This is a genomic window from Mitsuaria sp. GD03876 (assembly GCF_029840635.1).
Taxonomy (GTDB): Bacteria; Pseudomonadota; Gammaproteobacteria; order Burkholderiales; family Burkholderiaceae_C; genus Roseateles.
Window position 1 is genome coordinate 1 of the sequence record NZ_JAOCCU010000040.1, and the last position, 54,530, is coordinate 54,530.

The 54,530-nt window shown below is 71.2% G+C and carries 43 protein-coding genes, 1 pseudogene and 2 riboswitches; of the genes and pseudogenes, 19 read left to right on the top strand and 25 right to left on the bottom strand.

The annotated features are described in order from the left end of the window. A partial coding sequence (locus tag N5D62_RS21570; protein WP_279759951.1) for an SDR family oxidoreductase occupies window positions 1-622 on the top strand: 622 nt, incomplete at its 5' end. 30 nt (window positions 623-652) lie between these two features. Here the strand turns inward: N5D62_RS21570 and N5D62_RS21575 are convergent. Further along, window positions 653-1,150: a hypothetical protein gene (locus N5D62_RS21575; RefSeq protein WP_279759952.1), complete on the bottom strand. Its 498-nt coding sequence runs from the start codon at window positions 1,148-1,150 to the stop codon at window positions 653-655. A gap of 173 nt (window positions 1,151-1,323) precedes the next feature. Here N5D62_RS21575 and N5D62_RS21580 point away from each other — a divergent pair, with 173 nt between their 5' ends. Continuing rightward, complete coding sequence (locus N5D62_RS21580; RefSeq protein WP_279759953.1) at window positions 1,324-1,986, top strand: hypothetical protein; 663 nt, start codon at window positions 1,324-1,326, stop codon at window positions 1,984-1,986. An 88-nt stretch (window positions 1,987-2,074) separates the two neighbouring features. Further along, window positions 2,075-3,154, top strand: a complete 1,080-nt coding sequence (locus tag N5D62_RS21585) for a serine hydrolase (protein ID WP_279759954.1) — start codon at window positions 2,075-2,077, stop codon at window positions 3,152-3,154. Window positions 3,155-3,289: 135 nt separating this feature from the next. Here N5D62_RS21585 and N5D62_RS21590 read toward each other — a convergent pair whose 3' ends face one another. Genes N5D62_RS21590 through N5D62_RS21600 form a run of 3 tightly spaced genes read right to left on the bottom strand, consistent with a single transcriptional unit; the run spans window position 3,290 to window position 5,602 of the window. Beyond that, complete coding sequence (locus N5D62_RS21590; RefSeq protein WP_279759955.1) at window positions 3,290-3,490, bottom strand: hypothetical protein; 201 nt, start codon at window positions 3,488-3,490, stop codon at window positions 3,290-3,292. Continuing rightward, complete coding sequence (locus tag N5D62_RS21595) at window positions 3,487-3,975, bottom strand: hypothetical protein (RefSeq protein WP_279759956.1); 489 nt, start codon at window positions 3,973-3,975, stop codon at window positions 3,487-3,489. The genes N5D62_RS21590 and N5D62_RS21595 overlap by 4 nt, the downstream gene beginning before the upstream one ends. A 28-nt stretch (window positions 3,976-4,003) precedes the next feature. Continuing rightward, on the bottom strand, window positions 4,004-5,602 hold the full coding sequence (locus tag N5D62_RS21600; protein ID WP_279759957.1) for an FAD-dependent oxidoreductase: 1,599 nt from the start codon (window positions 5,600-5,602) through the stop codon (window positions 4,004-4,006). Here N5D62_RS21600 and N5D62_RS21605 point away from each other — a divergent pair. Continuing rightward, window positions 5,570-6,070, top strand: a complete 501-nt coding sequence (locus tag N5D62_RS21605; protein ID WP_279759958.1) for a MarR family winged helix-turn-helix transcriptional regulator — start codon at window positions 5,570-5,572, stop codon at window positions 6,068-6,070. The two genes, N5D62_RS21600 and N5D62_RS21605, sit on opposite strands and share 33 nt — an antisense overlap. A 45-nt stretch (window positions 6,071-6,115) precedes the next feature. Here the strand turns inward: N5D62_RS21605 and N5D62_RS21610 are convergent, their stop codons facing one another. Next, window positions 6,116-7,108 (bottom strand): dienelactone hydrolase family protein, encoded by a 993-nt coding sequence (locus N5D62_RS21610; RefSeq protein WP_279759959.1) that lies wholly within the window; start codon window positions 7,106-7,108, stop codon window positions 6,116-6,118. A 166-nt stretch (window positions 7,109-7,274) separates the two neighbouring features. On the opposite strand from N5D62_RS21610, the gene N5D62_RS21615 reads away from it, so the two are divergent. Both N5D62_RS21615 and N5D62_RS21620 read left to right on the top strand, forming a co-directional pair. Continuing rightward, on the top strand, window positions 7,275-7,880 hold the full coding sequence (locus N5D62_RS21615; protein ID WP_279759960.1) for a cysteine hydrolase: 606 nt from the start codon (window positions 7,275-7,277) through the stop codon (window positions 7,878-7,880). A gap of 103 nt (window positions 7,881-7,983) precedes the next feature. Further along, window positions 7,984-8,196: a putative motility protein gene (locus N5D62_RS21620; protein ID WP_279759961.1), complete on the top strand. Its 213-nt coding sequence runs from the start codon at window positions 7,984-7,986 to the stop codon at window positions 8,194-8,196. 34 nt (window positions 8,197-8,230) lie between these two features. On the opposite strand, the gene N5D62_RS21625 is transcribed toward N5D62_RS21620, so the two are convergent. Further along, window positions 8,231-10,489 carry a hypothetical protein gene (locus N5D62_RS21625; protein WP_279759962.1) on the bottom strand — a complete coding sequence of 753 codons (2,259 nt, stop codon included), beginning with the start codon at window positions 10,487-10,489 and terminating at the stop codon, window positions 8,231-8,233. 174 nt (window positions 10,490-10,663) lie between these two features. Beyond that, window positions 10,664-11,281, bottom strand: coding sequence for a diguanylate cyclase (locus tag N5D62_RS21630; RefSeq protein ID WP_279759963.1), 618 nt, complete (start codon window positions 11,279-11,281; stop codon window positions 10,664-10,666). Between the two features lie 223 nt (window positions 11,282-11,504). On the opposite strand from N5D62_RS21630, the gene N5D62_RS21635 reads away from it, so the two are divergent. Together N5D62_RS21635 and N5D62_RS21640 are read left to right on the top strand one after the other, a co-directional pair. Continuing rightward, window positions 11,505-13,676 carry a CHASE domain-containing protein gene (locus N5D62_RS21635; protein WP_279759964.1) on the top strand — a complete coding sequence of 724 codons (2,172 nt, stop codon included), beginning with the start codon at window positions 11,505-11,507 and terminating at the stop codon, window positions 13,674-13,676. 19 nt (window positions 13,677-13,695) lie between these two features. After that, window positions 13,696-14,280 (top strand): GNAT family N-acetyltransferase, encoded by a 585-nt coding sequence (locus tag N5D62_RS21640; protein ID WP_279759965.1) that lies wholly within the window; start codon window positions 13,696-13,698, stop codon window positions 14,278-14,280. On the opposite strand, the gene N5D62_RS21645 is transcribed toward N5D62_RS21640, so the two are convergent. Next, the gene (locus tag N5D62_RS21645; RefSeq protein WP_279759966.1) at window positions 14,259-14,861 is read right to left on the bottom strand and encodes a MarC family protein; all 603 of its coding nucleotides are present in this window, start codon (window positions 14,859-14,861) and stop codon (window positions 14,259-14,261) included. The genes N5D62_RS21640 and N5D62_RS21645 overlap by 22 nt on opposite strands. Before the next feature lie 117 nt (window positions 14,862-14,978). Between N5D62_RS21645 and N5D62_RS21650 the strand changes: the two genes are divergently transcribed. Then, the gene (locus N5D62_RS21650) at window positions 14,979-15,467 is read left to right on the top strand and encodes an Lrp/AsnC family transcriptional regulator (protein WP_279759967.1); all 489 of its coding nucleotides are present in this window, start codon (window positions 14,979-14,981) and stop codon (window positions 15,465-15,467) included. On the opposite strand, the gene N5D62_RS21655 is transcribed toward N5D62_RS21650, so the two are convergent. The 6 genes from N5D62_RS21655 to N5D62_RS21680 form a co-directional block, all read right to left on the bottom strand. Continuing rightward, a complete protein-coding gene (locus N5D62_RS21655; protein WP_279759968.1) occupies window positions 15,436-17,895 on the bottom strand; it encodes a hypothetical protein in 2,460 nt (819 codons plus the stop codon). The genes N5D62_RS21650 and N5D62_RS21655 overlap by 32 nt on opposite strands. A gap of 121 nt (window positions 17,896-18,016) precedes the next feature. Further along, window positions 18,017-18,997 (bottom strand): site-specific tyrosine recombinase XerD, encoded by a 981-nt coding sequence (gene xerD / locus N5D62_RS21660; RefSeq protein WP_279759969.1) that lies wholly within the window; start codon window positions 18,995-18,997, stop codon window positions 18,017-18,019. 127 nt (window positions 18,998-19,124) lie between these two features. Beyond that, complete coding sequence (locus tag N5D62_RS21665) at window positions 19,125-20,696, bottom strand: DegQ family serine endoprotease (RefSeq protein WP_279759970.1); 1,572 nt, start codon at window positions 20,694-20,696, stop codon at window positions 19,125-19,127. A gap of 141 nt (window positions 20,697-20,837) precedes the next feature. Continuing rightward, window positions 20,838-22,274: an ATP-binding protein gene (locus N5D62_RS21670; protein ID WP_279759971.1), complete on the bottom strand. Its 1,437-nt coding sequence runs from the start codon at window positions 22,272-22,274 to the stop codon at window positions 20,838-20,840. Continuing rightward, window positions 22,271-22,930 carry a response regulator transcription factor gene (locus tag N5D62_RS21675; protein WP_279759972.1) on the bottom strand — a complete coding sequence of 220 codons (660 nt, stop codon included), beginning with the start codon at window positions 22,928-22,930 and terminating at the stop codon, window positions 22,271-22,273. The genes N5D62_RS21670 and N5D62_RS21675 overlap by 4 nt, the downstream gene beginning before the upstream one ends. Before the next feature lie 83 nt (window positions 22,931-23,013). Further along, complete coding sequence (locus N5D62_RS21680; protein WP_279759973.1) at window positions 23,014-24,912, bottom strand: hypothetical protein; 1,899 nt, start codon at window positions 24,910-24,912, stop codon at window positions 23,014-23,016. Between the two features lie 102 nt (window positions 24,913-25,014). Continuing rightward, a riboswitch (glycine riboswitch) is annotated at window positions 25,015-25,114 on the top strand. Between the two features lie 15 nt (window positions 25,115-25,129). Then, window positions 25,130-25,248, top strand: a riboswitch (glycine riboswitch). 65 nt (window positions 25,249-25,313) lie between these two features. Here N5D62_RS21680 and gcvT point away from each other — a divergent pair. The 4 genes from gcvT (at window position 25,314) to N5D62_RS21700 (ending at window position 31,551) form a co-directional block, all read left to right on the top strand. Beyond that, window positions 25,314-26,435 (top strand): glycine cleavage system aminomethyltransferase GcvT, encoded by a 1,122-nt coding sequence (gene gcvT, locus N5D62_RS21685; RefSeq protein WP_279759974.1) that lies wholly within the window; start codon window positions 25,314-25,316, stop codon window positions 26,433-26,435. A gap of 86 nt (window positions 26,436-26,521) precedes the next feature. Next, window positions 26,522-26,893, top strand: a complete 372-nt coding sequence (gene gcvH / locus N5D62_RS21690; protein WP_279759975.1) for a glycine cleavage system protein GcvH — start codon at window positions 26,522-26,524, stop codon at window positions 26,891-26,893. Between the two features lie 172 nt (window positions 26,894-27,065). Beyond that, window positions 27,066-29,951 (top strand): aminomethyl-transferring glycine dehydrogenase, encoded by a 2,886-nt coding sequence (gcvP, locus tag N5D62_RS21695; protein WP_279759976.1) that lies wholly within the window; start codon window positions 27,066-27,068, stop codon window positions 29,949-29,951. Between the two features lie 208 nt (window positions 29,952-30,159). Next, on the top strand, window positions 30,160-31,551 hold the full coding sequence (locus tag N5D62_RS21700; RefSeq protein ID WP_279759977.1) for an L-serine ammonia-lyase: 1,392 nt from the start codon (window positions 30,160-30,162) through the stop codon (window positions 31,549-31,551). Between the two features lie 184 nt (window positions 31,552-31,735). Here the strand turns inward: N5D62_RS21700 and N5D62_RS21705 are convergent, their stop codons facing one another. Continuing rightward, on the bottom strand, window positions 31,736-32,305 hold the full coding sequence (locus N5D62_RS21705; RefSeq protein WP_279759978.1) for a spore coat U domain-containing protein: 570 nt from the start codon (window positions 32,303-32,305) through the stop codon (window positions 31,736-31,738). A 273-nt stretch (window positions 32,306-32,578) separates the two neighbouring features. Between N5D62_RS21705 and N5D62_RS21710 the strand changes: the two genes are divergently transcribed. Continuing rightward, on the top strand, window positions 32,579-34,024 hold the full coding sequence (locus tag N5D62_RS21710; protein ID WP_279759979.1) for an MFS transporter: 1,446 nt from the start codon (window positions 32,579-32,581) through the stop codon (window positions 34,022-34,024). A gap of 4 nt (window positions 34,025-34,028) precedes the next feature. Here the strand turns inward: N5D62_RS21710 and N5D62_RS21715 are convergent, their stop codons facing one another. From N5D62_RS21715 to N5D62_RS21755, 9 genes are all read right to left on the bottom strand, one after another. Further along, window positions 34,029-34,901: a serine protease gene (locus N5D62_RS21715; protein WP_279759980.1), complete on the bottom strand. Its 873-nt coding sequence runs from the start codon at window positions 34,899-34,901 to the stop codon at window positions 34,029-34,031. After that, a complete protein-coding gene (locus N5D62_RS21720) occupies window positions 34,898-36,202 on the bottom strand; it encodes a GNAT family N-acetyltransferase (RefSeq protein WP_279759981.1) in 1,305 nt (434 codons plus the stop codon). Before N5D62_RS21720 ends, N5D62_RS21715 begins: the two co-directional genes overlap by 4 nt. Window positions 36,203-36,275: 73 nt before the next feature. Further along, on the bottom strand, window positions 36,276-39,164 hold the full coding sequence (gene prsT, locus N5D62_RS21725) for an XrtA/PEP-CTERM system TPR-repeat protein PrsT (protein WP_279759982.1): 2,889 nt from the start codon (window positions 39,162-39,164) through the stop codon (window positions 36,276-36,278). Window positions 39,165-39,262: 98 nt separating this feature from the next. Beyond that, window positions 39,263-40,627, bottom strand: coding sequence for a PEP-CTERM-box response regulator transcription factor (prsR, locus tag N5D62_RS21730; RefSeq protein ID WP_279759983.1), 1,365 nt, complete (start codon window positions 40,625-40,627; stop codon window positions 39,263-39,265). After that, window positions 40,624-42,762, bottom strand: coding sequence for an XrtA/PEP-CTERM system histidine kinase PrsK (gene prsK, locus N5D62_RS21735; RefSeq protein WP_279759984.1), 2,139 nt, complete (start codon window positions 42,760-42,762; stop codon window positions 40,624-40,626). The genes prsR and prsK overlap by 4 nt, the downstream gene beginning before the upstream one ends. An 86-nt stretch (window positions 42,763-42,848) precedes the next feature. Beyond that, complete coding sequence (locus N5D62_RS21740) at window positions 42,849-44,228, bottom strand: TIGR03013 family XrtA/PEP-CTERM system glycosyltransferase (protein ID WP_279759985.1); 1,380 nt, start codon at window positions 44,226-44,228, stop codon at window positions 42,849-42,851. Window positions 44,229-44,690: 462 nt separating this feature from the next. Next, window positions 44,691-45,833, bottom strand: a complete 1,143-nt coding sequence (locus N5D62_RS21745; protein ID WP_279759986.1) for a branched-chain amino acid ABC transporter substrate-binding protein — start codon at window positions 45,831-45,833, stop codon at window positions 44,691-44,693. A gap of 340 nt (window positions 45,834-46,173) precedes the next feature. After that, window positions 46,174-46,602, bottom strand: a complete 429-nt coding sequence (locus tag N5D62_RS21750; RefSeq protein WP_279759987.1) for a DNA polymerase III subunit chi — start codon at window positions 46,600-46,602, stop codon at window positions 46,174-46,176. Window positions 46,603-46,639: 37 nt separating this feature from the next. Continuing rightward, window positions 46,640-48,103 (bottom strand): leucyl aminopeptidase, encoded by a 1,464-nt coding sequence (locus tag N5D62_RS21755; RefSeq protein ID WP_279759988.1) that lies wholly within the window; start codon window positions 48,101-48,103, stop codon window positions 46,640-46,642. Between the two features lie 28 nt (window positions 48,104-48,131). Here N5D62_RS21755 and lptF point away from each other — a divergent pair, with 28 nt between their 5' ends. From lptF to N5D62_RS21780, 5 genes are all read left to right on the top strand, one after another. Beyond that, entirely contained in the window at window positions 48,132-49,328 is a 1,197-nt protein-coding gene (lptF, locus tag N5D62_RS21760; RefSeq protein ID WP_279759989.1) for an LPS export ABC transporter permease LptF, read from the top strand. Continuing rightward, complete coding sequence (gene lptG, locus N5D62_RS21765) at window positions 49,325-50,488, top strand: LPS export ABC transporter permease LptG (protein ID WP_279759990.1); 1,164 nt, start codon at window positions 49,325-49,327, stop codon at window positions 50,486-50,488. Before lptF ends, lptG begins: the two co-directional genes overlap by 4 nt. A gap of 37 nt (window positions 50,489-50,525) precedes the next feature. Then, window positions 50,526-50,951, top strand: coding sequence for a CbiX/SirB N-terminal domain-containing protein (locus N5D62_RS21770; protein ID WP_279759991.1), 426 nt, complete (start codon window positions 50,526-50,528; stop codon window positions 50,949-50,951). Window positions 50,952-50,958: 7 nt separating this feature from the next. After that, a complete protein-coding gene (locus N5D62_RS21775) occupies window positions 50,959-51,903 on the top strand; it encodes a CysB family HTH-type transcriptional regulator (protein ID WP_279759992.1) in 945 nt (314 codons plus the stop codon). 68 nt (window positions 51,904-51,971) lie between these two features. After that, window positions 51,972-53,141 (top strand): pyridoxal phosphate-dependent aminotransferase, encoded by a 1,170-nt coding sequence (locus tag N5D62_RS21780; protein ID WP_279759993.1) that lies wholly within the window; start codon window positions 51,972-51,974, stop codon window positions 53,139-53,141. Window positions 53,142-53,153: 12 nt separating this feature from the next. Here the strand turns inward: N5D62_RS21780 and N5D62_RS21785 are convergent. After that, window positions 53,154-54,530 (bottom strand): annotated as a pseudogene (locus tag N5D62_RS21785) (hypothetical protein); the annotation flags it as partial.

Below are 54,530 nucleotides of genomic sequence, written 5' to 3' on the forward strand. Positions count from 1 at the left end.
CGCCGCGATCGGTCCCAACGCCGCCGGCGTCCAGGCGGACTCGACCCGGCTGGCCGATCTCGACCGGCTGTACGCCGAGGTCGGCGAGCGCCACGGCCGTCTCGACGTGCTCTACGCCAACGCGGGCGGCGGCACCATGGCGCCGCTGGGCGAGCTGACCGAGCAGCATGTGGATGAGACCTTCGACCGCAACGTCAAGGGCGTGATCTTCACCGTGCAGAAGGCCTTGCCGCTGCTGGACAAGGCGACCCACGGCGCGTCGGTGATCCTGGCGGGCTCGACGACGAGCTCGATGGGCACGGCCAGCTTCAGCATCTACAGCGCGACCAAGGCGGCCGTTCGCAACCTGGCGCGCAGCTGGATCCTCGACCTGAAGGGCCGCGCGATCCGCATCAACACGCTGTCTCCCGGCCCGATCCACACGCCGGGCCTGGTGGAGCTGGCCGGCCCCGATCCGGCCAACCAGCAAGGCCTGCTGGACTACCTGACCTCGCAGCTGCCCATCGGCCGCATCGGCCAGCCGGAGGACGTGGCCAAGGCGGCGGTGTACCTGGCGTCGGACGCCTCGTCCTTCGTCACCGGCGTCGAGCTGTTCGTCGACGGCGGCATGGTCCAGGCGTGAGCGGCGCGCCGGCGCCGGGCATCCCCGGCATCACTTGCGCCTGAACGCGATCAGGAGGAAGTCGACGCACATCGGCGACTCCTTCGAGGTCACGGGGCTGGGCGACACCATCACCTCGAAGTCCCCGCCGTCCCGGACGAACTCCTCCCGGGTCGGCCGGGACACGGGCCGCCAGACAGGCGGCAGCAGCTTCGCGCCGATCTCCTCGGTGGTCACGCAGCTGTCGAGCGCCTGGCCTCGCGCCGTCGTCATGGCCATCACGAACTGTCGCGGGGCGCCCTGCTCGCGCAGTTCCTCCGAATACGTCACCCGCCATCCGGCGATGGCCCCCGTCCCGCTCGCCGCTTCCCGGCCCTCGACGATGGCATCCGCATGTTTCATCGCGCAGGCGAGCCGCTCCGCCTCGGGCGCCTTCGACAGCGCATCGCAGGGGAGGTCGTTCTCGCAGGGCTGGTACACGGCGACCGACAGCGCGTGGGCCGCGGTGGCGGTCATCAGGATGGCGGGAAGCACGAATCGGGCGAGCATCGACGGTCTCCATGGGGCAGCCGGCATTGCACCCTCAAAGCGGCGGCGCCTTCTTCCGCGCTTTCCCGCAGTCCCGCGACCCCGAGTCGTGTCACCGGTCCGCGGTCGCCGACCGTCGGACGGTCGGGCATCATCGGCGCTTCGCCCAAGAAGACCGTGACCAGCACACCGCCATGCGCCACCTCTCCCGCCTCGCTGTCCCCTCGTCGCTGGCCCTGGCCTTCGGCCTGACGTTCATCACCGCCGCGTCGGGCCAGGCGCAGACGCTGGCGTCAGGTCCCACGGCGTCCACCCGCCCGCCCCTCATCACGCAGCAGGACGGCACCGTCACCCGCGCCAAGCTGCAGGGCAGCCTCGCGCCCACGCGCGACCTGCCCTGCCTGCGGGGCGACCAGATCGAGTCCTCGTTCACGCCTCCCGACCTGCACACCGGTTTCCTGAAGTGCCTGGACGAGCGTCGCGCCGAGGAGGCCGCGCTGATGTTCAGCGTCGCTGGCATCTATTCGCGATTCGACGCGCGCCGTATCGACGACCCCAGCGTGCGCGGCGGCCCGCAGGTGCTGATCATCAACACGAGTTCCGGTTTCACGCCGCCGCAACGCGAGTTCTTCCTCGGCGAGATGCTGGCGCGATTGAAGAAGCCCGAGGGCACGCAGGCCTTCTGCGCGGTGCTGAATCGGATCGGGCCGCCCACCTACGCGCCGCGCTACCTGGTGCTGCACGGCCTGAAGGCCTTCACCGCGGCCGATCCGATGGAGAACGCGCTGATTCCCAACTTCGACACCGACGGCAACTGGCGGTCGCTGATGGACAGCTACGGGCACTGCCCGAAGTGATGCCAGCCGTCGAACCATCCTCCACTCGACGACCATGCGTCTGAAGCACGTCCCCGTTGTCCCGTTGCGCCGATGGTTCCTGTCCGGGATGTCCGTGGCGCTCCTGGGCGCCTGCGCGGCGCGCCAGCCGGCGCCGGACGCAGCATCGCAAGGACCGGGAGGAGCACCGGGTGCGGTGCAGGCGACGACGCCGGCGACGACCGCGCTCCTCGCGCAGGACCGAGCCGCGCTGGAAGCGCTGCCGGGCGCGACCAGCGTGCTGCTGCGGCGACAAGGTCGGGTGGAGGTTGAGCTGTACGCCCGAGGCGCGACGCCCGAGACGTTGCACGACACCCGTTCCGTCGGCAAGTCCGTCACCGGACTGCTGGTGGCGGCTGCCGTCCAGGACGGACTGCTGCGACGGGAGACGCCCGTCTTCGCCGAGCTCGCGGACGCGCGCCCCTTCGCCAACGATGGCCCCGTCAAGCGCGGCATCGTGGTGGAGGACCTGCTCACGATGTCCTCCGCGCTCGACTGCGACGACAACGCCCCCGCCAGTCCTGGCAACGAAGAAAACATGTACCCCCAGCAGCGCTGGCTGCGCTGGGCCATCGACCTGCCCACGCGCACCGTGGCGCGCGACGCGCAGGGCCTCGGTCCCTTCGCGTACTGCACGGCCGGCGTGTTCCTACTGGGCCAGTTGCTGGAACGCCGCGCACCGGGTGGCCTGGAGGCCTACGCGCAACGACGGCTCTTCGCACCGCTGGGCATCACGACCTGGCAGTGGTCGCGCTCGCCCAGCGGCGAGACGATGACCGGTGGCGGCCTGCGGCTGCGCACGCGGGACTGGGCGTCGCTCGCGCAGTTGCTGCTTCGCCAGGGCACCGGATCGGACGGTCCCGTGCTGGCGCCCGAACAGGTGACCGCGCTGTTGACCGCGCGGCGCACGACGCCCTTCGGCGCCGCCTACGGCGAGCTGTTCTGGCAGCGTGACTACGCGTTGCGCTGCGGCAGCGTGATCGCCTGGACGATGTCGGGCAACGGCGGCAACTCGGTGCTCGTCCTGCCCACGCTCGACGCGGTCGCCATCGTCACCCGCACCCACTACAACCAGCGCGGCATGCACCAGCAGACCGCCGATTTCATGACCGCCCTGCTCGAGCGGCACGTGTGCGGCCCCGCGCCATGAGGCTGAGCGGATGACGCCGGGACGACGGACGTACTGCCGCGATCGCACCAGCGCGTCCCGCTCACCGCTCACCTCGCACTTCGCACTGCCCTCACGGAGACCAGGCAACCTGCGCGGCTTGATCCAACCCGCGCGTCAAATGAAACGAATCCTCTTGCGTCTGCTGCTCTCGTCTGTCGTCGGCTTGGCGGCCTGGGCCGGCATCGCATCGGCCTTGATGGCTCGGTTCGTTCCGCCGGTCGCACCCGGTGAGGACGACCTGGGCGCGGGACTGATCGCGGCCAGCATCTTCTTGCCGACGCTCTGGCTGGCCGTCATCGGCGTCGTCGTGTTCAACCTCCGGGCCTGGCGTTCAGATGCGCGTCGGGCGGCAGGAACACGACCCCGAGCAAGCGGTTCTCCCCCACGCCGGTCCTGACGGACAGGTCGCGCACCGTCTGCTCGCGGCTCGCGGTGATGCCATGCGCTTGCAGGCGCGCGATCAGCGCCTCCGGCTCCGTATGGGTCGTGGCCGCCAGCGCCCACAACGGCGCGTCCACCAAGGCCTGCTCGATGGGCCCCTTCAATTGCGGACCGGTGATGCGTCCCCACGAGAAGAAGGACGCCACCAGCACGGCCACCATCGCGATCGCGCTGACCTGTCCCCATCGCGTTCCCAAGTGGTTCTTGAGCGGCCGGAAGTTGGCCGCGATGTGCCCGACCGCGCCCGCGAGGAACAGCCACGAGAACCACTGGTGAACAACCGTCGTCAGCCCTTGATTCCATTCGAAGAACATCGCGACGCCCGTGCCGGCCATCAGCACGAAGGCGGCGATGGTCAAGGGAGTCGCCCAGCTCCGTAGCGTCGGCTTAGGCATCGCAAAGCTCCTTGGCGCCGAGGCCCACCGCGCGCAGGTAGGCCCGCAGCGCCTCGATGTCTTCCTCCGTCTCGCCGACGAAGGCGCCGATGTAGCCGTCCGGGCGCACCAGCACCCAGCTACCGGATTGAAGGCCGTACGCGGCGCGGCAATGGCCGTCGTCGTCGAACAGGTCGCCGCCAGCGCCCAGCGTGTGGATCCGCAGTCCGGCACGTGGCGCCACGACGTCGCGCCGCACGTCATGCCCGAGCAGCGTCCAATGCGCGCCCTTGAACAGCTCGAACAGTCGTTGACGCTGACCCGCCGCGCCGCGGATCGGCGCATCGGGTGCGCGATCCCCCGCGCGCAACGCCCCTTCCCTCGACAGGCGTTCCAGCGCGAGCGACGACTCCTGATAACCGAGATCCAGTTGATGGACCTCGCGGCCTCGGCGCATCTCGCCCCGCTTCAAGCCATCCAGCAGCTTCGTGGACAGCCCGAGCATGCCCGCCGCGATCGGCCGGCGTTCCGCCTCGTAGCTGTCGAGCAAGGCCTCCGGCGCCCCCGCGACGACGGCGGCCAGCTTCCAGCCGAGGTTGTAGGCATCCTGCACGCTCGTGTTGAGCCCCTGCCCGCCCGTGGGCGGATGGGTATGCGCGGCATCGCCCATCAACAGCACGCGCCCCATCCGATATCGATCCGCCAGCCGCGCGTTCATGTTGTACGCGGACGCCCACGACACCGCATGGATGCGGATGTCGTCGCGGCCGGTGCGCGCGGCCACCATCTCGGTCAGTCCCTGGGCGGACAGGTCGACGTCCCCCTCGAGCGGGACCGGCGCCTGCAGCTGGAAGAGATCGGTGCCGGCCAGCGGGCACAGCCCGATCTGGACCTCCATCGAGTCCCCGTTGAATCGATGCCACGCCTCGCGATCCAGGCCGGTGAGCTCGACGTCGGCCACCACGGCCCGCACGCCCAGCGTCTTGCCGGGGAAGCCGATGTCCAGCGCGTGCCGCACGAAGCTGCGCCCGCCGTCCGCGCCGATCAGGTAGCGAGCGCGCACGGCCTCGTCCCCAGCCGCGCCGCGCAGCCGCGCCGTCACGCCATCGGCGTCCTGCTGGAAGCCCACGAGCTCACATCCGAACTCGGGACGATGGCCCAGTTCGGCAAGGCGCTCCCGCATCACGCCTTCGGTCAGGAACTGGGGAACCATCAGCGGCAGGCGATACGGCTCGGCGGGCGTCGGGTCCTCCTGCGTCATGACGGGCGACTCGTCGTAGCCGCCGTCTGCGCGGTACTCCCGCTGCGGCGGATACACCCCACCCGCCGCGACCAGGCGATCGAGCAGGCCCAGGTCCTCGAAGATCTCCTGCGATCGCGGCTGGATGCCCTTGCCACGGGAGCCGTGGAAAGGCGCATCCAGTTTCTCGATCAGGCGAAAGCGCACGCCCCGCCGCGCCAGGTCGATGGCCAGGGTCAGGCCGGCAGCGCCGGCCCCGCAAATGAGGACGTCAATGGAACGGTTCACAGTCATGTCAGGCTCCGATATGTGTAATATGCACACATTGGAGTGAATGCTATGCGATCCAAAAACAATGTGCAAGATGCACATATCTCGAAGCAACTGCGCGCGCTGCACGGCGCGCTGCTCACCATCGTCAGCGTGATGAACCGCCCTCAGCGGGACGAGGCGATGGTGCGGGAGGCCGGCATTTCGCTGGACCGCGCGCTGTTCCCGCTGCTGGTGGGCATCGAGCGGCTGGGCCCGATCGGCGTGGTGGAGCTGGCCGACCGGGCCGGGCGCGACCACACGACGGTGAGCCGGCAGGTGGCGAAGCTGGAGAGCCTGGGCCTGGTTCAGCGCCAGGAAGGCGCGACGGACCGACGCGTGCGCGAGGCCATCGTGACTCCCAAGGGCAAGCGCATGACCGACGCGGTCGATGCCGCGCGGGAGCGGATCGGCCGGTCCATCTTCTCGACCTGGGAGGAGCGCGACTTCGAGGAGCTGGTGCGGCTCATGCAGAAGTTCGCCGCGGCCATCGAGGGCGAAGGCCCGGCGGGGAAGGCGGAATCGGACTGAGGCCTGCGCGCCGATCCGGCCCGGTGGCGAGGCAGGCCCGGGCCTTTAACGGGGCGGCGCGGCCAGCACCTGCTGGACGAACCGCGCCACCTCGCCGCGGGAAGCATCGAAGGCCGCGGCATTTCGCCCGACATGCGCCCCCCGGGTCACGCACTCGTTGAAGAAGGCCGTGAGCTGCGCGGCAGGAATGACCGCGCCGGTGCGCAGCGCCGTGACGGTCCAGCTCGGGATGTCGGTGCGCACCACGCCGCAGGCGTAGCCGCTGGTCGCGTTGGGCAGCCAGCGCACCGGCAGCAGGCTGTCCCACGCATGGTGGGCGCCGTCGTAACGGACGCTCTTCACCGGCGTCCCCAGCGCCGCGTACTCCGTGGCCAGGGCCTCGCAGGGCTCGGGATGGGTGTAGTCGTCGGCGGCGCCGACGAGATTGAGCAGCGGCGCCCCGGTCACCTCCGGCGAGGTGTAGATCTGCAGGCAGCCCGCATAGGCCGCGACATGGAACGCGAACGCCTCGGGTCCCTTGACCACGGCGCGCAGGAACGGCTGCTCGGCCGTCTGGAACGCCACCGTGCCGCCGCGCGAGAAGCCCATGATGCCGATGCGGCGCGCATCGATGCGCGGGTCCCGCGCCAGCAGCTGCAGCGCCTGGAACGCGTCCATCAGGTTGGCCGCCGCCGGCACCGAGGTCTGGTCCGACGCGGTCGACGTCACTCCGCGCGGGGTGAAGCTGTCGACGACGAAGGTCGCGACGCCCAGGTCGTTGAAGAGCGCCACCCACTGCGCCAGGCTCGGCGTGACGCCGTCGCTGCCGTGCGCGAGCACGACGGCCGGCACCGGCGATCCGGTCCCGGCGGGGATGCTGAGATCGCCCCAGACGTCGGTGGCGGGCCATCGGTCCCGCTTCTCCCGGGCCAGGTCGAACAGCGAGACCGGGGTGAAGCTCTTGAAAGGAACGCGGACCGCGTCCGCGGCCGAGCAATGGAGCGCGGTCCAGGCCAGGAGGGCGCAAAGGAGGCGGCGCAGGAGGCGAGTGGTGTTCATCCGCCGATGATCCTTCAGGCGCGGCGCCTGCCCGGTCACCGGCCTGTCGCGTGAATCGAGGGCAGTGCGCGCCCAGGCGCCCACCGGCCGAGGACGGGCATCGGGAAGGCACCTCGCCCTGGGCATCGGGCTTGCTCCCTCGCTCCATCACAAGCCGGAGCTGACCTTGGTCCGTAACGCCTCCTCGAGCACCTCGCTGCCCACGTCCCGGCAGGTGATGCTGCTGGTCGACTTCATCAACCCGCTGCGCTTCGACGGCGCCGAGGCGCTGGGCCCCATGGCGGTGAACGCGGCGCAGGCCGCCGCGCGCGTCAAGCGCCGCCTGCGGGCCGAGGGCGTGGTCGCCATCTACGTCAACGACAACTTCGGGGAATGGCAGTCCGACGTGCCCCGGCTGCTCCGGGAATGCCGGCGCTCCGGCGGCGCGGCGGCGAAGCTCGCGAAGCTGCTCGCGCCCGATGACGACGACCTGGTCGTGCTCAAGCCGCGTCACTCGGGCTTCTACCAGACGCCGCTGGAGCTGCTGCTCAGCGACCTGAAGGCCAAGGACTTGGTCATCGTCGGCCTGTCGACCGACTACTGCGTCCAGTGCACAGCGATGGACGCGTACGTCCGCGGCTACCGCGTGTGGGTGCCCGGCGACTGCACCGCGGCCGAATCGCCTCAGCGGCGGGACGAGGCGCTGCGCTGGATGAAGGGGGCGTTGAAGGCGCGCATCTCGCCCGCCGAGCCCCCGGACGAGGCGCCTCGAGCGCGCCGCCGGTCCGCGTGACAGGCGCCGGGAACGCCGGGCCTGCCGCCCGCCTCACCACGTTGGCGCCGTGGTTTCGTGGCGCCGCCTTCAGTTTCGAACAGGGGCGGCCGATATTGGAGGAATGAACATCGCCAACTCCTCCAGCGTCGCCGCCGCGGTCAGCAGCGCCTCCAACAGCACGCCGGGCTCGGTCGGCAATGCCGCCAGCATGCTGGTGCTGCGCAAGGCGCTGGACGTCCAGCAGGCCGGCGCCGCCGCGCTGCTCGAGGCCTTGCCGCAGCCCGCGCTGGCCACCGAAGGCAACCTCGGGCGCAACCTCAACACCTACGCCTGACCGGGCCGCTCCGCCCCGCGGAGCCGCCCTGCCCTCAGAGCCCCGCCGACACTGGCTCCGACAGGCGCCAGAAGCCGAACCGGCCCCGCTCCGACATCACCAGCCGTCCTTGCGCATCGATGCCGACGGCGCGGAACTTCAGGTCGAACTCATGCTCCGGCATGCCCACGATGACCTGGCGGCGCACCGGTCCGAACCAGAGCACGGACCGCCGGTCGGTCAGCGTCGCGCGCTCCAGCCATGACAGCTCGCGCGTGTCGGCCAGGCTGTTCAGGATCCAGAACGCACCATCCGGCCCCGTCACGACGGCACCGCCCGAGAACCCGGGCGAGATCAACGGATTCGTCGGCCAGTCCACGCGCGTCAGCGCGCCGCCTTCGCCGATCTTGAAGATGCCCAGGTAGTTCATCGCGTACAGCTGGTCGTCCGTGCCCACCGCCAGGCGGTCCAGGTTCCAGTTGCCGTCGCTGTAGCGCGCCAGCGTCGTGACGACGCCCGCCGGTGTGATCCGGATGACGCGGTTCTGGTTGGCGATCGCGTAGACGTTGCCCTTGCTGTCCGTCGTCAGCGATCGTGGCCGGCGGAACGCGGCCGCCGAGCCCGCGCCGTCCGCGTCCTCGATCGCCGCCATCGTCCTCTGGTCGCCCGCGATCGTGACGATCTCGCCGGTCGAGGGGGTGTAGCGGCGCAGCGTCTGGAAGTCGGAGAAGTACACCTGCCCGGCGCGATCGACCGTCACCTCCGCGTCCTGCCAGGTGGACAGCCGCGCCACGATCGGCAGGCCGTCGGCCGGGTCGGTGCTGTCCTTGCGGCCCGCCACGCAGCCCACGTCCCCGGACGGGGCCGCGACGCGGCACAGGCGCGCGCTGTCGATGAAGTACAGGTCGCCGCTCGGGTGCACGCCGAAGCTCCTGACCTCGCCATACGACGACAGGTCCTGGAACGGCGACGGGAAGCTCGACCGCTCCTTGAGCGACAGCCCGAAGGTGTAGGGCGCGCCGGTCACGTGGCGCGTGACCGTGTGTTCGTCGGTGAGCGCCGTGTGGAGGGTGCCGTCGGCGTCGACCGCCACCGCGTCCACGCCGCCATGGCCCAGCACCGCCTGCATCGACCCGTCCGGCTTCACCAGCGTCACGTTGGCGGCCGTGGCCAGGTAGACGCCGCCGCCCGGCGCCACGGCCAGGCCCGTGCCGCAACGCCCCGTGACGTCCGGCGTGCGGGCGACCGTGTCCACCTTGCCGTCGCGCGACAGGCGCCGCAAGCGCGTGCAGCCGTCCTGGATCCACAACTCGCCGTCGGGTCCGACGGCCATCGCCCGGATGTCCCTGAAGCGCGCGTCCGCCTGCGCGCCATCGACGTTGTCGTAGACGTCCACGGCGCCGCTCAGCAGCGTCGCGGTGCCGCCCTTGAGCAGGCGCACCGTGTTCGCGGTCGCGACGTAGAGATCCCCGCTCGGCGCCGCCGCGACGACCCGGGTCCAGGACACGCCCGGCGCGGTGTCCGCCACCTTGCCGCTGTACAGGCCGCCGGGCACGGCGGTGATCGCGCCCTCGGGCGACACCTTCAGCAGCCGGTAGGTGTCCGCGACGTAGAGGTTGCCCGCGGCGTCGCGCGTGAAGCTCAGCGGCGCGCCCAGGCGCGCGATGCCGTTCTTGCCCAGCTGGTCGCCGGCCACGGTCGGCACGCCGGCGACGGTGGACACCACGCCGTCCTTGCCGATCTTGCGGATGACGCTGTTGCCCTGGTCCAGCACCAGCATGCCGCCGTCGCTGGCCGGCAGCAGCGCCACGGGCCGGTTGAAGCGGGCCAGCGGGCCGCCGTCGCGCATGCCGGCGCCGCCGAGGCTGACGATCACCGGATCGACCTGCACCGGCTTGACGGACAGCGAATTCGATCCGGCGGCCTTGGCATGCCCGCCGGCGTCGGTGACCTTCAGCTCGATGGACAGGCTGCCGGGGGTCTTGGCGACGAGCTCGAACCCGGGCGTGTCGATCGCGGCGCCGCCGACGGTCCAGCCGTAGCGGAAGCTGTCGGGGACCACCTGGTCGTAGCGTTCGAAGGTGAAGCCGGTCACGTACCGGAGCACGGTCCCGGTCGGCACGGCCACGTTGTACGGCAGCCTGGAGACCATGTAGGGCTGCACCAGGGCCGGGTCGGGCGCCGCCGCGCCGGCACCGCCGCCGGGCGTCGCCGGCGACTCGCCGCCCCCTCCCCCGCCTCCGCCTCCGCAACCGGCGAGCGCGCAGGCAAGCAACAACGGCAGCATCCGCGGATGCGTCGAACGTCCAGGCATCGAGAAACTCCCCGAGGGCCGTCATGACGATCTCCCGGCGCTGACGCCGGTGATCGGCCTCGCCGCGGTCCGGGCGGACGGCGGGGGCGACTGGCCGTGAATGATGAAAGCGCCATCATAGGCGGCGCCCGAGGCGCGCCCGCGCGGCGGACGCTCAAGTGAGGGGAGCGCGTCTCAGGCTGGCCGCGTCCCGCTGTACCGGTTGCGTCCGGACGGGATCGCCGCGTAGGCGCGCACGCAGTTGCAGCCCGCGCCGCGCGCCATCGCCAGCGCCTGGCGGGCCTGCTGCAGCAGCTGGTCCGCGCCCTGCTGCGGCTCGCGCCGCCAGTCCTGCCAATGCGCCAGCCCCAGGCTCGCGCTCAGCGGCAAGGCCTGTCCCTGCCAGCGGTAGTCCAGCGTCGCCACGCGGCCGCGCAGCCGGTCGGCGGCGTCCAGCGCGCCCAGCGGATCAGTGCACGGCAGGTAGGCGGCCCAGACGCCGCGCGGCAGCGGCAGCAGCCAGTCCCCGCCGCGCAGTTGCTGCCGCACCAGCTGGTCCAGCCGCTCGTCCAGCGCCTGCAGGCACTCCTGGCCGTACTGCTGGTGCAGCCGCGTCCAGGGATCGAGTTCCAGCAGCATCAGCACGCCGTCGTGGCGGTGTCGCTGCGCGCGGGCGGCTTCCCGTTTGAGCTCGTCCATCAACTGCGCCTCGTCGGCCGCCGCGATCCGCGCCGGCACCTCGCGGCGCGCCTGCCAGCGCCGCCGCAAGGCCTTCCACCAGGCCCCTGGGCCCTTGTCCGCGTCTTGAGCCATACCGCCGCCTTCGCCGGAGATGAAGTTTGATTGCAGCACAGGAGCAAGCCGCGCGCCGCCCCCCGGCGCCCCCTTGTCCGAGGGAGGAGGATAGGCCGCCCGCCGCGGCCGCGCGCCCCCAGTTGTAACGAATCCGGACCGCCCGCAGGGGCGCATGCAGCGATGCGGCCCCTGCTCTACAGTACCCGGCTGTGTTCAGCGCCGCGGCCTGGCCGCCCTGCCCATGAACGCCCCTTCAGGGATGCCCCCCGAGCTGGCCGAAGAGCCTGCTGCCGACCCAGCCGTCGACGCCAGCGTCGAGGCCGCCTTCGATCCCGCCGCCGCCCCGGCCGGCGAGCGCGCGTCGGACCAGTTGCCGATGCCCGCCGTCGTCGGCGCGCTGCTGGTGCTGCTGGCCGGCCTGGCGCTGACGCTCAGCGCGATGCTGTGGAACCGCAACCGCGTCGTCGCCGAGGCCAACCGCGTGCTCGACGCCCAGACGGAGCGGCTGGAACGCGACATCGTCCAGCGCTTCGTGCAGCCGGTCTACGGCCTCAAGGGCGCGCGCGGCGCGATCTCCGCGCTCAACGGCCGGGTCGCCCGCCAGGCCTTCCGCGCCTACGTCCAGTCGCGCGACCTGCCGCGCGAATTCCCCGGCGTGCGCGGCTTCGGCTTCGTCCCGCGCGTGCCGCGCGAGCAGTTGGACGCCTTCATCGCCGCGGAGCGCGCCGACGGCGCGCTGCAGTTCTCGGTGCGCAGCCGCGGCGACGCGCCGGACCTCTTCGTCGTCGCCCACATCGAGCCGCTGTCGCAGAACTACCCGGCCTGGGGTTTCGACCTCGGCTCCGAGCGCCTGCGCCGCGACGCCATCGAGCGCGCCATCGCCACGGGCGAGGCCACGCTGTCGGCGCCGGTGGGGCTGGTGCAGGACCGCGCGCACGGTCCCGGCATGCTGCTGCTGGTGCCGGTGTTCCGCGACGGCGCCGACCCGGTCACGCCGCAGCAGCGTCGCCAGGCGCTGCTGGGCATGCTCTACGCGCCGCTGGTGGCGCAGGAGATCCTGGCCGGACTCAAGGAAGGACTCGCGGCGGCGCCGATGGACTTCCGGCTGCTGGTCGACGACCACGGCGCGGGCGAGGACCTGCTGCTCGATTCCGCCACCGGCATCCAGCCGCTGAACACCCCGCCCGAGGCGCGTCCCGCCTTCGGCAGCCGGATCGTCGCCGACGAGCGCCGCGTCGAGATCGCCGGCCGCGCCTTCCGCATCGAGGCCGCGCTGACCACCGCCTACGAGCGCGCCGTCATCGACGCCGCCGGCTGGGGACCGGGCTTGATCGGCACGCTGCTGACGCTGCTGCTGGCGGCCACCACCTACCTGCTGGCCGCCGGCCGGGCGCGCGCGCAGGCGCTGGCCGACGAGATGACCGAGGACCTGCGCCGCCTGACGCTCGACCAGCAGGCGATGCTGGACACCGAGATCATCGCCATCGCCAAGCTGCGCGACCGCCACATCGTCTGGAAGAACCGCGCGCTGGACCGGCTGTTCGGCTACGGGCCCGAGGAGCTGTTCGACCTGCCGGTGCGCGAGCTCTACCGCGACGAGGCCACCTACGTCGCGCTCGGCCAGAACGCCTATCCGGTGCTGCGCCGCGGCGGCCACTACCGCAGCCAGCTGCAGATGCGGCGCAAGGACGGCAGCCTGGTCTGGGTCGACCTGAACGGCGTCGCGCTGCCCGGCGAGCGCGACGCCAACACCTCGCTCTGGATGATGGCCGACATCACCCAGAGCAAGGACTACGAGGCGCGCGTCGAGCGCGCCGCCTTCCACGACGCGCTGACCGGCCTGCCCAACCGCGTGCTGCTGGCCGACCGGCTGCGCCAGGCGATGGCCGCGGCGCAGCGCCAAGGGCAGACGGTGGCGGTCGCCTTCCTCGACCTGGACGGCTTCAAGGCGGTCAACGACACGCACGGCCACGACGCCGGCGACGAGGTCCTCCAGGCCGTCGCCCAGCGCCTGTCGGAGGGGATCCGGGCCTCGGACACCGCGGCGCGGCTGGGCGGCGACGAGTTCGTCGTGCTGCTCACGCCGCTGCCCGACACCGCCGCCAGCCGCCCCAGCGCCGAGCGGCTGCTGCGCGCGATTCTGGAACCGGTGAAGCTCTCGTCGGGGGCGACGGTGCAGGTCGGCGCCAGCTTCGGCGTCGCGCACTTCCCGCTGGACGGCGTCGACGCCGAGGTGCTGCTCAGCCGCGCCGACCAGGCGATGTTCGACTCCAAGCGCGGCGGCCGCTGCCGGATCCGCTGGCTCGACGGCGCCCAGCCGCCGCAGGAGCTGGACCTGTCCGCGCTGCGCCAGGCGCAGGCCGCCCCGGACGGCGGGGCGGCGCGCCGGGATGACCGGAGTCATGCGCGATGAGCCGCCGTACAGTCGCCCGATGACCACGCTGATCACGCCCCGGCTCCGCCTCGAGCCGATGACCGACGCGCACCTGCACGGCCTGTTCGAGATGAACAAGGACCCCGAGGTGATGCGCTACATCACCGGCAAGCCCGACACGCTCGAGGACACGCAGTCGATGATCGACCGCGTGAAGGCGCGCTGGGCGGAATGGGGCTACAGCTGGTGGACCTTCGTCGAGCGCAACGGCGGCCTGATCGTCGGCGCCGGCTGCGTGCAGCACATCGGCCGCGACCGCGCCAATCCCCACGAGCTCGGCTGGCGCCTGCGCCGCGACCGCTGGGACCGCGGCTATGCGTCGGAGGCGGCACGGCGCATGGCGGCGTTCGCGTTCGACGAACTGCGCGCACCGCAGCTCGTGGCGTTCTGCGACCAGGACAACACCGGCTCCGCGCACGTGATGCAGAAGCTCGGGATGAGCTTCCGCGGCATCGAGCACTGGTACGACTTCGACGGCGCGCTCTACGGCATGACCGCCGCCGAGTGGCGCGCCTGGCCGGCCTCGGCCCAGGCGGCGGCGGAGATCGCCGCCTGCGCCGATCAGAGCCCGCCGACGAAGTAGCGCTTCAGGCCCGACAGGATCATCTCGACCGCGATGGCGGTCAGCACCAGGCCCATCAGCTTCTCCAGCGCCGAGACCACCGAGTCGCCGAGCAGCTTGCGGATGCGGTCCGCCAGGATCAGCGCCAGGAACGAGATCACCATCGCGGTGAACAGCGCGCCGATCCACTCGGCGACGCGGTCGGGCTGGCGCGAGGCCAGCAGCAGCACGGTGGCCATCGCCGACGGGCCGGCCAGCAGCGGCACCGCCAGCGGGAAGATGAAGGGCTCGCGGCCGGTCTCCATGCCGTAGGCGGACTCGCCGGCGTGGCTGAAGATCATCCGGATCGCGATGATGATCAGGATCACCCCGCCGGCCACCTCGAGCGAGCGCTCCGACAGGTGCATCAGGCGCAGGAAACCCTCGCCCAGGAACATGAACGCCAGCAGCACCGCGAAGGCGATGCCGACCTCGCGCAGGGCGACCTTCAGCCGGCGTTCGCGCGGCACGGCCCGCATGATGGGGATGAAGATCGGCAGGCTGCCGAGCGGGTCGAGCACCAGCAGCAGCAGGATGAGGGCGGAGAGGAAGCTGTGATCCATGGGGCGCGATTCTCGCCGAAGCCCGTCCCCGGCGGCCGCGACGTTGGCGGGCCGCCACGCACGCTTCGTTCATCAGGATCCATAGAATCGCAACAATTTCTCGCCACGATCCCGCCGATGAACAAGATGGACAAGAAGTCGTTCCCGACGCTCGACCCGATCGACCTGCGCATCCTGGAGGCGCTGCAGCACGACGGCCGGATGTCCAACGTCGACCTGGCCGCGCGCGTCCACCTGTCGGCGCCGCAGTGCTTCCGCCGCGTGCGGGCGCTGGAGGAGCGCGGCGTGCTGCGCGGCTACCGCGCCGACGTGGCGCCGCTGGCGCTGGGCCTGGGCGTCACCGCCTACGTCAGCCTGAACATCACCGCGCAGGCCTTCGCCCGGGTGCGGGAGATCGAGTCGCTGATCCGCGACTTCCCCGAGATCCTGGAATGCCACACCGTGTCGGGGGACTCGGACTACCTGCTCAAGGTGGTCGCGCGCGACCTGCAGGCGCTGTCCAAGTTCCTCACCGACAAGCTGATGCAGCTGGACGGGGTGGCCGACGTGCGCTCGATGATCTGCCTGGAGGAGATCAAGCCGCCGGCGGGCCTGCCGGTGGCGTGACCGGCGGCGTGCCCGGCTTCTTCCGCGCGGGCACTTGTTCCATCGCCTGCTGGAACGCCAGGAGGCCGATGTCCACGCCCTCGTAGCGGGTGCGGGCCTTGCGGAACTCGACGTCGGTCAGTCTCCCGGCCCCACGCAGGGCCTCCTGCGATTCGTCCCGCTTGCCGACGGCCTCCAGCCACGGGCCCTCCTTCCACTTGATCATTTGGGCCAGCGCCAGCCGCTCGCCCTCGGTGAGGCGCCTCAGGGCGTTCGCGGCGTGATGCGACACGCGGTCGATGATGAACGCGTGCTCCTTGCTGCCGTCGATGGCCCGGTCCCCCATCTGGCGCTTGTACTCGGCGCGCAGGCTGTCGACCAACGGCGGCATGCCCTTCTGGAGCTGCTCGAGGAAACGAGGCGCCGGCGGCGGGGGCGGCGGCGGCGTCCCGGCAAACAGCTGCTTCGCCTTCCCCCAGACGGTCTTCGGTGCCGGTGGAGGCGGCACTGGCGCGGCGGGTGGCTTCACCAGCACGGCCGTCAACGATGCCGTCTGCCGCGCCAGATCCTGGGCCAGGCCGGAGGACTCCAGCGGAATGGCAGTCAAGTCCGGCTCGCTGAACGCCCGGCGCTGGGCCGCCAGATTGCGCTCCAGTCCCGCCTGGTTGACCTCGGCCCTGAGCTTGGAGAGATCCGTTTCCGATTGCGTGCGGGGGATGTGCCTCGGCGTGGAAGGCAGAAGCCTGGCCATCCTCTCCTCGGCGGCGGCCCTGCGCTTCGCGGCCAGCAGCTCGGCCTGGGTGGGCACCTTCGGCCCGAGGTCCTTGGCGCTGGCGGACTGCTCCTTGCGCGACGGCTCGGGCGTGGGATCGAACCGGCCCGGCTCGTGCAGCGGGATGTCCGGCATCGACAGCGTGCGCTTCAGCGCCGGTTGCGCCGCCACTGGCGGCACGACTGACGCCGCCGAGGGCTCGGATGCCACCGGCGCCGCCGGGACGTCGGTCTGCGTGCCGGATTCGCTGACGGCCGGCCGCGCCGGCGACCGCGGCGATCGCGGCGGCAGCGGTGGCGGCATGTCGGCGGGATCAGACGTCGAGGTCGAGGTCGAAGTCGAGGTCGACGTCGAGGTCGGAGCCCGGGGTTCGGACGCTTCGACAGCCGGCGGGGTGGACAGGGCCGGCGGCGTGGACAGAGGCCGCGGGGCTGGCCCGGACACGACCGACGTGCCGTCCTCCGCCTCGAACGGGTCGTCGAGATCCTCCGACATCATCGACAGACGATCCCATGACCCGTCATCGACGGATGCGCGCGCGGCCTCCTGCGACCGCAGTTCCTCCAGCCGCCTGCGGCCGGCCGCTGCCAGGAACTCGATGTCGCGGTCGACGTTCCCGCCGTCGTCCCACGCGAAGGAGGAACCGCGACGATCGCGGGCCGCCTGCAGGAACTGGTTTTGATGCCGGGCGATGGCCTCGTCGACCGACGGCGGCAGCTCGTCGGTCCCGGCATCCTGCGACGCCTGCCGACGCAGCTCGTGTCCATACATCTTCACGATCAGCCGCCCGGAGTCGCTGGCGCCATCCGGACAGACCACCGCGACGTTCTCCGCCTGCCCTTCGTCGCGATGCCTCGCGATCGTCTTCCAGGCGCGCTGCAGATCGTCCTGCTCCAGCGCCGGCTGACGCGGGTCGATGCGCACGTCGTGCATCCGGAGCAGCTTGGAGAGCATGGACTGCCCGTCCCGCTCCGTGCCGATCTCCATGATCCAGCTGCCGTCGGGCTCGGACTGCCCCACGCGACGGGCGAAGCCGGTCACGGTGCCGCCATCGCCGGTCGATATGTCCACGTCGACCCGGTCGCCATCGCGTGCGAGCTGCTCCGCGAACTCCAGGCGCGGGCGTCCCGCCGGCGGGCGCGCGAGGACCACGTCCGTCACGGACTGCTCATCGAATGCCTGGATGAAACCGATGAGCGCCTTCGGATCGAACGCGGGTCGGGACGCCGGCGGCGGCATGGCCGCCAGGCCGGGCCGGACGCCTGCCGCCGGCGACGAGTCCGCCGAAGGCCCCGCCCATCGCGGGGCCGGATGCTGCTCCGCGAACCTCGGCGCGAACTGAGGCGCGGACATCGCCGCGTGACCGGGGTGCTGGCCGAACATCGGCATCCCCGGCATCGCCAGCGGCGGCGCCGCCATCTGCATCACTTGCTGCACGCTGTTGTGGAGCTGGAACATCATCGCGTTCAGGTGAGCCGCGATCACGCCGTGCAGGTAGTTCCCGCTCGCGCAGGCGGCCAGTTCGAGCAGGCCCGTCGGCAGGAGCCCCGGCGCGAGCGGCGGCCAGACCGCATCGGGCCCGAACATCGCCGGCCCGGCATACGGAGCGACCGGCATGGCGCCGGCCCAGGCGCCAGGGACGGCGGCGGGGAACTGGAAACGGAGCGGATCGTGCATGACGTCGGGGGCGCCGCCTGGCACGACTCCCCCAGGAGCCATGCCGCGAAACGCGCGAAAGCAAGGACGCCGGTTGGTGTCCCCGCCCCCGCCCCGGGTTCAGGCGCCGCCGCCCGCGCGCTCAGCCGCGCGGATGGTGCGCGGCGTGCAAGGCCTTGAGGCGTTCCCGCGCCACATGCGTGTAGATCTGCGTGGTCGACAGGTCGGCATGACCCAACAACAGCTGCACCGCCCGCAAATCCGCGCCATGGTTCAGCAGGTGCGTGGCAAACGCATGCCGCAGCGTGTGCGGCGAGATCGGACTCGTGATCCCGGCGATGCCGGCGTACTTCTTGACCAGGCGCCAGAAGCTCTCGCGCGTCATCGCCTGGCCGAAGCGGCTCAGGAACAGGTCGTCGGTGTTGCGCGCGCTCAGCAGCAGCGGCCGCGCCTCGCGCAGGTAGCGCATCAGCCAGGCATGCGCCTCCTCGCCGAACGGCACCATCCGCTCCTTGTCGCCCTTGCCGGTCACGCGCAGCACCGCCTCGCGCAGGCCGACATGCACGCTCTTGAGCGTCACCAGCTCCGTCACCCGGAGCCCGCTGGCGTACATCAGCTCCAGCATCGCGCGGTCGCGCAGGCCCTGCGCGGTGCCGATGTCGGGCGCGTCGAGCAGCCCCTCCACCTGCTCCTGCGACAGCGTCTTGGGCACGCGCATCGGCTGCTTGGCGGTCAACAGCTTGAGCGTCGGATCGCGCTCGAGGCGGCGTTCTCGCAGGGCCCATCGGAAGTAGCGCTTGAACACCGACAGCCGCCGGTTCGCCGAACTCGCCTTGCCGCCGTCGTGCCGCGAGGTGGCGTAGCCCATCAGGTCGAGTTCCTCGACCTGGTCCAGCGCGCGCGCGCGCTCCCGGGCCAGCCAGTCGGCGAACAGCTGCAGGTCGCGCCGGTACGCCAGCTGCGTGTTGCGCGACAGGCCTTCCTCGATCCACAGCGACTCGATGAACGCGTCGATCGCGCGCTGGCTGCGCTCGCGTTCCGGGGAACGGACGGGCGACTCGGCCTCGGTGTCGATCGAGGCTTCAGGGACGGCGGGACGGGACGGCGACGGCATGGCGCGCATGATGCCAGCGCCCATCGCCCGCGGCGCCGAGGCGAAAAAAAGGGGCCCGCGCCACCACGCGCGGGCCCCACGGAGCAACCGCCACAGGCAGCGGTTGGTTGGGAGCAATGAAGGGGATGTCGGTGGATCAGCCGATGCGCACCGGCACGAAGATCTTGTCGCCGCCGCGCTGGACCAGCAGCGCGACGGACTTCTCCGCGCCCTGCACCGCGCCGCGGACCTGCTCGACCGATTGGACCGGCGTGCCGTTGACCGCCAGCAGCACGTCCCCCGGCCGGACGCCGGCGCGCGCCGCGGCGCTGCCCTCGCCCACTTCCTGGATCAGCAGGCCCTCGCGGGTGCCGAGCTGGCGGCGCTCCTCGGGCTGCAGCGGCCGCAGGGCCAGGCCCAGCTTGCCGTGCGCGGAGTCCGCCTCGCCGTCGCCCTTGGCGAGCTTGGCGCCCTTCTCGTTCGCGTCGCCGAGCGTGGCGGTCAGCGTCTCGCGCTTGCCGGCGCGCCACACGTCGATGTCGACCTTGTCGCCGGGCAGCGACTGGTCCACCAGCGCGGGCAGGTCGCCGCTGGAGACGATCTTCTGGCCCTTGAAGCCCAGGATCACGTCGCCCGAGCGCAGGCCGGCCTTGGCGGCGGGGCCGTTCTCCTCGACGTTGGCCACCAGCGCGCCCTCGGGCCGTTCCAGCTTGAAGGAATCGGCGAAGCCCTGGTTGACCTCCTGCACCATCACGCCGAGCTTGGCGTGCTGCACCTTGCCGCCCTTCTCGATCTGCTGGCGGACCTTGTTGGCCACTTCCACCGGGATCGCGAACGACAGGCCCTGGTAGCCGCCCGAGGCGCTGTAGATCTGCGAGTTGATGCCGACCACCTCGCCGCGCGCGTTGAACAGCGGACCGCCGGAGTTGCCGGGGTTGATCGCGACGTCGGTCTGCAGGAAGGGCACGCGGCTCTCGTCCGGTCCCAGCGAGCGGCCCTTGGCGCTGATCACGCCGGCGCTGACGCTGTTCTCGAAGCCGAAGGGCGAGCCGATCGCCAGCACCCATTCGCCCACGCGCAGGTCCTTGGTCGCGCCCAGGCGCGCCACCGGCAGGTTCTTGGCGTCGATCTTGAGCACCGCGACGTCGGTCGACTTGTCGCTGCCCAGCACCTTGGCGCGGAACTCGCGGCGGTCGGTCAGCTTGACCACGACTTCCTGCGCGTCTTGCACCACGTGCGCGTTCGTCAGGATGACGCCGTCGGCGCTGACGATGAACCCCGAGCCCTGGCCGCGGATCTCGCGGCTGCCGCCCTCGCCGCCGTTGGGGCCGCCGGGCATGCCGGGCACGCCGAAGCGGCGGAAGAATTCGTAGAAAGGATCGTCGGGATCGATCTGCGGCCCGCGGGCGGCGCGTGTCTTGACGGTGCCCGAGACGCTGATGTTGACCACCGCCGGGCCTTGCGCCGCGGCGATCTGCGCGAAGTCGGGCATGCCCGCCGGCGGCGGCGTGAACGTGCCGGCCGGCGCGGTGGCCGTCGGCGTCGCGGCGGCGGCGAGCTGCATGTCGCCGGAGGCCGTCGAGGTGGCGGCCGGCTGCGTGTCCGCCGCCGGGATCGCCTTCGCGTTGCGCATCGCCAGGGCACCGCCCGCGGCCCCCAGCACGCCGGCCGCGGCCAGCGCCCACACGAGCTTCTTCACCGGAATCATCTTCTCCACTTGTTGAGCCATCTGAACCTCCAGATTCGCTGCGAGCCGCTGGTCGCGGACTCGATGGAGCGAAGTGTGAGCAACTTCTCTTAGGTCGCTCTTAACGGAGGCGGACGTCGCGTGAAGGCCCGGTCAAGCGAACCGGGAGACGCCGTGAACGGCTCAGGCCGGCGGCAGGCTCGGCGGCAGGCTCGGCGGCGTGGCGGGCGGCAGCGCCGGCGGCGGCGCGATCGCCGGCGTGGCGCGCGACAAGGGCATCGCGAGCTCGACGCGCAGGCCGCCGAGCGCGGTGCTGTGGCCCAGCCGCAGCGTGGCGCCATGGTCGTCGGCGATGCTGCGCACCAGCGCCAGTCCGAGGCCGCTGCCCGGCGCCTGCTGGGCCTGCGACTCGGCGCGATAGAAGCGGTCGAACACGCGGCCGCGTTCGGCGTCGGGAATGCCGGGGCCGTCGTCCTCGACGACCAGCAGCGCCTGCGCGCCGCTGCGCTCCAGGCTCAGGTCCACGCGCGAGCGGCCGTACTTGACGCCGTTGTCCACCAGGTTGCGCAGCAGCATCGTCAGCGCCTCGCGGTGGCCGTCGACCAGCGCCGGGTCGCAGCGCCCCAGGCCGAGGTCCATGCCGCGCGCCTGCGCCAGCGTCGCCGCGTCGACGACCGCGTCGCGGCACAGCGCATCCAGCGCGATCGGCAGCATCGGCGCCTGCGCCTTGGCGCTGTCCTGGCGCGCCAGCGCGAGCAGCTGCTCGATCAGGTGGGACGCGCGGTCGATGCCCAGGCCCAGCTTCTCCAGCGCCTGCGCCCGCGACGCGTCGTCCGGCGCGCGGCGCAGCGACTGCAGCTGCAACTTCAGCGCGGCCAGCGGCGAACGCAGCTCGTGCGCGGCGTCGGCGACGAAATGCTGCTGCTGCTCGAAGGCCTGGCGCACCCGGTCCAGCAGCGCGTTGAGCTCGGTCACCAGCGGCTGGACCTCGGCGGGCAGGTCTTCCTCGTCGACCGGCGCCAGGTCCTGCGCCTTGCGGCGCGACAGCTGCTGGCGCACCCGTTCCAGCGGCGCCAGCGAATGCGACACCACCCACCACACCACCAGCGCCAGCATCGGCAACATCAGCGCGGTCGGCAGCACGGTGCGCCACGCGAGCTGGCCCGCCATGCGCTGGCGCACCGCGATGTCCTGCGCCACCTGCACGACCTGGAATCGCCCCTGGACCGCGAACACGCGATACCGCTTGCCCCGCAGCGCCACGTTGGAGAAACCCAGCACCGCGCGCTGCGGCAGCCAGTCCGGCCCGGCCGAGCGGTACAGCGGCGTGCCGTCCAGGCCCCAGACCTGCACGATGAGGTCGATGCTCTGCTCCTCGCCGAGCGGCAGCGGCAGCCCGGTGCCCATGCCCGCGCGCAGCGACAGCGCGACCTGCTGCATCTGGTAGTCGAAGATCTCGTCGGTCTCCATCAGCGCGTTGCGGTAGGCGCTCATGCCCTGGATCAGCGCGCTGGTCAGCATCGCGCCCAGCAGGAACAGCAGCAGCCGGTAGCGCAGCGAGCGCGGCAGCAGCATGAAGCGGGACCGCCGGCCCGCGGCCACGCCCGACGGCGCGTTCATTCCTTGGGCACGCGGTAGCCCACGCCGCGGACGTTCTGGATCAGCTCGGCGCCGAGCTTCTTGCGCAGGCCGTGGATGTAGACCTCCACCGCGTTGCTGCTGATCTCGTCCTTCCAGCCGTAGAGCTTCTCCTCGAGCTGCTGGCGCGACAGCACGATGCCGGGCCGCGCGATCAGCGGCTCCAGCACCGCCCATTCGCGTTGCGACAGCGTGACCGGATGGCCGTGCGCGGTGACCTCGCGGGTGGCCGGATTGATGGTCACGCCCATGTGCTCGTAGACCGGCTCCGCCCGGCCCGCGGCGCGGCGCAGCAGCGCGCGGATGCGGGCGAGCAGCTCGTCGAGCTCGAAGGGCTTGAGTACGTAGTCGTCGGCGCCGGCGTCCAGCCCGGCCACGCGTTGCGCGGTGGCGTCGCGCGCGGTGGCGATCAGCACCGGCACCGTCTGCTTGCGCCCGCGCAGCGCCTGCAGCACGCTCATGCCGTCACGCTTGGGCAGGCCCAGGTCCAGCAGCACGAGGTCGTAGGTCTGGGATTGGAGCGCGGTGTCGGCGATCTCGCCGTCGCGCACCCAGTCCACCGCGTAACCGTCGGCGCGCAGCAGCTCGAGCAGCTGCTCGCCGATCATCAGGTCGTCTTCCACCAGCAGGAGTCGCATGGGCGCGATTGTGCACGCCCGGCGGTCCCGGGAGGCCCGCGGCCCGGGCTAGCGCGGGGCGGGCGCCTGCCGGGTCGCCTGTTTCACCCTGGCCCCGCCACCTGCCCCGCGAGCTTCAGCGCCAGCAGCGGCGCCATGACCTCGTCCACGTTGTCGCACGGGCCCACGGGCTGCCACCCCGCCGGCCCCACGGGCCGTTCGTGGGCGCTCCAGGCCCGCACCTTCAAGGCGAGGACGGCATCGGCGTAGCTGCCGCGCTCCGCCGCCACCCGCGAGCGCCAGGCGCGCCGGCCCGAGCGCGGCAGCTGGTCATAGGCCTCGCGCAAGGCCTGGTCCAGCGCGGCCGCCAGGTCGCGCACGCCATCCCAGGCCGAGCCGTCCCGCGCGCGCAGCGCGGACGGATCCGACGGCGGCGTCTTCCGGGCCGGGTCCGCGCGCCGGGACGCGCTGGCCGCGGGGGGCGCGGCCGGGGCGCGCAGCAGTGTCCGCCAGCCGGCGTTCGCGCCGCCCAGCAGATCCTGCGGCGCGAGCTTGCCCTTGCCCTTGTCCTTGCGCAGGAGCCGATGCCACCAGCCCTGCAGGCCGGTCGGCCGCGCCATCCATGACGCGAGCGTCGAGGCCGCATCCCGCGCCGCGCGTTCGAAGGCCTGCGTCCGCCGTTCGTCCGTGCGCGCGGCCTTGGAGAACGTCGGCGCGGCTTGCCGGCGAATCCGCTCGTTCCAGATCTCGAGTCGCGCCTGCGCCGTCTGCTCCCACGACGGCGCGGGCCGCGACGCGGCGGGGACGAGCGGCGCCGAGCGGACTTTCGGAGGGCGAATGCCCGACACCGCGTCCGCCAGCAGCGCCTCGGCCTCCTCCTCCGGGACCCCCGACAGGCGCTTGTCGCGCTGGACGCCGGAGGTGGTGGGCTTCAGGGGCAATGGACGGCCTCGCCGGGACAGCATGGGGCGCATCGCTCCCACGGGCGACCGCGGCCTGCGTCCGTCAGGCTCGGATTCGGACTGGGCCGCCGGGGAGGCATGGCGCTCCGGCGGGGAGCTGGCCTCGGACTCGGGCTCCGGGGAGGAGCGCCCCTCCGCTGCGGACGTGGATGCCTGGAGGGGAGGAATGAACGGCGGCGGGGGTGGCGGGGGCGGCGGCAGGGACTCGCACGCACTGTCCAGGCGGGGCGCGGTCCGGCGCAGGCTGGCCGGCCGGATCACCGCCCGGATCGCCTCCGTGGCGGCCTTCACCGTGGCGTCGGGCTGCAGCAGGGCCTCGATCGCCGCCTGGCTCACCAGCCGGTCGCCACGGGAGCCCTCATGGACCAGCGCCAGGCCGGGCGGACGGAGCATCGCGGTGCCGCTCCGGTGATAGGCGTCGCCGAACCGCATCGCCTCCTTCACCCGCGCGGCCATTTCCGCCGGCCGGCGCCGAGGCAGCGCATGGACCGCCAGGGCGCATCTGCGGCGCGTCCGCCCGTCCTCTTCAAGGACCAGCTCGACGACGCCGGGCGCCCGCCGCTGCGGCGGCTGCCGCGGCTCGACACGGAGCGTGAGCCGACCGCCGGACGGCAACGGGACGGTCGTGGCCGGCAGGCCGCTCAGCAGGCGCTCCGCGAGCGACCGATGCTCGGGCGCGGTCGAGGCCTCCGGCTCGTCCTTGACCGGCACCACCAGGCTGCACACGCCGTGCCGCAGCACCAGATGGGCGAGCTGCAGGAGCAGCTCGTCGTCCGGCATCGCGCCCGGCCGCGCGGCGATCGCGGGCAACTGCCCCTCGTTCCCCAGCCGCAGCATCGAGGCGCCTTGCGCCGGCAACCGCGCCTGGGCGGCCTCGACCGCATCCCGCAACCGGGTGCGGTCGTGGCGGTCGGCCTCGCGGTCCGCGATCGCCTGGGCGGCCCCGGGGTCGCGGCGCGGCGGGATCGGCGGCGCGGGCGGTTCGGGCTCGTGGGCGGGGCCGAAGGCGAAGCAGGAAGACAACAGGCTGGCGAGTGACATGGGGCGATCGATCTCCGGGCCCGCCGACCGGGCCGCGCCGCTCTGTGGCGGCGACCGACCGATGCAACCGACACCTCCGGCGCCTGAAACCGTGACTACAATGCGCGCCAGTCAGGAGAGAGCCCCCTCGCGGGGGCCGCCGAAGGCGCAGTGGCACTGGCGATCCCACGCTGCGAACGCTCAGGCAAAAGGACTGACGAGACGCCTGGAATTCCGGGCGTTCCTCACTGGAGAGAGGCGGGGCGGACCATCGGTCGAGCCCGTCCACCGAAGGGGCAAGCCGCCGGTCAACCGCCGACGGCCAATCTCTCAGGTAAAGCGGACAGCGAGGGCATATCCCCCACCCGGACGTGATCGGTTCACAGTCGGGGTGGTCACGACGAATGCCCTTGGAGCGAGACATGTCCGCCGACCAGACCCTGCACCAGACCCCGCTGCACGCGCTGCACCTCGAACTCGGCGCCAAGATGGTGCCCTTCGCCGGCTACGACATGCCGGTCCAGTACCCCGCCGGCGTGATGGCCGAGCACAAGCACACCCGCACGCAGGCCGGCCTGTTCGACGTCTCGCACATGGGCCAGGTGCTGCTGGTGGGCGACGACGCCGCCGCCGCGCTGGAGACCCTGGTGCCCGTGGACATCGTCGACCTCGGGATGTTCAAGCAGCGCTACGCGCTGTTCACCGCCGACGACGGCGGCATCCTCGACGACCTGATGGTCGCGCGCCGCACCGACGGGCTGTTCGTCGTCGTCAACGCCGGCTGCCGCGACCAGGACATCGCCCACATGCAAAAGCACCTGGCCGGCCGCTGCGAGGTCCGCCCGATGCCCGAGCAGGCGCTGCTGGCGCTGCAGGGTCCGCAGGCGGTGACCGCGCTGTCGCGCCTGAACGCGGAGGTGGCCCATTTGGTCTTCATGACCGGCGGCTTCTTCGAGCTGGACGGCATTCCGACCTTCGTGACGCGTTCGGGCTACACCGGCGAGGACGGCTACGAGATCTCGGTGGCCGCGGATCGCGCCGTCGAGCTGGCCCGCAAGCTGCTGGCCCAGCCCGAGGTGATGCCGATCGGCCTGGGGGCGCGCGACTCGCTGCGCCTGGAAGCCGGCCTGTGCCTGTACGGCCACGACATCGACACGACCACCACGCCGGTCGAGGCCTCGCTGACCTGGGCGATCCAGAAGGTGCGCCGCGCCGGCGGCGCGCGCGCCGGCGGTTATCCCGGCGCCGCCGTGATCGACCGCCAGTTCGCCGAAGGCGCGCCGCGCAAGCGCGTCGGCCTGGTCAGCGCCGAGCGCATGCCGGTGCGCGAAGGCGCCAAGCTGTTCAGCGCCGACGGCGCCGAGATCGGCGTCGTCACCAGCGGCACGCTGGGCCCGACGGTGGGCAAGCCGGTGGCGCTGGCCTACGTGCAGACGCCGCATGCCGCGCTGGGCACCGAGCTGTTCGCCGAGGTCCGCGGCAAGCGCACCCCGATGACGGTCTCTTCCACGCCGTTCACGCCCAACGGATACTTCCGCGGCTGATCCGCGATCCTGGGTCGCACCCTTCGTCCGCCTCGAGCCCGGCTCGAGATTCCCTTTCCAACTTTCCGATCGCACGGAGCCTCTCCATGAGCATCAAGTACACGCCCGACCACGAGTGGGTCGACACCACCGACGGCATCGCCACCGTGGGCATCACGGTCCACGCGCAGGACGCGCTGGGCGACGTGGTCTTCGTCGACCTGCCCGAAGTCGGCAAGAGCTACGCCTCCAAGGAAGTCGCCGGCGTGGTCGAGTCGGTCAAGGCCGCCGCCGACGTCTACGCCCCGGTCTCGGGCGAGATCGTCGAGGTCAACGAGGCGCTGCGCGCCGACCCGTCGCTGGCCAACACCGACCCGCTCAAGACCGGCTGGTTCTTCAAGGTCAAGCTGTCCAACCCGACGGAACTCGACGAGCTGATGGATACGACCGCCTACGACGAACTCGTGAAAAACAGCTGATCGGGCCGAGGAGGCGGGCGATCCGCGTCGTTGCGAATCCTCGCCATGGCGCCGCCATGGCTGTGGTTCGCGCCTAGCGGCTCATCCCGCCTCCTCACCCCGATGACCTCCGGGTCACGCCGAGGCGCTGTGCGTCGAGGCAATGAATTCTTTTCTCCAGGATCGCCCCGCCATGTCCGCCCTGCCCTCCTTCGCCGAGCTCGAGAACGCCTCCGAGTTCCACGCCCGCCACATCGGTCCCGACGCGCATGACGAAGCGCTGATGCTGTCGGCCATCGGCGCCGCCTCGCGCGCCGCGCTGATCGACGCCGTCGTCCCGGCCGCCATCCGGCGCGCCGCGAAGATGGACCTGCCGGACGCCGTGACCGAGTCGCAGGCGCTGGCCGAGCTCAAGGCCATCGCGGGCCGCAACCAGATCCTGAAGAGCTTCATCGGCCAGGGCTACCACGGCACCCTCACCCCGGGCGTCATCCTGCGCAACATCCTCGAGAACCCCGCCTGGTACACCGCCTACACGCCGTACCAGGCCGAGATCTCGCAAGGCCGCATGGAGGCGCTGGTCAACTTCCAGACCATGGTCTGCGACCTGACCGGCATGGCCATCGCCAACGCGTCGATGCTGGACGAGGCCACCGCCGCCGCCGAGGCGATGACGCTGGCCGCGCGCATGGGCAAGAGCAAGAGCCAGACCTTCTTCGTCGCCGACGACGTGCTGCCCCAGACGCTGGAAGTCGTGCGCACCCGCGCCGAGCCGCTGGGCATCACGGTGCAGGTCGGCAAGGCCGAGGACGCCGGCAAGGCCGAATGCTTCGGCGCGCTGGTCCAGTACCCCGGCGTGACCGGCGTGGTGCGCGCGCTGCAGCCGATCGCCGACGCGGTCCACGCGCAAGGCGGCCTGCTGGTCGCCGCGGCCGACCTGCTGGCGCTGACGCTGATCGCCTCGCCCGGCGAGCAAGGCGCCGACATCACCGTGGGCAACACCCAGCGCTTCGGCATGCCGATGGGCGCCGGCGGCCCGCATGCCGCCTACATGGCCTGCCGCGACGAGTTCAAGCGCTCGCTGCCCGGCCGCCTGGTCGGCGTGTCGGTCGACGCGCACGGCAAGCCCGCCTACCGCCTGTCGCTGCAGACCCGCGAGCAGCACATCCGCCGCGAGAAGGCCACCTCCAACATCTGCACCGCGCAGGTGCTGCCGGCCGTCGTGGCCAGCATGTACGCGGTCTATCACGGCCCGCAGGGCCTCAAGCGCATCGCGCAGCGCGTGGCCGCCTACGCCGCCGTGCTGGCGCAAGGCCTCAAGGCCCTGGGCCTGACGCTGGTCCACGAGACCGCCTTCGACACGCTGCATGTGCGGACCGGCGCGCACACCGGCCCGGTGATGGCCGCCGCCGTCGCCGCCGGCATGAACCTGCGCCGCGCCGGCGAGGACAGCATCAGCCTGACGCTGGACGAGACCACCACCCGCGCCGACATCCAGGCGCTGCTGACCGTCTTCGCCGAAGGCAAGCCGGTGGCCGACGCCTTCGCGGGCGCGTCCGTCGCGACGCTGGTCCCGGCCGCGCTGTCACGCACCAGCGCCTACCTGACGCATCCGATCTTCAACATCCACCACTCCGAGACGGAGATGCTGCGCTACATCCGCCAGCTCTCCGACAAGGACCTGGCGCTGGACCGCAGCATGATCCCGCTGGGCTCGTGCACGATGAAGCTCAACGCGACCAGCGAGATGATCCCCATCACCTGGCCCGAGTTCGCGCAGGTGCACCCGTTCGCGCCGCAGAGCCAGCTGCAGGGCTACGCGCAGCTGGACCAGCAGCTCACCGCCTGGCTGTGCCAGGCCACCGGCTATGCCGGCGTGTCGCTGCAGCCCAATGCCGGCTCGCAGGGCGAGTACGCCGGCCTGCTGATCATCAAGGCCTGGCACGAGTCGCGCGGCGACGCGCATCGCAAGGTCTGCCTGATCCCCGAATCGGCGCACGGCACCAACCCGGCGTCGGCGCAGATGGTGGGCATGCAAGTCGTCGTCACCAAGTGCGACAAGGAAGGCAACATCGACCTCGCCGACCTGAAGGCCAAGTGCGAACAGCACAGCGCCAACCTGGCGGCGATCATGATCACCTACCCGTCGACGTACGGGCTGTTCGACACGCACGTCAAGGAGATCTGCGCGCTGGTCCATGAGCACGGCGGCCGCGTCTACGTCGACGGTGCCAACATGAACGCGCTGGTCGGCATCGCCGCGCCCGGCCAGTTCGGCGGCGACGTGTCCCACCTGAACCTGCACAAGACCTTCTGCATCCCGCACGGCGGCGGCGGCCCCGGCGTCGGCCCGGTTTGCGTGGTGGAGGACCTCGTGCCCTTCCTGCCGGCGCATCGCTCGGCGGGCCTTGGCGAGAAGACCGCCATCGGCGCCGTCTCCGCCGCGCCGCTCGGTAACGCGGCCGTGCTGCCCATCTCCTGGATGTACATCCGCATGATGGGCGAGACCGGCCTGAAAGCCGCCACCGAAACCGCCATCCTGTCCGCCAACTACGTGGCCGCCCGCCTGTCCGAGCACTACGACATCCACTTCAGCGGCAACATCGACGGCGTCAAGGGCGGCGGCGTCGCCCACGAGTGCATCCTGGACCTGCGCCCCCTCAAGGACACCAGCGGCGTCTCCGCCGAGGACGTGGCCAAGCGGCTCATCGACTACGGCTTCCACGCGCCGACGCTGTCGTTCCCGGTCGCGGGCACGCTGATGGTCGAACCGACAGAGAGCGAATCGCGGTTCGAGCTGGACCGGTTCATCGCGGCCATGATCCAGATCCGCCAGGAAATCGCCAAGGTCGAGGCCGGCACCTGGCCGCAAACCGATAACCCGCTGGTCAACGCGCCGCACACCGCGGAAACGCTGCTCAAGACGGAATGGACCCACGGCTACAGCCGCGACGACGCCGCCTACCCGGTGCCCGCGCTGCGCCACGTGAAGTACTGGTCACCCGTCGGACGCGTCGACAACGTCTATGGGGACCGGAACCTCGTCTGCTCCTGCCCGCCGATGTCGGACTACGAGTAAACCCACTCCCCCGCATCGCCTAGCCCGAGGAGGGTCATGGGGCCCTGTTTTCTCCATGTCCCCCGACCGCTCCGCGGTCTCCTCCTAATACTTCCGAAAACAGGGCCCCATTCCCCTCCTCCACCCCCTCTCGCTGCCCCCGTGGCAAGCGGTGGTGGCGGGGGTGGGGGTGGGGATGGAACCGGTACTTCACCCGAGGTGGTTCGCCATGGCAGTCTCCGTCTTCGACCTCTTCAAGATCGGCATCGGGCCGTCCAGCTCCCATACCGTCGGACCCATGCGCGCCGCTCGCATGTTCATCCAGCGGCTGCGGCACGAGGGCGTCCTCGATCGCACCGTCCGCGTCGCCACGACGCTGTACGGCTCGCTCGGGGCCACCGGCAAGGGCCACGGCTCGGACAAGGCCGTCCTCCTCGGACTCGCCGGGCATGAGCCCGATACCGTCGACATCGAGTCCATCCCCGGCATCCTCGAGGCGATCCGCAACGACAAGCGCATCGCGCTCGGCGGCGACCACGTCGTCGCCTTCGACGAGGCCCGCGACCTCGTCATGTACCGCCGCCAAAGCCTGCCGCTGCACGCCAACGGCATGCGCCTCATCGCCTTCGACGCCGAAGGCAACGAGCTCCAGAACCGCGTCTACTACTCCGTCGGCGGCGGCTTCGTCGTCAGCGAGGAAGTGCTGGCCGACGGCTCCAAGCAAAAGCAGATCGCGCCCGATACGACGGTGCTGCCCTACCCGTTCAAGACCGGCGCGGAACTGCTGGCGCTGACGGAAAAGGAAAACTGCTCGATCGCGGAGATCATGCGGCGCAACGAACGCCACTGGCGCTCCGACGAGGAGACCCGCGCGGGGCTGCTCAACATCTGGCGCGTGATGCAGGAATGCGTGACGCGCGGCTGCAAGACCGAAGGCATCCTGCCCGGCGGCTTCAAGGTGCGCCGGCGCTCGGCGCAGCTGTACCGCGAACTGACCAGCAACCCCGAAGCCGCGCTGCGCGACCCGCTGCAGGTGATGGACTGGGTCAACCTGTACGCGCTGGCGGTCAACGAGGAAAACGCCGCCGGCGGCCGCGTCGTGACCGCGCCCACCAACGGCGCGGCCGGCATCGTGCCCGCGGTGCTGCACTACTACGCCCGCTTCGTGCACAGCGCCAACGAGAACGGCATCGTCGACTTCCTGCTGACCGCCGCGGCGATCGGCATCCTCTACAAGGAAAACGCGTCGATCTCCGGCGCCGAGGTCGGCTGCCAGGGCGAGGTCGGCGTGGCCTGCTCGATGGCCGCCGGCGCGCTGTGCGCGGTGATGGGCGGCACGCCCGCCCAGGCCGAGAACGCCGCCGAGATCGGCATGGAACACCACCTGGGACTGACCTGCGATCCGGTCGGCGGCCTGGTGCAGATCCCCTGCATCGAGCGCAACGCGATCGCCTCGGTCAAGGCCATCAACGCCGCCCGCATGGCGCTGCGCGGCGACGGCACCCACCACGTCAGCCTGGACAAGGTCATCAAGACCATGCGCGAGACCGGCGCCGACATGATGACCAAATACAAGGAGACCGCCCGGGGCGGTCTCGCGGTGAACATTGTCGAGTGCTGACACGCCGCGTGTCTGAGGGGGAGGCCGAGTCGCGTGCCCCGCCGGCCGGGCCGGAAGGATCAGTCGCGAGTCTGGCGGCGATTGCTGTCAGCACTCGAGCAAACGGTCGGTCCGCCTTCCCCGCGGGCGCCTGCCCTGACGGGGGCCCTCGACGGAGGGCCTCGGACCGGGGTCGGACCAGCGTTCAGTAGCTGATCGTCACGGTGACGGTGTCGGTGTACGAGCCCGGCACGACGCTGGCCAGCGACGGGATGCGGCCGTACACGGAGAGCGACTGGCTGGAGCCGCTGCCGGTGCCGTTCTTGGCGCTGGACGACGAGGTGCCGTCGCCCCACACCGTCGTGCGGCCCGAATCCAGGTAGAGCTGGTACGCCAGCGTGTCGGAGCCGCTCTTCATCGTGCGGCTCGTGAAGTTGGTGGCGCCGCCCGCGTTCGCGCCGGCGTTCAGCGACACGGTGTACGGCGTCGTGTTGGAGCAGGTCACCGTCAGCGTCGAGGTCGCGTCCAGCGGCGTGCCGGCGACCAGCGGATCGATGGCCGAGCCGAAGTTCAGGTTGGAGCCCGTCACCGTGCACGAGCTGGTGATCGTCGCCGTCGCCTGGAAGGTGTTGGTGACCGGCGTCGCGCCGCGGGCTTCCTGGACCGCGCTGAACATCAGCCCGGCGCCGATGGCCAGGCTGCTCAGCAGCATCGCGGTCTTGAAGGCGCTGGTCCGTTGCGCGCGGGCGGCTTGCAGGTGCTTGGTGGTGCTCATGTGTGTTCCCCCTGTTGACGGAACGAATCTTCCGTTTTGGGGCGCTTGTTCGGCAGACAGGCATTGCGGATCGGCGGGTGCAGGGAGCACGCGAGCGCCTGTAGGCGATCGACGGACACCTGACAGCCGGTGACAGCACCGGCGCGCACCGGGGCGAACGGCACTGGCGGCCGGCCCCGGGTCGCTGCTACAAACGCGGCCGTGTCGAATTCACGGACGGTGGCGCGTCGTGTGGAGACGGACCCTTCCCCCTTCGACGAACCCGGACCCTCCATGACTTCCCACCTTGATCCGACACGGCGCCGCTGGCTGGCGCTGGGCGTGCTGTGCCTGGGCGTGCTGATGATCGTGCTGGACACGACCATCGTGAACGTGGCCCTGCCCTCGATCCGCGCCGACCTGCATTTCACCGAGACCTCGCTGGTCTGGGTGGTCAACGCCTACATGCTGACCTTCGGCGGCTTCATGCTGCTGGGCGGACGGCTGGGCGACCTGTATGGCCACCGCCGGATGTTCCTGGCGGGGCTGGCGCTGTTCACCGGCGCCTCGGCGGCCTGCGGGCTGGCGCACACGCAGGAGCTGCTGATCGCCGCGCGCGCGGTGCAGGGCCTGGGCGGCGCGGTGGTGTCGGCGATCTCGCTGTCGCTGATCATGAACATGTTCACCGAGCCCGGCGAGCGCGCCAAGGCGATGGGCGTCTACGGCTTCGTCTGCGCCGGCGGCGGCAGCATCGGCGTGCTGCTGGGCGGCCTGCTGACCAGCACGCTGAGCTGGCATTGGATCTTCCTGGTCAACCTGCCGATCGGCGCGCTGGTGATCGGGCTGTGCCTGTGGCTGATCGAACGCGCCGGCCCCACCGCGCCGGACGAGACGCTGGACTGGGCCGGCGCGATCACGGTGACCGGCTCGCTGCTGCTGGCGGTCTACGCGGTGGTCAACGGCAACGAGGCCGGCTGGACCTCGGCCCGCACGCTGGGGCTGCTGGGCACGGCAGCGGCGCTGCTGGCGGTGTTCCTCGTCGTGGAGACCAAGGTCGCGCATCCGCTGATGCCGCTGGGGCTGTTCCGGCTGCGTTCGGTCGCGGTGTCCAACGTGATCGGCGTGCTGTGGGCCGCGGCGATGTTCGCGTGGTTCTTCCTGTCGGCGCTGTACATGCAGCTGGTGCTGGGCTACGACGCGATGCACGTGGGGCTGGGCTTCCTGCCCGCCAACCTGATCATGGCGGCGTTCTCGGTCGGGCTGTCGGCCAAGCTGGTGATGAAGCTGGGGCTGCGCATCCCGCTGTGCGGCGGGCTGCTGCTGGCCGCCGCCGGGCTGGCGCTGTTCGCGCGGGCGCCGGCGGACGGCGGCTTCTGGCTGGACGTGCTGCCCGGCATGCTGCTGCTGGGCCTGGGCGCGGGCGTCGCCTTCAACCCGGTGCTGCTGGCGGCGATGAGCGAGGTCGCGCCCAGCGAATCGGGCCTGGCCTCGGGCATGGTGAACACGTCCTTCATGATGGGCGGCTCGCTGGGCCTGGCGGTGCTGGCGAGCCTGGCGGCCTCGCGCACGGCGGAACTGGGCGCCCTCGGCGCGGCGATGCCGGCGGCGCTGGCGGGCGGCTACCGGGTGGCCTTCGCGGTGGGCGCGGTGTTCGCGGCCTCGGGCGGCCTGCTGGCGCTGCTGCTGCGCGAGCCCGCGCCGCAGGCCGGCGTCGGCGCGCCGGTCGGGCACGCCGGCTGAGGCCTCACTTGCCCAGCAGCGCCCAGACGTACTTCACCGGCACCGCGTAGCTGATGCCGCTGGGCGCGCTGAGCGCCGATTCCCGGGTGCCCTTGAGCACCACCATGTTGACGACGCCCACCACCTTGCCGGTGCGGATGTCCAGCAGCGGGCCGCCGCTGTTGCCCGGGTAGGCGGTGATGTCGAGCTGCAGGAACTCCATCGCACCCTCGCGCAGCTGACGCACGGCCCGCTCGGACAGGCTGTTGGAGGTCGGCGCCGGCAGCGCCGCGCGGGTCAGCGCGGCGACCGTGCCGCGGTGCGTGGCCATCGTCACGCCCAGCGCCGTGCCGATCGGATAGCCCATCAGCGCCACCGCGGCGCCTTCGCGCACCACCGGCGTGGCGCCGTCGGCCTCGGCCAGCGCCAGCACGTCGACCAACGCGCCCTTGTCGTCGGCCAGCTCCAGCACGGCCAGGTCGTGCGCGGTGTCGCGCACCAGCAGCTTCACCGGCCGCAGTTGCGGCGCGCCGGTGGCGTTGCCGCTGGCCGGCACGGTGATCGCGAGGTCCTTCTCGACCGGGTTCGGGATCACATGCGCGCAGGTCACGATCCGGCGCCCGTCGCCGATGACGAATCCCGTCCCCCGGAAACCGAAGCGCGGGCTGTCCGTCGCCGCGAAGGTGCCCACCGCCACCACCGCCTGCCGGCTGCGGTCGATCAGGTCGGGCAGCGTGTTGGACATCTCCTGCGCCCGCGCGGGTCCCGCCAGGCCGCCGCCGAGCAGCCCGAGCGCCCCCGCCGCGCCCAGCGCCAGCAGCTCGCGCCGCCTCGGCGCGGCCGCCCCGTCGTCGTGCAGGTCCTCGATCGGCGAAACGGCGGTGCGGCGAAGAGTCATGCGGCCAGGTCCTTGGAAGTCGTGCCCATCTCCAGCGTGGAGACGAAGCTGCGCCAGTGGCGGTCGGGTTCGTCGATGCGGAAACCGTAGAAGCTGCCCTGCTCGGTGTCCTTGCGGCGCACCGCCCGGCAGCTCACATGGGCGGTCTCGTTGTGGCCGAGCTCGATCTCGACGGTGCCGTCGACCTGCAGCGGCAGGTCGTGGTCGCACTCGGCCTGGAAGCCGTGCGCCGAGACCTCGATCACGTCCAGGTCGAAATGGCCCATCTGGCTGTCGTTGGCCGCGCGGATGTCCAGGTGGCCCGGGCAGCGGATCGAGTAGCGCGGGTACTGCCGCAGCGAGCGGCCCAGGTCCTGCCCGCCGCCGCTGAGCATCGGCAGCACGGCGCGGAACTGCGGGTCCTCGCGGTAGACCGACCACAGCAGCGCCTTCTTGCGGTCGTCCATCTGCGGGAAGACCGGCACCACGTGGTTGAAGAAGTGGTCCAGCAGCGCCGGCGTCATGACGGGGTCGTTGGTCGTGTGGAAGCGCCGCTCCGGCAGCCGGATGTTGGGCAGCCGGTGGCGGAAGAAGTAGTGGTGCAGGTTCTTCTCGGGCTTGCGGCCGCGGTAGGCGCGCTCGAACAGCGCGTCCGCCTCGTGCAGGTCCAGCGTCGCCCCGACGGCCGGCGCGCCGTTGGCGAAGTCGTACTCCGCCACCGTCTGCTCCTTGAGGCGGCGGAAGAACAGCAGCGCCTCGTAGAGCTCGATCTTGTCGGGGTTCACCGCGATCACCAGGTGCCGGGTATCGAAGTACTCGGTGCAGTACTGGTGCATGAACTTCATCAGCGGGAACAGGATCGCGCCGCCGGTCTTGCGGAACGCCGGCGCCACCGCCAGCGCCGAGATCTCGGCGATCTTGCCGCCCTTGGAGCGCACGCCCTCCAGGTCGAACACCGACTGCAGCGGGAAGCCGAAGACGCCCTCGCGCACCATCGAGATCGTGCCCACGACCACGCCGTCGTACTTGGCGCACAGCGTCGTCGTCGACGGCAGCGCGTGGTAGATCGTGACGCGCAGCCCGCTGGGGTCCGGTTTCATGAACCCGCTGCCGACGTAGGCGTCGTGCAGGATGCGGAAGCACGCGTCGAGCTCCTCCTGCGTGTCCGCCACCTTCAGCTCGAGCCGCTCGGACGGCGACGGGTCGCAGTCCACCATGCGTCGGTAGACGGCGAAGCGCAGCGGCTTCGGCATCGAGGAGAACAACCGCCGCATCCCCTGGTGGAGCTGCTTGCGGAGACTGGATCGTCGAATCTGGCTCATGACCGTCCCCTCCCCGGGCGCGGTGATGCCGCCTCTCGCCCCGCCGCGGCGGCCGACCTCTCGGTCGCCGGCCTCAACGGATCGCGGCCTGCAGCTTGCGCACCTCGGCTTGTTGCTCGAAATTCGGTCCCAAATCCGCGAGGCGCTTCAATTCCGCCTCGGCGTCGCCCTTGTTGCCGCCGGCCACGTACAGCTGCGCCAGGCGCAGGCGGTACGCGGGCACGGTCGGCGCCTGCTTGACGGCTTCCTTCTGCACTTCGATCGCCTTGGCCGTCTGTCCTTTGGCGGCGAGGGCCTCGGCCAACGTGTCCATGTAGGGCGGCACGTTGGGTCGCAGCTTCGTCGCTTGCTCGGCAAATTTCAAGCCATCGTCGGCCTTGCCGGTGCGCAGCCGCAGCCAGGCGATGTTGTTGAGCGCCGCGGCATTCTGGGGATTGACGGCCAGCACCGCCTGGTAGCGCTGCTCGGCCTCGGCGTTGCGGCCGGCGTTCAGCGCCACGTCGCCCAGGTGGTACAGGAACAGCTCGTCCGTCTTGTACCGCGCGGTGTACGCCGCGGCATAGCGCTCGGCCTCGTCGCGCTTGCCGCTCTCGACCAGCGCGCCGTGCAGCGCGATGGCCAGCTCGGTGTTGGCCACGGTGGCGCCGGCGTCCGCCGCCAGCTGGTCGGCCTTGCGGTAGGCCGCGACCGCGCCCGGCAGGTCCTTGCGGGCGCGGGCGATGTCGCCCTCGAGCTTCCAGCCCAGGCCGAACTTCGGATGCGCCGCCTGCAGGCCCTTGGCCGTGGCCAGCGCCAGGTCGATCTTGCCGATCTGCAGCGACTTCTCCACCACCTGGCGCGCCAGGTCCGCGTCGCCCGGGGCGATGGCCTGGGCGCGCTTGAGCGCCGCGGCGGCCGCCTCCTTGTCGCCGGCGCGCTGGTGCAGGTCGGCCAGGCGCAGCGGGCCCAGCGGCGAGCGCGGCTGCAGCGTCGCGACCTTGTTGAAGCTGCTGATCGCCTGCTGCCGGTCGCCGGTGGCCGCCTGGACCTGGCCCAGCAGGTCGACCAGCGACGGGTTGTCCGGGCTGGCGGTGACGCCCTCCTGGGCCACCGACATCGCGTTCTTGAAGTCCTTCTTCTCCATCAGCAGCCCGACGGCCGCCTGGCGCGGCGTCGCGTCGTCGGGATGCTGCTTCGCGAGCTCGGTCAGGCGCTTGATCGCCACGTCCGGCTCGATCAGCTTGTGCGTCAGCTTCAGGCCCATGATGGCCATCTCGGCGCGCAGGTTCTTCGGATCGGCCTTGAGCACCGTCTCGTAGCGCTTGACGGCGTCCTCGGCCTTGCGGTCCTGCAGGTCCATCGACGACAGGCTGTTGGCCGCGGTCATCGAGCCCGGCTCGCGCTTGACCGCCTCGTCGAAGGCCGCGCGCGCGCCGGCGCGATCGCCGCGCAGCAGCGCCATGCGGCCGCGCAGCTCGGGCGCGGTCGCCGTCTTGGGTTCCTTCTTCTCGAGCGCGGCGATCGCCTGCGTCGCGGCGTCGTAGTCCTTCTTGCGCACCAGCACGCTGATCAGCGCGATGTCGGCGACGACGCCCTTGTCCTCGGCCGCCAGCTTGCGCAGCGCGGCCATGCCGGCCGGCTCCTGGCCCTTCTGGATCTGGCCCAGCGCCAGCGCGACGCGGCTGCGGGTGTCGTTCGGGTTGGCCTCGGCGGCGCGCGACAGGAAGCGCTCGGCATCGGCGCCCTGCCCCTGCTTGAGCCGGATCTCGGCGGCCAGCGCCAGCGCCTCGGCCGACGGGGTCTTGGCGTCGAGCGCCGGCTGCAGCGTCGCCAGCGCCTGGTCGGTGTCGCCGCCGCGCAGCTGCAGCTGCGCCAGCGCCACGCGCGCCGGCTGGGCGTCGGGCCAGCCCTGGATCAACTTGCCGAAATGCGCCTCGGCCTGGCGCAGGTCGCCGTTGGCCTGCGCGACGCGGCCGGCCAGGAACAGCGCGCGCTCGTTGTTCGGCGCCACCTTCAGCAGCGCCTGCGTCAGCTCGGTCGCCTCCTTGACCTGGCCGCCGTCGAGCGCGAACACCGCGGCGTAGTAGAAGGTCTGCGCATGCTGCGGCGCGGCCGCCTTCATCGCGTTGAGCGCCTCCTTGGCGCCGGCCTTGTCGCCGGTGCGCATCAGCTGGTTGATCAGGCCCGCGTGCGCGGCGACCAGCTTCTTGTCGAACTCCAGCGCCTTGCGGTAGCTGGCGATCGATTCGGCCGGCGGCGCCTCGGCCAGCACCTGCAGCTCGCCCTTGAGCGCCCAGGCCTCGGCCGACTTCGGCGCCTTGGCCAGCAGCTGGTCGACTTCCTCGCGCGCCTGGGGCAGCTTGCCCTCGCTGGTCAGCAGCCGCAGGTGGACCAGCCGCACCGGCGTGCTGTCCGGCGCGGCGCGCAGCGCGGCGTCGGCGGCGCGGCGCGCCTCGGGCATCTTCTGCTTGGCGATGAAGGCGCCAACCAGCGTCGTCTGCAGGTCGGCCTCGTCGGCGGCGGTCTGCAGGTGGCGGTTGCCGAACTGGCCCAGCAGCTCGTCGACCTTGCCCTGCATCAGCAGCAGCCGCGCCTGCAGCGCCGCCAGCGCGTCGCCGCCGAAGCCCTGCGCGCGGGCCTTGTCGGCCTCGATCGCGGCGCCGGCGGTGTCGCCGCTGTCCAGCAGCGCGCGGGCCAGCAGGTAACGCGCCTCGGCCAGCGACTCGTCCTTCTGCAAGGCGTTCTTCAGCTGGATGATCGCGCCCTTGTTGTCCTTCTTGTCCAGGTGCTCCTTGGCGGACTTGAGCAGGTCCTGCGCCGATTCGCCGAAGCAGCCGGCCAGCAGCAGCGCCGAGCCCAGCGCCAGCGCGGTCGCGCCCTGGCGCAGCGCGCCGCGGCCGCGGCGCGGGGTGGCGGCGGACGTGGCGCCGGCGGACGTGGCCAGGGGCCCGGTCTCGTTGTCGTGCTCAGGCTTGCGGGACATGCGTGTCTCTTTCGCTGTCGGGGGTGGATCGGGGAGATCGGGAGCGATCGGGAGGAATCGGTGGAGGAGCCGCGGCGCCGCCGGGAACAGCGGCCCGCTCAGGCCTTGACGCCGAGCCGGGCCATCAGATCGTACAGAGTCGGCCGGCTCACGCCCAGCAGGTCGGCGGCCTTGGCGATGTTGCCGTCGGTGCGCGCCAGCGCGGCCACCACGGCCTGGCGCTCGGCGCGCTCGCGCACGGAGCGCAGGTCCAGGTCGGCCTCGTCGGCGGGCGCGTCGCCGGCGGGCACCGGCAGGTTGAGGTCGTCGGCGGTGATGCGGTCGCCGTCGGCCATGATCGACGCGCGCTTCATGACGTTCTGCAGCTCGCGCACGTTGCCGGGCCAGCGATGCGCCTCGACCGCGCGGATCGCGTCGTCGGCCAGGCGCAGGATCGGGCGGCGCTGCTCGGACGAGAAGCGGCGCAGGAAGGCATGGCTCAGCAGCACCGCGTCGCCGACGCGGTCGCGCAGCGGCGGGATGTCCACGACGATCTCGGCCAGGCGGTAGAACAGGTCCTCGCGGAACAGGCCCTGCGCGATCTTGGCCTTCAGGTCCTGGTGCGTCGCGCCGACGATGCGCACGTCCACCGGGATCTCCTGGCGGCCGCCCAGGCGCTCGATGCTGCGCTCCTGCAGGAAACGCAGCAGCTTGGCCTGCAGCGGCATCGGCAGGTCGCCGATCTCGTCGAGCATCAGCGTGCCGCCGTGCGCGGTCTCGATCTTGCCGACCGTGGTCTTGGTCGCGCCGGTGAAGGCGCCGCGCTCGTAGCCGAAGAGCTCGCTCTCGAGCAGCGCCTCGGGAATGGCCGCGCAGTTGATCGCGACGAAGCGGCCCTTGCGCTTGGAGGCGTCGTGCAGCGACTGCGCCAGCACCTCCTTGCCGGTGCCGCTCTCGCCCAGCAGCAGCACGGTGGCGTCGCTGCCGGCCACGCGCTCGACGGTGCGGCAGATGCGCTGCATCTGCGCGTCGCGGGTGAGCAGCCGGCCGGTGGGCTCGCCGTCCTGCTGCGTCAGCAGGCGCCGGTTCTCCTGCTGCAGCTCGTGCAGGCGCATCGCGCGCTCCACGGTCAGCACCAGCACGTCGGGATCGACCGGCTTGGACAGGAAGTCGTAGGCGCCCATGCGGATCGCCCGCAGCGCGTTGTTCTGGTCGTTCTGGCCGGTCAGCACGATCACCTTGGTGCCGGGCTCCAGCTCGATCAGCTTCTCGAGCAGCTTGAAGCCCTCGGAGACCGAGTCCTGGTCGGGCGGCAGCCCCAGGTCCATCGTCACCACCGGCGGCTTGTGGCGGCGGAACTGCAGCACGGCGCTGGCGACATCGTCGGCGGTGACCGACTCGAAGCGGTCCATCGACCACTTCAGTTGCTTCTGCAGCGCGAGGTCGTCCTCGACGATCAGCAGCGACGGGGGTTGGGCGCTCATCGCGCCTCCACCAGGCCGGCGTCGCTGCCCGACTGGGCGAAAAACAGCGGCAGCAAGATGGTGACCTTGGTGCCTCGTCCGGGCGCGCTTTCCACGTTGATCTTCCCCCCTAGTTCCTGCAGGTACTGGTAGCTCTCGTAGGCGCCGATGCCCATGCCCGCCGCCTTCGTCGTCTGGAACGGCTTGAACAGCCGCTGCTCGATGAACTCCTGCGACATGCCGCAGCCAGTATCTTCCACTTCCACCTGCGCGTGGCTGCCCACGCGCTGCAGCCGCATCGCGACGCGGCCGTCGATCGGCGTGGCGTCCAGCGCGTTCTGCACGACGTGGCCGAGCACGCGCTCGATGCGTTCCTCATGGCCGCGCGCGCTGACCTCGTCGCGCAGCTCCAGCTCCAGCGCGCGGCCCTTGCTGACGGCCGCCGCGGCCAGCCGCCGCGCGATCGCCGTCAGCGCCACGCCGCCGGCGCTGCCGTGATGGGGCTTGTCGCCCTCGCGCAATTGCAGCATCAGCTGGCGCATCTTCTCCAGCGAGTTTTCCACCGTGTCCAGCATGTCCTGCTGGAACTCCGGGTTGTCGCGCAGCCGCTTGGCGTTCTTCATCATCAGCGACAGCTGCGTGACGATGTTCTTGAGGTCGTGCACGACGAAGGCCGACATGCGGTTGAAGGCCTCGAACTTGCGCGCCTCCAGCAGCGCCTCGGCCGCCTGCATCTGCGCCAGGTAGCTGGCCGCCTGCTGGGCCGCGGTGCGCAGCAGGTCGCGCACTTCCCAGTCCAGCTCGAGCCGCGTGCGCGGCTGGCCCAGGATCACCCAGCCGGTCAGCGCGCCGGCGTTGATCAGCGGGACCAGCAGCCAGTGGCGCGCGTCCGCGGCGAGCGCGTCGGGCAGCGGCGCGTGCTCGTAGGCGCCGGCGTCGCGGCGCCATTCGTCCAGGTCGACGATCCAGGCCCGCTCGCGCAGCAGCCGCAGCAGCGCGGCGTCGGCCACCAGCGGCTGGCGGTCGTCGTTGAGGTTCCAGCGCGCGGCCTGCTGGTACTCGTCGCCGGCGCCGGTGGCCGGCGCGCGGCGCAGCCACAACGCCCCGGACGGGCTCTCCACCAGGTGCGCCAGGCCGCGGATCACCGATTCGCCCAGCTCCGCCGGCGACGCGCTGGCCGACAGCATCGCGGTGAAGCGCAGCCATTCCTGCCGGTAGTCGTAGCGGTAGCTGAAGAAATGCTTGCTGATGTAGACGCGCAGCTTGGCCCGCAGCGAGCCCGACAGGCCCATCGTCAGCAGCGCCATCACGCCCACGGCCAGCAGCACCTGCTGCAGCGCGCGGCCCCATTCGCCGCCGGTGTAGCGCACGTAGTAGCCGATGCCGGACACGCCCAGCAGGTACACGCCCACGATCAGCAGCGTGGCCGAATGGAAGGCGGCGGTGCGCGAGACGTGGAGCTTGTCCAGCCACTTCTTGTGGCGGCGGCTGGCCAGCCACAGCAGCGGCACGGCCAGGCTGTGCACCGCCGCGCGCACGCTCAGCGCGTCGCCGTCGAACTGCTGGAACAGCGAGGCCTGCGAGAACACGAACACGTCGAACGCGAAGACCGCGCCCAGGCCCAGGCAGACCGGCTTGGCGTTCCAGCGCGCGTCGCTGTGGATGTTGCGCAGCATCTGCTCGAGCAGCACCAGCCCGAAGATGCCCAGGCCCAGCCAGGCCATCGTCAGCGGGCGCTGCATCTCGGTCAGCGGCGCGTCGCCCCAGTAGCGCCACAGCGGCAGCGCCACGGCCGTGGCCACGCCGGCCCAGGCCAGCGCCTGCAGCGGGCGCGCGACGCCGGCGCTGCGCGGCCGGCCGTCGTCGCCGCGCGATTCGATCAGGGCCAGGATGAAGGAGAACCAGGCGCCGTAGCGCAGCGCGTCGCACACCGGCAGCAGCACCAGCGCGGGCCACTGGCGGTCGGCCAGCCAGCCCTGCTCGACCGCGGCGTCAAGCGCGGCCCACAGCGCGCTGAGCAGCAGCGCGGCCTCGAGCCGCAGCGCGCGGCGCCGGTGCTGGCCGAACTGGGGCAGCACCACGACCGCCAGGGCCAGGTGCGCCAATACCGCGACGATCCCCGACGCGGCGCCGAGGCTCAAGGCGTGTTCCCACATGGGTCAGGGTCCCGGCGCGCGCGCCGCGGTCTGCGAGGACGGACGCGGGCGCGGAACGCGGGGAGCGGGATGCTCCGACGCCGCGCTCAGCGCGCCCCCCGGCCCGTCAGGACCACGGCCACCGTCTCGAGCATGATCAGCAGGTCGAGGAACAGCGTGTGGTTCTTGACGTAGTACAGGTCGTACTGGAGCTTCTCCAGCGAATCCTCGATGGTCGAGCCGTATTCGTAGCGGACCTGCGCCCAGCCGGTCACGCCCGGCTTGACGCTGTGGCGCACCGCGTAATACGGGATCTGCGCCACCAGCTCGTCGACGAAGAACGGCCGCTCCGGACGCGGGCCGACCATGCTCATCTCGCCGCGCAGCACGTTGATCAGCTGCGGCAGCTCGTCGATGCGGACCTTGCGGATGAAGTTGCCGACGCGGGTGACGCGGGCGTCGTTCTTGGTCGCCCACTGGGGGCGGCCGTCCTTCTCGGCGTCGTTGCGCATGCTGCGGAACTTGATCACCTTGAAGGTCGCGCCGTTCAGGCCCACGCGCTCCTGCGTGTAGAAGACGCCGCCGGGCGATTCCAGCTTGATCAGCAGCGCGGTGACCGCCATGATCGGCGCGGTCGCCACCAGCAGCACCAGCGAGGACACCAGGTCGAAGACGCGCTTGACGGCGCTGCGCAGCACGCCCTGGTTGAAGCCGTCGCCGAAGATCAGCCAGCCGGCGTGGACGTGGCTGATCTTGATCTGCGCCAGCGTCTTCTCGAAGTAGGTGGCCAGGTCCACGACGCGGATGCCGTAGAGCTTGCAGTCCAGCAGCTGGCGCAGCGGCATGGAGCCGCCCCGGCGCTCGGACAGCGCCACGACGATCTCGTCCACGCCCAGGCGCATCGCGGCGTCGGTCAGGCTTTCGCCGGCGGCCAGCAGCTCGTGCGCGGGGACCTGCGGATCGACCTCGTTGGGGCCCGGCAGGAAACCGACGATCTGCGCGTGCGGGTCGGCGGCGCGCAGGCTCTCGCTGACGGCCAGCGCGGCGTGGCCGCTGCCGAAGATCAGGATCTTGGTGCGGCCCGCGCCCTGGGCGCCGGAGTGCGCGGCGTAGACGCGGTGCACCATCACCAGCGCCACGGCCAGCATCGCGGTGGTGGTCAGCAGGTCGCGGTGGGAGACGGTCGCGGGGATCAGGCTGAACAGGCCGTAGGCCAGCGGCAGGCCGATCAGCAGCGCGAACAGCGCGCGGGCGCAGGACTGCGTCAGCGAGCGCTTGTGGGATTGGGAGTAGAGGCCCGAGGCCGAGTTGATGACGAACATGCCGCCGGCCAGGGACAGGCCGTAGGACGCCGCGAAGCTCATCATGTGATCGCTGGTGCCCTGGCTCAGCGCGACCGCGAACACCGCCGCCACGATCAGGCCCAGGTCGAAGAGCACCTGGATCAGGGTACGACGATGGAGGTAGTGGTTAAAGATTCGAATCATGCCCGTCCCCAAAGCTGGTCACGGCATCCTCGGAGGATGCTCTCGCCGACCCGGGTGAACCTCTCAGACCGCTCGCCGCGAACGCCTTGGCCTCCAGGGGAGGCCCGGTTCGCTGCGGGGGGCATCATGCCTCCCACCCCCAGGCTTGAAAGCCCCCTGTTTGCAGGGGCGTCCGCCTTGCAATCCGACTCGGTTGAACCCGGTCCGGCGAGCGCCGCCGGATCCCCGAATCGATCCCGCGGCACGTCGACGGGGGCCATTGTCTGTAGGCCCCGGGAGGTGCAAACCCCCTGACTGAATGCTTTCAGGGGCTCTCGTGCGGGAATGCACGCGAGTGAGGGGGTGATCCCTCGATCAGGGGACAGGGCGATGTCGTCCCGACGTCGCGCTGTCAGAGAGAAAGCGTGAAAGAAAAACGCCCACCGAAGTGGGCGTTCCTCTACCTTGCAGCGCCTGTCTAAATCAGCGCACGACCGCGAGTTGCTCGCGGTTGCCACCCTTGTAGGTGTACAGCGTCAGCGCGCCGTTCTTGATGTCGCCCTTGGCGTCGAACGCGATCTTGCCGGTCACGCCGTTGTAATCCGAGGTCTTGGCCAGCACGGGCAGGTAGACCTTGGGATCGGCGGACTTGGCCTTGACCATCGCGTCGACCATCACGTTGACCGCGTCATAGACGTACGGGGCGTAGATCTGGACCTCGACCTTGTACTTGTCCTTGAACTTGGTCTTGAAGGCGTCGAGCGACTTCTTCGACTCGCCTTCCACGCCGCCGGCTTCCGCGCAGACGACCTGGCTGTCGGCGATCGTGCCGGCGGACAGCTTGGGCAGTTCGGCCGTGCAGATGCCGTCGCCGCCCATGAACTTGGCCTCGATGCCCAGCTGCTTCATCTGGCGCAGCATCGGGCCGGCCACGGCGTCCATGCCGCCGAAGAAGACGACGTCGGGCTTCTTGCCCTTCAGGGAGGTCAGGATGGCGGTGAAGTCCGTGGCCTTGTCGTTGGTGAACTCGCGGCCGACGACCTTGCCGCCGGCGGCCTTGACGCCCTTCTCGAACTCGTCGGCGACGCCCTGGCCGTAGGCGGTGCGGTCGTCGATGACGGCGATGGACTTGCCCTTGAGCTGCGTCACGGCGTACTTGCCCAGCGTGCCGCCCAGGTGCACGTCATCGGCCACCACGCGGAACGCGGTCTTGTAGCCGTTGCGGGTGTACTTGGGGTTGGTCGCCGAGGGCGAGATCTGCGGGATGCCGGCGTCGCTGTAGATCTTGGACGCGGGAATGGTCGTGCCCGAGTTCAGGTGGCCGATCACGCCGTTGACCTTGGAGTCGACCAGCTTCTGCGCCGCGGCCGTGCCCTGCTTCGGATCGCCGGCGTCGTCTTCGGCCAGCAGCTCGAACTTGACCTTCTTGCCGCCGATCGTCACGCCCTTGGCGTTGAGTTCGTCGATGGCCATCTTGGCGCCCAGTTCATTGTCCTTGCCCAGGTGCGCGATGGCGCCGCTGGTCGGACCCACGTGGCCGATCTTGACCACCGCGTCCTGCGCCATGGCGGCGCCGCTCACGGTAATGGCGATTGCGCCCACGATCACATTCAGCTTGGATTGCATCTAGGAACCTCCGACTCGGGATATGTGGAATGACGTTGAGTTCTCAACGCGAGCGACCATACCCCGAAAGACGGAGCCGTTTCCATAGTGAAAATGCTGTGAACGTCCTCACGGACCGGGCGTTGTCGCGCCCCTGTCACCGGGGCAAACCCGGATAGTTTTCGCAGGAGTGCGACGGCGCACACACCCCTCGCACGCGGAGTGCGGAAATCCGCCCAATCGCCCCGTCCGGACGCCCGTTCGGGCCCTGTCCATGGGCATCGCGGCACCACGGCGGCGCGGCCGGCACCAGGCTGGCGCCGCCGCTCGCAGGGCGGCGCGATGACAGGAATCCGCCGGCTCAAGCCGACAGGACGTGGTGATTCAGCGTGAGGCCGAGCGCCTTGTAGGCCTTGAAGCGGCCGCGTCCCGCGGCGACCTGTTCGGCATCGGTGGAGACCAGCTCCAGCACGCGCTCGAAGCGCTCGAGTCCCGGCGGCACGCCGGGCTCGAAGTTGAGCAAGACCCGGCACCCGGCCAGCGCGTCGAGCTGGTCCGACAACAGGATCGGCGTGCGCTCGCGCAGCAGCGCCGGCGTGTCGCCGCGCAGCAGCACATGGGGCAGGAACTCGCCCGGCTCGAAGGTCCAGAGGGTCTGGTCCAGCCGCTCGAGCAGCCGCATCGGCCCCCAGACCCCGACGCTCAGCCCGGCCGCCTGCGTCTTGCGCAGCAGGCGGCAGGCGTAGACCTGGCGGTCGGGCACGCCGGTATAGAAGTTGACCTCCGTCACCGGACCCGCCCTTCCCGCTGCTTTCCCGATCGGACGTTCAGCGGACCTGCGACAGCACGAAGTGCGTCAGCAGGCCGACCGGACGGCCGGTGGCGCCCTTGGCGCCGCCGCCCTTCCAGGCGGTGCCGGCGATGTCCAGGTGGCCCCAGCGGTACTTCGAGGCGAAGCGCTGCAGGAACTTCGCGGCGGTGATGGAACCGCCCTCGCGGCCGGCGACGTTGGCGACGTCGGCGAAGTTGGTCTTCAGGCCGTCGGCGTAGTCGTCGTCCAGCGGCAGGCGCCAGCACGGGTCCAGCGCCGTCTCGCCGGCGGCGCTCAGCGCGGCGGCCAGTTCGTCGTCGCTGGCGTACATGCCGGAGCGCACGCCGCCCAGCGCGATCACGCAGGCGCCGGTCAGCGTCGCGACGTCGACGACGGCCGCGGGCTTGAAGCGCTCGGCGTAGGTCAGCGCGTCGCACAGGATCAGCCGGCCTTCGGCGTCGGTGTTCAGGATCTCGATCGTCTGGCCCGACATCGAGGTCACCACGTCGCCAGGCTTGACCGCGCGGCCGCTGGGCATGTTCTCGCAGGCGGCGATCAGCACGACCAGGTTGACCTTGGGCTTGAGCTCGGCCACCGCGCGCAGCGTGCCCAGCACCGAGGCCGCGCCGCCCATGTCGAACTTCATCTCGTCCATGCCGGCGCCCGGCTTGAGCGAGATGCCGCCCGAGTCGAAGGTGATGCCCTTGCCCACCAGCACGACCGGGGCCTGCGTCTTGGCGGCGCCCTCGTACTTGGCGACGATGAATCTGGGCGGCACGTCGGAGCCCTTGGCCACCGACAGGAACGAGCCCATGCCCAGCTTCTCGATGCCCTTCTGGTCCAGCACCTCGACCTTGATGCCGTGGCTCTTGGTCAGCGCCTTGGTCTGGTCGGCCAGGTAGGCCGGCGTGGCGACGTTGGGCGGCAGGTTGGCGCACTCGCGCGCCACGGCGATGCCGGCGCCGATGGCCTGGCCGCGCGCCAGGCCGGCCTTGACCGCCTTGGCATCGTCCTTGCCGTGCAGCAGGGCGATCTTCGTCAGCTTGGACGCGGCGGGCGCGCTGGGCTTGGTCTCGCGGTAGACGTAGACCGCGTCCTGCGCGGCCAGCACGGTCTGCTCGGCCAGGGACTCGGCCAGTTCGGCGCCGAAGCCGGCGTAGGCCACCGAGGCGCCGGTGGCGCCCTTGCCCTTGAGCTGGCCCAGCGCCGCGCCGAGCGCGGCGCGGGCCGCCTTCAGCGTGGCGGCGCCGCTGGCGGCGACGACCAGGCGAGGCGCCTTCAGGCCGGCGGGACGCACCAGGGTCAAGACCTGACCCGCCTTGAACTCGAAGTCGCCGAGCTTGACGGCGTCCTTGACGAGCGCGGTCACGGTCTTGTCGAGCGCCGCCGGCAGGCTGTCGCCCGCAACGACCAGCACGAGGGCGTCGGCGCCATGCGACGCCAGTGCGTCGAGGGACGCGGGCTGAGAGCGAAAGTCCATAATGCCGAGAAGTAGATAGAGTGCCCGGATGTTATTCGATTCATCAGTACGCAAAGAACTGGCCCGCAGTTTCGGACTGGCCTTCGTGGTCATCCTGACCATCGTCGTGACGATGCTGCTGGTGCGCTCGCTCGGCATGGCGGCCAAGGGCACGGTGGCGCCGCAGCACGTGCTGCTGTCGCTGGGCTACCTGGCGCTGGCGCAGTTGCCGGTGATGCTGAGCCTGTCGCTGTTCGTGGCGGTCGTCATGTCGCTGGCGCGCATGTACAAGGAATCGGAGATGACCATCTGGTTCGCCTCCGGCCTGGGCCTGACGCGCTTCGTGCGGCCGGTGCTGACGATGGCCTCGCCGGTGCTGGTGGTGGTCACGGTGCTGATGACCATCGTGTGGCCCTGGAGCAATGACAACAGCGCCCAGCTGCGCGAGCAGTTCGAGCAACGCAGCGACCTGTCGCGCGTCGCGCCGGGCCAGTTCCAGACCTCCAACGACGGCTCGCGGGTGTTCTTCATCGAGCGCGATCCCGCCGACGAGGCCGCCGCGCGCAACGTCTTCATCATGAGCAACACGCCGCACCTGGAGTCGGTCACGACCTCGGCGCGCGGCGCGCTGCAGTACCTGAACAACCAGCGCGTGCTGGTGCTCGACCACGGCCAGCGCAACGACGTCGACCTGCGCAACGGCGACAAGTCGGTGGCGCGCTTCCAGCAGTACCGCGTGGTGGTGGACGACGAGGTGATGCGCGCCGGCGGCACGCGCGCGCCCAAGACCCGGCCGACGCTGGACCTGCTGCGCGACCGCGGCCCGCAGAACGACGGCGAGCTGGCGTGGCGCTTCGGCATGATCCTGGGCTGCGTGAACCTGGTGCTGCTGGGCATCGGCATCTCGGCGACCAACCCGCGGCGCGCGAGCAACTGGAACCTGCTGTTCGCGCTGCTCGCGTTCATCGTCTACTTCAACCTGATCAACCTGACCCAGACCTGGGTGGTCGGCGGCAAGATGAAGCTGGGCCCGGCGATGCTGGCGCTGCACGGCGGCGCCCTCGTCGTGACGCTGCTCCTGCTGCTGTGGCGCGAACAGGGCGCGCGCCTGGGCGCGCCGCGCAGCGGCGTGCTCCCGGCGCCGCCGGAGAACCCGGCCTATGCCGAGACCGTCCTGGGCCCGGTCCCGGCCTCGGTCATCGCGCCGGCCTCGATGTCGTCGTCCACGCCGGGAGTGCCCACATGAGAACCGTCCGGCGGCTGCTGTACCGCGACATCCTGAGCTCCTTCGCCCTGGTCATGGCCGGGTTCCTGGCGCTGTTCTTCTTCCTGGACTTCATCGACGACCTGGACCGCTTCCAGCGCCTGGGCCTGGGCATCGGGCTGGCGGTCTGGTCCAGCGTGCTCAAGCTGCCGGGGCGCTTCTACGAGCTGATGCCGATCGCGGTGCTGATCGGCACGATCTTCAGCATGGCGCGCCTGGCCCAGTCCAGCGAGTTCACCATCCTGCGCACCGGCGGCCTGGGGCCGCAGCGGGCGCTGGGGCTGCTGAGCGTGATGGCGCTGGCCTTCGCGGTGCTGGCCTTCGTCGTGGGCGACTTCGTCAACCCGTGGGCGGACAAGCAGGCGCAGCTGCTGAAGTCCTCGGCCAGCGGCGGCGTCACCAACGCGCAGGGCGCCTGGATGAAGGACCGCGACGGCGACTTCACCTACGCGGTCCACGTCGGGCGCGCGCGCTCCAACGGGATCATGGAGGACGTGCTGATCTTCGAGTTCGACAGCAAGGGCGCGATGGCGACGCGGCTCACGGCCAAGGACGCCACCGTCGATCCCTCGGGCCGCTGGATGATGAACGAGGTGCGCCTGACCCAGTGGTCGCACGGGGCGACGCCGCTGAGCCGCCCGGCCGCCGCGGCGCCGCAGCCCAAGGACCCGGCCGCGCCGCAGGACAAGCTGGCCGAGAACCCGGCCGTGCGCGAGATCCTGCTGCCGAAGTACGAGTGGCAGAGCCAGCTGCCCTCGGGCGTGGTCTCCGCGGCGGTGCAGCCGACCTGGAACATGTCGACGCTGGAGCTGTACCGCTACACGCGCCACCTGTCCTCGCAGGAGCAGTCGTCGGCGCAGCCGGAGATCCAGTTCTGGCGCAAGGCCTTCTATCCGTTCGCCTGCATGGTGATGGTGGCGCTGGCGCTGCCGTTCGCCTATTTGCACTTCCGCTCGGGCGGCATCAGCGTGAAGGTCTTCGGCGGCATCATGCTGGGCATCAGCTTCGTGGTGCTGAACGCGATCACCGGCCACCTGGGTCTGCTGCGCGACTGGACGCCCTGGCTCGTGGCCTCGGCGCCCAGCCTGCTGTACCTGGGCATCTCGATGGCCGCGTTCTACTGGCTGGTCCGCTATCGATGACCGATCGCCGACCGCCTCGTCTGACGGAGGGATTCTGATGGACGGTCTGCTGCTCTTCGCCCACGGGGCCCGCGATCCGGCCTGGGCCGCGCCGTTCCAGGCCATCGCCGCGGAACTGCAGGGCCGGCGCCCGGAACTGCCCATCGCGCTGGCCTACCTGGAGCTGATGACGCCCGACATCGCCACCGCCGCCGGCGCGCTGGCCGCGCTCGGGTGCACCCGCATCCAGGTCGTGCCGATGTTCCTGGGCGCCAGCGGCCACGTGCGGCGCGACGTGCCGCCGCTCATCGAGTCGCTGCGCGCGGCGCACCCGCGCGTGCTGTTCGTGCTGCACGACGCGATCGGCGAGCAGCCGTCGGTGATCCGCGCGATGGCCGGCGCGACGCTGGACCTGATCTCCACCGTCACCCTCCCCGCCGACCCGCTCGACCCGGCCCGCCCGACCGTCCTTCCCCTGTCGTGATCCCGCCATGAACCTGCACCAGTTCCGTTTCGTGCAAGAGGCCGCGCGCCGCAACCTCAACCTGACCGAGACGGCCAAGGCCCTCTACACCTCGCAGCCCGGCGTCTCCAAGGCGATCCTGGAGCTGGAGGAGGAACTCGGCGTCGACATCTTCTCGCGCCACGGTAAGCGCCTGCGCAGCATCACCGAGCCCGGCCGCCAGGTGCTCAAGTCGATCGAGATCATCATGCGCGAGGTGGGCAACCTCAAGCGCATCGGCGAGGAGTACTCCAAGCAGGACGTCGGCACGCTGTCGATCGCGACCACCCACACGCAGGCGCGCTACGTGCTGCCCGGCCCGGTCACGCAGCTGCGCAAGCAATTCCCGCAAGTCAACATCGGGCTGCACCAGGGCAGCCCGGACCAGGTCGCGCGCATGCTGATCGACGAGACCGCCGACGTGGGCCTGGCCACCGAGTCGCTGTCGCAGTTCGAGGAGCTCGTGACGCTGCCCGCCTACGAATGGCAGCACGTGCTGGTGATGCGCGCCGAGCACCCGCTGGCGCAGGTCGAGCGCATCGACCTGGAACACCTCGCGGCGCAGCCGCTGGTGTCCTACCACCCGAGCTTCACCGGCCGCACCCGCATCGACCGCGCCTTCGCGCAGCGCCAGCTGACGCCCAACATCGTGCTCGAGGCGATCGACTCGGACGTCATCAAGACCTATGTCCGGCTGGGCCTGGGCGTGGGCATCGTGGCCGAGATGGCGGTGCGCGAGGACCCGCCGGGCGGCGAGCTGGTCTCGCGGCCGCTGGGTCACCTGCTGGGCCAGAACGTCGCGCGCATCGCGTTCAAGCGCGGCGCCTATCTGCGCAACTACGTCTACAGCTTCGCCGAGCTGCTGTCGGACCGCCTCAACCGCACGCTGCTGCAGCGCGCGATGAGCGGCGACGCCAGCGATTACGACCTCTGATCGACCTCCGATCTCCCCCCGATCGACCCGATCTCCCCGATCGCTCCGTTCCCTGAAGGCTTCGTCCCATGCGCGTCCACACTCCCGTTCCCGCGAGCCGCCTGCCCCAGCTGGGGGTGACGGTGTTCAGCGTCATGTCGGCGCTGGCGCAGCAGCACCAGGCGGTCAACCTGGGCCAGGGCTTCCCGGACTTCGAAGGCGACCCGGCGCTGCTGGACGCGGTCGACGCCGCGATGCGCGCCGGCCACAACCAGTACCCGCCGATGCCGGGCGTGCCGGCGCTGCGCCAGGCGATCGCCGCCAAGGTCGGGACGCTCTACGGCCATGCCTACGACCCGGACGCCGAGATCACCGTCACCGCCGGCGCGACGCAGGCGATCCTGACGGCGCTGCTGGCCATCGTGCATCCTGGCGACGAGGTGATCGTGCTGGAGCCCGCCTACGACAGCTACGCGCCCAACATCGCGCTGGCCGGCGGCGTGCGGGTGCCGGTGCCGCTGGACCCGGCGACCTTCCGCCCGGACTTCGACCGCATCCGCGCCGCGCTGACGCCGCGCACGCGGGCGATCATGATCAACAGCCCGCACAACCCCAGCGGCGCGGTGTGGAACGCGGACGAGCTGCGCCAGCTGGCCGAACTGCTGGACGGCACCGAGGTGCTGGTGATCAGCGACGAGGTCTACGAGCACATGGTCTACGACGGCGGCGTGCACCAGAGCGTGTCGCGGCTGCCCGAGCTGGCGGCGCGCAGCTTCGTCGTGTCGAGCTTCGGCAAGACCTACCACGTGACCGGCTGGAAGGTCGGCTACGTGGCCGCGCCGGCGCCGCTGATGGCGGAGTTCCGCAAGGTCCACCAGTACAACGTGTTCACGGTGAACTCGGCGATGCAGCACGGCATCGCGGCCTACATGCGCGACCCGGCGCCCTACCTCGGCCTGGGCGACTTCTACCAGCGCAAGCGCGACCGCTTCCGCGCGGGGCTGGCCGGTTCGGCCTTCGCGCTGCGGCCCTGCCCCGGCAGCTACTTCCAGTGCGTCGATTACGGCGCCCTGCCCGCGCCCCTGGCCGCGTTGGACGACATGGCGATGTGCCAGTGGCTGACGCGCGAGATCGGCGTCGCCGCGATCCCGCTGTCCGCGTTCTACGGCGCCGGCAGCGACGCCAAGGTCATCCGCTTCTGTTTCGCGAAGAAGGACGAGACGCTGGACCTCGCGCTCGAGCGCCTCCAGCGGCTCTGACGCCCGGACGGCTCAGCGGCCCTTGGGCGGCCGCGTCGGCTCGTCGTCCTCGACCAGCGACAGGTCCAGGTCGATCGACTGGCTGAGGCTGGACCGCGGCAGCGTCGGCATGCCGGGCCCCGGCGGCGGCGACTGCCACACCATCGTGGCCATCTGGTCCGGATGCGAGGTCGCGTCCAGCGGCAGCACCACGTCGATCTCGTTGCCGTCGATCTCGTGCTCGGCGCGGTCGCGCGCCACCGCGTAGAGCAGCAGCAGGTCGCGGTAGGCCGGCAGGCCCAGGTCGCCGCTGTACTCCTGGTGCTGGGACAGCAGGTCCTGCAACAGGCTCATGCTGCCCTCGGGCTCGGTCCAGGCGGCCTCCAGGCGCTCGATGAGCTCGCCATGCGCCTCCAGGCCCTCGCCCTCGTTCAAGTCCTCGCTCCAGGACGGCGCGCGGGCGTGGAACTGCTCGGCGAAACGCGCGCCGACGCGGTCGAAGGCCTCGCGGTCGCCGCGGCGCTGGTACAGCTCCATCAGCTTGAGGAACGGCAGGCCGCTGGCCGCGTCGCGCAGGTTCAGGCGCGAGGACAGCAGCTCGATCGCCGCGTCGTCCTGGCCGAGCACCATGAAGAAGTCGACCTGCTGTTCCAGGTCGATCAGCTCCTCGACGGTCACCAGGCCGCCGGGCGCGCCCAGGTCGGACGAGAACGGCGCGGGACGGGTGTCGCCGCCGAACTGCAGGCTGGGCGGCGCCATCGCGTCCAGCGCGGCGAGCGCGTCCAGCGCGTCGTCGGCGGCGGTGGTCGCCGGCCGGGCCGGCGGGCGCGGCGGGATCGCCGGCGCGGGGGCCAGCGGCGCGGGCCGGGTCGGCTCCTCGCTGACGCTCAGCGGCATCGGGATCGTGGACGGCGCGGACGATGCCGACGGGCCGTCCATCGACAGGTGCGACATCAGCGGCGCCGGCGAGCTCTGCGGATCGGTCGGCGTGAACGGCGACGGACCGGTCGGCACCGGCGCCGGCGCCAGGGCCGGCTCGGCCGCCGGCGGCTGGACGGAATCGGTCAGCCAGTGTTGCGCGTCGCGCTTCTGCAGCCGGTTGCTGCGCCACAGGAGCAGGCTGCTGGCCGCCAGCGCCAGGCTCAGCAGGCTCAGCCCCAGCACCCAGGTCGACGAGGCCGCGCCGTTGCCGGCGGCATGCTCGCGCGCGGCCTGCAACTCCTGGCGCAGCGTGTTCATCGCGGCCAGCGTGCGCTTCTGCTCCGCCTGCATGTCGGCGATCTGCTTCTGCATCGCGGCCAGTTGCTCGCGCGCCTGCTCGGCGGCGCTTGCCGCGCTGGCGGCGGCTTCGGCGGCCAGCAGCGCGGGCGCGGGCATCTGCACCGCCTCCACCGGCTCCAGCGACAGGCG

Bases quoted from the DNA above. Each gene is read 5' to 3' on its own strand.
- N5D62_RS21680 (WP_279759973.1), bottom strand. From the start codon at position 24,912: ATGTCACTCGCCAGCCTGTTGTCTTCCTGCTTCGCCTTCGGCCCCGCC.
- N5D62_RS21620 (WP_279759961.1), top strand. From the start codon at position 7,984: ATGAACATCGCCAACTCCTCCAGCGTCGCCGCCGCGGTCAGCAGCGCC.
- N5D62_RS21700 (WP_279759977.1), top strand. From the start codon at position 30,160: ATGGCAGTCTCCGTCTTCGACCTCTTCAAGATCGGCATCGGGCCGTCC.
- prsR (WP_279759983.1), bottom strand. From the start codon at position 40,627: ATGAGCGCCCAACCCCCGTCGCTGCTGATCGTCGAGGACGACCTCGCG.
- N5D62_RS21740 (WP_279759985.1), bottom strand. From the start codon at position 44,228: ATGATTCGAATCTTTAACCACTACCTCCATCGTCGTACCCTGATCCAG.
- gcvH (WP_279759975.1), top strand. From the start codon at position 26,522: ATGAGCATCAAGTACACGCCCGACCACGAGTGGGTCGACACCACCGAC.
- N5D62_RS21605 (WP_279759958.1), top strand. From the start codon at position 5,570: ATGCGATCCAAAAACAATGTGCAAGATGCACATATCTCGAAGCAACTG.
- N5D62_RS21580 (WP_279759953.1), top strand. From the start codon at position 1,324: ATGCGCCACCTCTCCCGCCTCGCTGTCCCCTCGTCGCTGGCCCTGGCC.
- lptG (WP_279759990.1), top strand. From the start codon at position 49,325: ATGAGAACCGTCCGGCGGCTGCTGTACCGCGACATCCTGAGCTCCTTC.
- N5D62_RS21755 (WP_279759988.1), bottom strand. From the start codon at position 48,103: ATGGACTTTCGCTCTCAGCCCGCGTCCCTCGACGCACTGGCGTCGCAT.
- N5D62_RS21655 (WP_279759968.1), bottom strand. From the start codon at position 17,895: ATGCACGATCCGCTCCGTTTCCAGTTCCCCGCCGCCGTCCCTGGCGCC.
- N5D62_RS21645 (WP_279759966.1), bottom strand. From the start codon at position 14,861: ATGGATCACAGCTTCCTCTCCGCCCTCATCCTGCTGCTGCTGGTGCTC.
- N5D62_RS21705 (WP_279759978.1), bottom strand. From the start codon at position 32,305: ATGAGCACCACCAAGCACCTGCAAGCCGCCCGCGCGCAACGGACCAGC.
- xerD (WP_279759969.1), bottom strand. From the start codon at position 18,997: ATGCGCGCCATGCCGTCGCCGTCCCGTCCCGCCGTCCCTGAAGCCTCG.
- gcvP (WP_279759976.1), top strand. From the start codon at position 27,066: ATGTCCGCCCTGCCCTCCTTCGCCGAGCTCGAGAACGCCTCCGAGTTC.
- gcvT (WP_279759974.1), top strand. From the start codon at position 25,314: ATGTCCGCCGACCAGACCCTGCACCAGACCCCGCTGCACGCGCTGCAC.
- N5D62_RS21780 (WP_279759993.1), top strand. From the start codon at position 51,972: ATGCGCGTCCACACTCCCGTTCCCGCGAGCCGCCTGCCCCAGCTGGGG.
- N5D62_RS21640 (WP_279759965.1), top strand. From the start codon at position 13,696: ATGACCACGCTGATCACGCCCCGGCTCCGCCTCGAGCCGATGACCGAC.
- N5D62_RS21650 (WP_279759967.1), top strand. From the start codon at position 14,979: ATGAACAAGATGGACAAGAAGTCGTTCCCGACGCTCGACCCGATCGAC.
- N5D62_RS21775 (WP_279759992.1), top strand. From the start codon at position 50,959: ATGAACCTGCACCAGTTCCGTTTCGTGCAAGAGGCCGCGCGCCGCAAC.
- prsT (WP_279759982.1), bottom strand. From the start codon at position 39,164: ATGTCCCGCAAGCCTGAGCACGACAACGAGACCGGGCCCCTGGCCACG.
- N5D62_RS21625 (WP_279759962.1), bottom strand. From the start codon at position 10,489: ATGCCTGGACGTTCGACGCATCCGCGGATGCTGCCGTTGTTGCTTGCC.
- N5D62_RS21635 (WP_279759964.1), top strand. From the start codon at position 11,505: ATGAACGCCCCTTCAGGGATGCCCCCCGAGCTGGCCGAAGAGCCTGCT.
- N5D62_RS21610 (WP_279759959.1), bottom strand. From the start codon at position 7,108: ATGAACACCACTCGCCTCCTGCGCCGCCTCCTTTGCGCCCTCCTGGCC.
- N5D62_RS21745 (WP_279759986.1), bottom strand. From the start codon at position 45,833: ATGCAATCCAAGCTGAATGTGATCGTGGGCGCAATCGCCATTACCGTG.
- N5D62_RS21575 (WP_279759952.1), bottom strand. From the start codon at position 1,150: ATGCTCGCCCGATTCGTGCTTCCCGCCATCCTGATGACCGCCACCGCG.
- N5D62_RS21585 (WP_279759954.1), top strand. From the start codon at position 2,075: ATGTCCGTGGCGCTCCTGGGCGCCTGCGCGGCGCGCCAGCCGGCGCCG.
- N5D62_RS21665 (WP_279759970.1), bottom strand. From the start codon at position 20,696: ATGGCTCAACAAGTGGAGAAGATGATTCCGGTGAAGAAGCTCGTGTGG.
- N5D62_RS21720 (WP_279759981.1), bottom strand. From the start codon at position 36,202: ATGAGCCAGATTCGACGATCCAGTCTCCGCAAGCAGCTCCACCAGGGG.
- N5D62_RS21600 (WP_279759957.1), bottom strand. From the start codon at position 5,602: ATGTGCATCTTGCACATTGTTTTTGGATCGCATAGCATTCACTCCAAT.
- N5D62_RS21630 (WP_279759963.1), bottom strand. From the start codon at position 11,281: ATGGCTCAAGACGCGGACAAGGGCCCAGGGGCCTGGTGGAAGGCCTTG.
- N5D62_RS21770 (WP_279759991.1), top strand. From the start codon at position 50,526: ATGGACGGTCTGCTGCTCTTCGCCCACGGGGCCCGCGATCCGGCCTGG.
- N5D62_RS21670 (WP_279759971.1), bottom strand. From the start codon at position 22,274: ATGAACGCGCCGTCGGGCGTGGCCGCGGGCCGGCGGTCCCGCTTCATG.
- N5D62_RS21710 (WP_279759979.1), top strand. From the start codon at position 32,579: ATGACTTCCCACCTTGATCCGACACGGCGCCGCTGGCTGGCGCTGGGC.
- prsK (WP_279759984.1), bottom strand. From the start codon at position 42,762: ATGTGGGAACACGCCTTGAGCCTCGGCGCCGCGTCGGGGATCGTCGCG.
- N5D62_RS21715 (WP_279759980.1), bottom strand. From the start codon at position 34,901: ATGACTCTTCGCCGCACCGCCGTTTCGCCGATCGAGGACCTGCACGAC.
- lptF (WP_279759989.1), top strand. From the start codon at position 48,132: ATGTTATTCGATTCATCAGTACGCAAAGAACTGGCCCGCAGTTTCGGA.
- N5D62_RS21675 (WP_279759972.1), bottom strand. From the start codon at position 22,930: ATGCGACTCCTGCTGGTGGAAGACGACCTGATGATCGGCGAGCAGCTG.